This is a genomic window from Acidobacteriota bacterium, assembly GCA_040754075.1.
Taxonomy (GTDB): Bacteria; Acidobacteriota; Blastocatellia; order UBA7656; family UBA7656; genus JBFMDH01.
The window spans coordinates 57,672-115,342 of sequence record JBFMDH010000011.1 but is presented as its reverse complement, the minus strand read 5'-3'; the positions used below and the strand labels follow the sequence as shown (position 1 = coordinate 115,342).

Below are 57,671 nucleotides of genomic sequence, written 5' to 3'. Positions count from 1 at the left end.
ACTGATCCTTGTCAGTGGGCTGGTTTTCTGGCGCTTTAATTTGCAGCGTCTGAATCAAGACCGCCCCACTGTCGTCCCTTTCGCCGAAGTGCAAATCAAACAGTTGACAACTAAAGGTCAAGTTCGCTGGGCAGTGCTCTCACCTGACCGCAAGTTTTATGCCTACACGTTAAGCGAACGAGGCGAATACAAAGAGAGCCTGTGGTTGGGACAGACCGACGGCAGCCACGACATCCTGCTCCGCTCGCCGGATGAGGTTACCTATTCAGGTTTGGCATTTTCGCCGGATGGCAGAACGCTCTATTTTACCTTGACGGGCAAGGAAGCATCGCAAAACGGGCTGTTCAAGATGCTCGTTTTAGGGGGCGTGGCGGAAAAGCTATCCAGTGAGGTCAGCGATTACTTCGCCCTTTCGCCTGACGGAAATCAGCTCGCCTTCTTTCGTACCCACAAGGAAACCAATGTCTCCACTTTAATCATCGTCAACGCTGACGGCACAGGGGTGCGCGAACTGCTGACGCGCCCGCCCGACAAGCCTTTTTCCCCTGGACGTGTGGCTTGGTCGCCCGACGGCTCATTACTTGCGGTCGTTGCCATCAGCGATAGCTTAAAAGAGAGCCGCGAAATCTTTACGGTGCGAGTAACCGATGGGCATCTCGAACAATTAACCGCGCTCGAATGGGTTGCCATGTCAAATCTGGTTTGGCTGCGTGATGGGCGAGGGTTGATCATCGTCGCCACCGACAAGGGCGAGGCCCGCAGACATCTCTGGCGAGTTGATTATCCGGGCGGCAAGGCGCAAAGACTTTCACGCGATACCGACAGCTACGGCTCATCGTTGAGTATCTCCGCCGACGGAGATTCGCTCACTGCTGTACAAATTCGACAGGAGAGCAATATCTGGATTGCCCCGGCTGACAATTTGTCGCAAGCGCGCCAACTCACCTTCAGTTCCATCAACGGCATCATGGGTTGGTACGGGCTTGATTGGCTGCCTGGCAATCGATTGGTCTTTACGGCTGGCATTGACCGTACACTTGCCATCTATTCTATGGAGACGGACGGCAGCAACATCAAACAACTCACCTCTGCGGGGTTCCATGACCAGCGACCGAGAGTAACGGCGGATGGTCGGTTCATCATCTTTCAATCGAATCGTAGCGGCAGCAATGAAATCTGGCGTGCCCGTGTGGATGGCGGCGATCTCAAACAACTGACGACCGGCGGAGGCAATTCTGCCCCTCATCCGACGCCCGATAGCCGCTGGGTCGTTTATAGTTCAACTCGGGATGGCAAGAGTTTCATTTTCCGCGTGCCCGTCGAAGGAGGTGAGCCGGTGCGCGTCACCGACAAAGAATCTTCTTACCCTCGCGTCTCACACGACGGCAAGCTCATAGCTTGTGGTTACAGAGCCGAAGCAGGTGCCGCCGAGCAACTCGCGCTGGTGAAGATTGAAGACGGCACACTCGTCAAGTTATTTGCTGTGCCGCGCTCTGCAAGATTTGCTGATGGAATACGCTGGATGCCTGACGGCGAAGCGGTCTGTTATAGAGACCTGGTAAACGGTATCTGGCGACAAGCGATCAAAGGTGGCGCGCCGCAACGGCTTACCGGCTTGCCGGAAGAAGAGGCGTTCCCTTACGAGTGGTCACGCGATGGCAAATATTTTGCCTTCACCCGCGGCCGCTTAATCAGCGATGCCGTGTTGATTAAGGATTTCAAGTGAGGTTTTGTTCGGTTTTCATCAGCGGCGAAAACAGCGTTTTCAATCTCTGGCAACAGTCAATATCAGGCAGCGCGCCACAACCACTCACCAACTTTTCGAGCGGCAATATCTGGAATTTCGCTTACACACACAACCAAACGCGCATCTCTTTTTTTCTCGCAGTAATTCATTCGTTGATGTCGTACCGATTAAACATTTCAGATGAAATAGAAACCTGCGTCTGCCGTTTGATTACCGCAATGCGCCAATCCTGCTGATTCAGCACTCATCATCATTGATTTTGCATCGCTAATAACAAAGTCCCGGTTCACAAAATTCAAAACTTCGATGATGGCTTTCGTCGAAACGATTTTGTGCTATAGTTGCGCGACGACAACAGCGTATGAAGAGAGCTTGGATTGTCGAAAGATTTACCTTTGAACTGAGAAGCACAGAGCTTGTGAGCCGCAGCTTAAAATCACACAAGCCGATGGCGCTTTGTCAAAAATGCATTTGTTCAATGCATCATCAACAGTGGAACAGCCAATCATAAAAACGGAGTTTGATGGAGTTGCCAGCACAACGGTATGCTTCAACCGATAACCGGAGAATGAGCGAATGAAGCATTTGCCGGTTTCAGCCGACTCCAATTTGCCAATCGAGGTGTCTGCATTTATGAGCAAACGTTTATTATCTACGTTGATTTTACTACTGATTCTTGCGCTTGCGGCAGCCGCGCAATCCATACCGCAACCGCGTGAAGTTCTGGGCTTTGAAGTTGCCGAAGACCGCAAACTCGCGGACTGGGGGCAGGTCACCGACTATTTCAAAAAACTCGATGCCGCGTCCGCTCGCGTCGAACTTCGCGAGCTTGGACAGACGACATTGAAACGCCCGTTTCTGGTGGCGTTCATTTCATCCGAAGCCAATATCAAAAACCTGGGGCGCATTCAGGAAAATCAACGCAAACTCGCAGACCCGCGCTTGATAACAAGCAATGCTGAACGCCAACGCTTAATCAGCGAAACGCCCGCGATTGTCGCCATCACCTGTTCGATTCATTCAACCGAAGTGGTCGCTACACAAATGTCAATGGAACTCGCTTACCGCCTGGCAAGCGAGCAGTCGAAAGCCACACGCGAGATTTTGGATAACGTGTTGTTGTTGCTGGTCCCTTCGGTTAATCCCGATGGCATAGACATTGTCAATCACTGGTATCACAAAACCCTCGGCACCAAATACGAAGGCACCAGCCCGCCTGAGCTTTATCATCACTTCACCGGCCACGATAACAACCGCGACTGGTTTATGCTGACGCAGGTTGAGACGCAGATGCTCTCGAAACTTTTTTGGACAGAGTGGTTTCCCGAACTTGTCTATGATGTGCATCAACAAGGCTCGAATGGTTCGCGTATGTGCGTGCCGCCGTTTTTTGACCCGCATAATCCCAACATCGACCCGCTGATTGTCCGTCAGACCGGGACCATCGGCATGCGCATGGCGACCCGTTTACAAGCCGCAGGCTTTAAGGGCATCGTCACCAATTCGACTTATGATATGTGGTGGCACGGCGGCTTGCGCTCAGCGCCTTATTATCACAATGCGATTGGCATCTTGACGGAAGCGGCATCGGTAAGACTTGGAACGCCGATTGAGATTCGACGCGAACAACTGCGTTCGCCGACGCGAGGCTTGCCAAACCCCTTGGTGACGGCGACGAATTTTCCCGAAGCGTGGGAAGGCGGCTGGTGGCGTATGCGTGACATCGCCAATATGGAACTCATCACCACCCGCGCGGCTTTGGAAGAAGCCGCGCTGCATCGCGAAGAGTTAATCGGCAATTTCGTCGGTATTGCCGAACGCGCCATCGAAGCGGGCAAGGCGCAGTCGCCTTATGCCTATGTGATTCCGGCTGAACAACACGACAAACCGACTGCTAATCAAATGATTGATATTTTGCTCAAGCAAGGCGTCGAAGTGCATCGCGCCAAAAACGAATTTGAAATTGATGGCAAAAAATATGGCGCGGGCAGTTACGTGGTGATGCTCGCGCAACCCTATCGCGCTAACGTGAAATGTTTATTTGAAGCGCAGAAATATCCCGATAGAAGACTCTATCCCGGAGGTCCCGCCGAACCGCCTTACGATGTCGCAGGTTGGACTTTGCCCATGCAAATGGGTGTGAATTATGTTGAAGCAAGCAAGCGATTCGATGCAGATTTGCAGAAGATTGGTGAAGATGATTTGTTAGAAATGATTGCTCCAGTGAACCCTGCTGACAAACAAGCTGTTGTGAAAGGCAGGTCAAAAGGAATTTATATTCCTTCAACTTCCAACGGTGCGTATGTTCTGGTAAATGCTATGTTCGATGTTGCGCTTTCATTATCATCGATACCGCACAATAAAATCTTGAATTGGCGGCTCAAGAAAGAAACCATCATTGATGGGAAAACTTACCCCCTTGGTTCATTTGTTTTTAATCCGTTAACTTCAACTGTAAGTCAGCAACCAAAAAATAATAAAAAGTCTCCTCAGCCCAACCCACAAGCCACATTAGATATGAATTCAATTGCAGAACCAATAGCTCGTCCGCGTCTTGCGCTCTATAAATCGTGGACGGGTTCGATGGATGAAGGCTGGACGCGCTTCGTGCTTGAACAATTCCACTTCGATTACAAGAGCCTCTTTGATGCCGAGATTCGCGGCGGAAATCTCCGCGACAAATTCGATGTCATCATCCTGCCCGATATGAGCGCCGCGCAAATCATCAACGGCAATCGCAAAGGGTCACTACCGGACGAATACACCGGCGGCATCGGCGAAGAAGGCGTCGCTGCACTCAAAGCCTTTGTTGAAGCGGGTGGCGTGCTCATCTGTTTCGATTCCTCTTCGGAACTCGCCATGCAGAAATTCAATTTGCCGGTGAAAAACGCCCTCGCGGGACTTGCAAGCGATCAGTTCTATGCCCCCGGTTCTATCTTTCGCGCCGTGATTGATACGACGCACCCCATCGCCTGGGGAATGCCTGCGGAAGCCGATGTCTATTTCACTGCATCAAGGCGCGGCGGTTTTGGCGATGACGCGCAACCCGATGCCAACCGCAATCCGCAAGCCACCCCGCAGGAACCCGAACGCCCGCGCGCCCCGCAAGTCCGCGCCCTGGCGTTTGAGATAACCGACCCGACGAAAGTTCGTGTTGTTGCCCGTTATGTTGACGGCAACCCACTGCGTTCGGGCTGGCTGCTTGGCCCGCAATACATTGCCGGTAAAAACGCCCTCGTCGATGTGAGCTTAGGCAAAGGTCGCGTCGTGTTATTCGGTTTTCGCCCGCAACATCGCGGACAGACCTGGGGCACCTTTAAATTGATTTTCAATTCAATACTGCTTGGCGGAATGAAGAATTGATATGCGAAATCAATCATTGGTATAGTTGACCAAACGCAGGAGGAATGATGACAGAAATCACGTTTACGGCGATTTACGCAGAAGCGGAAGAAGGCGGTTACATTGGCTATATTGCAGAGTTGCCGGGAGCCAATACGCAGGGTGAAACTCTGGAAGAGACCAGAGAAAATTTGCTTGAAGCGATGCAATTAATCCTTGAAGCAAATCGCCAAGCTGCCGAGCAAAAGCTCCCTGCTAATGCCAGGATTGTGCGCGAAAGTTTGATATTGCATGCCGCATGAAAATCTATGAACCGCGCAGATTTGATTCGTCATCTGGAAGCGCATGGATGTCTGTTTGTACGCGAAGGCGGCAAGCATACCATCTATAAAAATCCTGCGAACGGGGCGTATTCAACGGTGCCCAGACATAAAGAAATTAAAAACCATCTCGCGAATAAAATTTGCGATGATTTGGGAATTCCCAGACCCTGAAATATGCGGTAACAACCGACCACCGGCTACCGATTACCGGCTACCGAATAAAACCCTAGCGCCGATTCGCCCTGTTTGAGTTCGCGGTAAATTTTTAATTTGCCGTACTCCTTTTCAATCGGCGTTTTGGTGTGGTGTTCAACAATGACGATTGAATGCGGGTGAATGATTGAACTCGCGCCGAGTTGATTCATCACTTGCGCATAAAGCGGTGACGCATAAGGCGGGTCGAAATAAACAATATCGAATGCCTGATTTTCGGTTTCGAGTTGTTTGATGGCGGCAAGCGCATCGCGGTTTAAAACGCGGGCTTCGTCGTTGATGCCAAGCGCGCGCAGATTCTCTTGAATAATTTGACAGGCGCGGCGCGACTGGTCAATCAAGGTGATACTTGCAGCGCCGCGACTTAATGCTTCAATAGCAATGGCTCCAGACCCGGCGCAGATGTCTAAAACCTGGGCGTCGCGAATATCAGGCGCGAGAATGTTGAACAGGGTTTCGCGCAATCGGTCAGAGGTCGGGCGTACCTCTTGTCCCGCAACGGTTTTTAATTTTCTGCCGCGATGGATGCCGCTGATGATTCGCACCTTCGCATCATAAGCCAGCGGTTGACTTTTGTTGAAGCGAAAAAGCAAAATCAACCGGGAAGTCTTGCGAGTTTTGCGAGTCTTGCCAGTCTCATTAGTCAATGCCACTTCCAATGCTCGGTGGGAGTTGACTATTTAGACTCGCCAGACTCGCAAAACTCGCAAGACTCGCGAGACTCAAATCAGGAATGTGTTTAATGAAAAAGCTATTTTATATTTTAACGTTGATTTCGATATTTTCACTCACCGCATTTGCGCAGCAAAAAGGCACTCTCAAAGGCAAACTCGAAGACGAAAAAGGCAAACCGATTGTCGGCGCAGAGGTGCGCGTGATGAGCAGCCGCACACGCAAAGTGCAAGAGACCGCGACCGACAAGGATGGCAACTATGTTTTTGAGTTGGACGCCGATTCTTACACTTTGAGTTTTGATGCCGAAGGACGACAAGGCGGCACGCTTCGCGTGATGCAGCAGGTCGAAGAGGGCAAAGAAACCAAAGTGAAAACTTATCAATTGCCGAAAGCCCGTCGGACATCTTTATTGCGCGGGTCGGTATTTGATGAGCAGGGCTTTTCGCTGCAAGGCGTGCGCTTGAAATTGCAGCGCATTCGTAATGATGAAGAAGCCAGGGAGAATAAAAAAATCGATTCGGTGAAAATGGAATATATTTCCAACAGTCGCGGCGAATTCGCTTTTCGTCTGCCGCCGGTTCGCGCGCGCTATCAGGTGACGGCGATTCTGAGCGGCTACAAACCACAAACCAAAACCGTGGATGTCGGTGAAGATGAATCCGTGCCGCTCGCGTTTACTCTTGAACCTGTGAAAGAGTAGTTAGGATAACCGATAAGGTTGAAGAACGCTTATGGACATTATCTCTGCTCTCAAAAGCGAACTGTTCCGCCCGCTGATTATCTTATTCATACCGGGCGTGACTGCGAGTAGTCCGTATGCCTTGTTGCTTGGACATTACATTCCGCAAGTTAAATTTTTTCGAGAAAGTCAGCCGTCAGCCTTTGTTGTCATTATCACTATCTGCGCCCTTGCTGTGGGGTTGATTCTTGAGGATGTAGGTTCACGCATTGAAGTAGGGTGGGATAAGCTACTGAAAAAACAAGATGCTACTCATGAAGAGAATTGGAATAACTATCTTCGATTAAAATTAAAAGATGAAATAGTCGGTCAACGATATTTACAAACATTTTTGACGCGAATGAAGTTTGAACTTTCGATGGCTCCTGCGTTGATATTGTTTAGCATCGGACTATTTTGGTTGAATTGGGTTTACTCGATTTCAGTTTGTGCATCTCTGACGATTACGGTTGTTGTTTTGGGGTTGGCTGCTTATCTTCTCTGGGAATCCTATAGCAGCGCCCAGGTTCTTTCTAACACTAGAAAGCAAATCATCAAAGCAATGAAGAAAACGCCAATCAAACATGAAATGGATTAAGCTGAATTTAATAACGGGCGATGATTAAATGAATGGCAACTGAACATCAAAAAATCATAGTTCAGGAAACCCGCGAAAAACCGGGCGAAGCGGAATCTGCTGAGCCGAAGCGCGTTGAGTATCTGACCGCCAAACAACTGGCGCAGATTTTACAAATCAGCGAATCAACCATCCATAAACTGCGACGCGCAGGGAAAATTCCTGCGGTGATGCTCACCGACCGGTTGATTCGATTTAATTTGAAAGATGTCAAACACGCGCTTCGGGCTTCGCACACCAACGACCACCCACAGCATCATTCAACTCACGCCGAAGAGCCTGACCCGCAACTTTCTTTGTTTACAGGTGAAGACTGACAACCCAACGTTTCTTATTCTGACTCCAGACGCCGGACTCCAGACTCCAGACTTGTTATGCGCAAAATATCTTCGACAATGATTTGCGAAATGGCGTCGCGACCGGAACGCGCTTGTGAAATAATTTCGCCGCGTTCAGCGGTTCTGAACACCGCGAGTTTCGATGTGCCGCTTACTGCATAAAAGGGCGAATCCGGTTGGACAAGTTTTGGCGCGACACTGACGCGCAACCGGCCTTGCCAGATGCGCGCCCGCCCGACGAGGCGAACCCGTCGGTTGGTTTTGCGAGCCGCTTCGATAAGCTTTTCGGTTTCCGCGCTGATGCCGATGCGCGCAACGTCATTGAGTGTGGCGTCCCGGTTGTTTTTATTATCCATCAAGGCTTTCGCGAGAATGAGAATTTTGCAGGCGGTGTCCCAGCCTTCAATGTCGAGGCGCGGGTCGGGTTCGGCGATGCCATCGCGTTGAGCGATGCTCAAAGCTTCGTTAAACGAAAGCCCCTGCTCCTGCATGGCTGAGAGGATGAAATTCGAGGTGCCGTTTAAGACGCCGCGAATTTCCAATACCGATTGACCGCCGAGTTCATCAGGAATCGCCACGCCGGTTGTGCCTGTGAACCCCAGTTGCACATTGGTATTTGCGGCGATTTGTTGAAGCGCAGTGAAGCCATGAACCAGCGAGCCTTTATCAACAGTGACGACATAAATGCCCTGCGATAAAGCTTGCCTCAGTAAATCAAACGCCGGTTGTCCATCGGTGATATTGGTTGGCAATGATTCAACGATGCAGGAAACGCCCGCTGATTTGAGAGTGTTGATGAGCGCGGATGGATGATTAGTAATCATGCCCGATGAAAATTCGCGAAGCGTTTTCCCTGATGCTTTATGAGCGAGTAAAGCGTTGAGTTGTTCGCCGGATTCAAGCATCAACGCGCCACTTGAATCACTAACCGCGCGAATGTTGATTTCAGGATGATTTGCATTAATGTAGCGAACAAATGCCTGAGCGACATTGCCAAAACCGAGAAGCGCGATATTGATGGAGTTCATATTATTTTGCCGGGCAGGGTTTATACTAAGACAAATTTCGCTCTACACATTTATAAGAACAAGACAATTACAGAATAAGCTTAAATGTTTTACATTCCCAAAATCATTGCCAGAATCAGAAATCCTACGGCAGCAACCCCACACATCTTTGCATAAAATTTTATTGTCCATTTTACCAAACTTTGCCGCTGTAATGGGTTCAGTTTATAAAACTCTTTAATACCCAAAAACAGACAGAGCGCCACCGCAACAGCGAGTAACCCTATTCCCAAAAATTTTGATACCTTGTCGGAAAAAGTTGGATTAGGCAGATATTTTGTAAGCACACCGACAATCAGGAGAATGCTCATACGACATTCCGTTTTAACAGCGTATTTTAAAAATTTCTCGTTGGGTTTTCTGAGCGCTGGATAAGCGATAAGCAGACCAAATGAGCCGGTAATAAAAAAAGCTAAGAACTTATTTAGCCCGAAGCTGGCAAGAACCTCACCGGCGATCAGTAGTAGGAAAACACTGAATATAAAAAGGTCGGCTTTTCCTATTTTCCGCGCTTTGGTTGCCTCAGCCATTTTGCTTGCTCCGCATAAAGCAAATTTAATGGTCGTATTTTGCATTACACATTCACAGGGAGCAAGCCTTTGATGTCGCGCATATCGCAATTATCTTAATAGCGTGTTCAACTTTTTTAACACGTCATCAACGATTGCCATTGGCAGTTTGCAAATAAACGTAATCTTTCGCGCCTTCCAGTCTAAACTTTTCGCCTGGTCAGATAAAATTACGCCACTTATTTTAAGCCCTTTAGGAATGGCAACTTCAAATGGATAGCCTTTAACCTGATTGGTGATGGGGCAGAATATCCCTAACCCAACTTTGCCATTATAAACTGAGGGTGAAAGAATCAGCGCCGGACGTCTGCCTGCTTGTTCGTGGCCTGCTTGTGGATTGAATTCAATCCATACCACATCGCCACGCTCAGGAACATAAGTTGCCGTCATAGTAACTCTTTGCCTGCGGGATTCCCAAAATCTGTTTCTTTATGAATGTTTTTTCGCGTTACGCCCTTTAAGAGTTCTTCAAGAGTGTACTCTTTTTCAGTCACCGGTTTAACAATGATGTTGCCGTCAACAACCGATAAGTTGACTACTGAACTTTGCTTGATTTTCGATTTCGCGGCGATTGATTTAGGAATTTTTAATGCGATGTCTTCACCTGATTTCTCTAATTTTACTTGCATAACACCTCTGATTTTACTTACACATTCGCGGGGAGCAAGCCTTTGATGTCGCGCACGACGCGAGCCACATCTTCCTGGTCGGCAAGCGCCATCATGAAAAATTTGTAGCCGTTATGAAAACAGATCATGCCATTGGCGAATAACCAGATGCTCGAAAGCATGGGGTTGCCGCCTAAAACTAAATTAATCGGAAAGCCGCCGACCACGCCGCCGGTGAAGGCTTCATACAAAAGTCCTGCGCCTGCGGCGACGGAAAATGCGCCAAGCAATGGCGCGCCGACATATTTTGCCAAATCGCGTTCAAATTTCACTCGTGAAGTTTCCGCTTCGGTGAGCTTGCCTTCATTGATTAAGGTTTCCTGTTTTTTCAAATAGGCTTCGTATTTTTCGGAAAGTTTCCTGAGTCCATAAGGCACGATTGCCGAATGAAAAAACCAGTTACCCGCGCCGCCTGCGCCCAGAAGCGCCACATCAAGCGTTGAGAACGCCGCGCCGGCGCGTGTGCCCGCGATGAAGGCAAGCGATACGACAGCGGTTTTGCCGGGATTTTCTGTTATCCATTTCCTGGCGCTTGCCACCGCGCCGAGCACCGATGCCGGAAGTCGTGCTGCTGACACGCCGGTCTGCGCTGCGCCCGAGGCGTTATCATAAAACTTTTTTGCTTCACCGAATAAATCTGCGGTCTTGGATTTTGCTTCGTCAAAAACCTCTCCGGCTTTTTTTGAGGCATCATCGACGACTTCGCCGACTTTATCTTTTACGTCAGTTGCCGTTTTTTTTACGCCGCTTTGTTCGGCAACTTCGTCAGCCGTGCTCACCACGCTTTTGGCGACATCACTTGCGGCGCTTGCGGTTCGCTTGGCGGCGTCACTTACAGTTTCGGTGACTTTATGCTCGCGGTTGATGCGCGCCGCTTCTTCGCGCGCCGCGTCAATTGCCGAAGTGGCAACGTCCGCGCCTTTTTTCAATGCGTCGGTCGCGGCTTTTGCGCCTTGATTGAGTTTATCGGTAATCTCGAATTTTTTATCTAAATCGCGGGCGGTATCGGTGACGCGCTTTCTCAATTCATCAAACTTGCTCGACATGGTTTTGCTCCTTGCTGATTATTGAATCGCCAATTCATACGCAATAGAACCGGCGACTGTTTCAAAAGCAAATAGGCTGAGGTTTTCACGAAACCCCAGCCTATTCAAGTTATTCGACCACTCGGCGCAAAGCAAGTTGAGATTGCCGCGCGAAAATTGACCGATGAAATTTAATCTCTGGTGAAGGTTGCCCGAAGCGTCAATGTGAAGGTTGGACGCGCAGGGTCATTGGTGGTTACGGTTGCGGTTTTCACGACATCACCGTTATAGCTTTCGGTGTCTTTGATGGAAAGCGAAATTTTGCCTTCTTTGCCCGGCGCTATCACTTTATCGTAATCGCTTGCGGTACAACCGCAGGCGGGTTCGACATTTTTAATTTCGAGATTGCCATCACCGATATTTTGCAGTTTGAAACTGTAATTCAAAGGCGTACCGGCTGAAACTGTGCCGAATGAATATTCCAATGAACCGATAAACAGTTTCGGTTTTTTATCCTGCAAGGTTCGCGCATCGACGGCAATTGCCAGTAATAAGGTTAAAGAAAAAAGTAAAACGGATAAACGGGATTTCACTATCTAGCCTCCAATAAATTTTTGTATCTGAGTAAACGCGCCTTTCCGGGGAAAGGTTACAACGCGAAAACTTATTTTAAACTACGGAACAGACGGAATAAAACCGGAACAAACGGAAAAGCTTTAAGCGTAGGTGACACCGCGCGCTTGAATAAAACTCCGGAAAGTTTGAAACCGCAGAGGACGCAGAGGGCGCAGCGTTCTTTGGGGTTGCTCTGCGCGCATTTCTAAAACCTTTAAGTCTTGTGCGGTTTATTTGACATCAACGCCTATCGAACTGTCCGTCTTCCGTTTGTTCGGTTATTTCCGTTTGTTCCGTCGTCTGTTTAATGATTCATCAGGAATAGATTTCGTTGGCTGTGCGAATCGTATTGCAATGCGCTTCGATGGTATCTTCTACGTTTTTCGCGTAGCCGCCGCCAAGCGTGATGACGCAAGGCAATGACCGCGCAAGACAAGCTTTGAATAGCAGCGCGTCGCGGCGCATCAAGCCTTCGTGGGTGAGCGCGAGACGACCGAGCCGGTCTGTGTTGAGCGGGTCAACCCCTGCTTGATAAAACACGATGTCGGGACGAAAGCGGTCAAGCACCGGCGCGAGATGTTGTTCGAGCCGGTCGAGATATTCTTCGTCTTCGGTGTTATCGGCAAGCGCCACATCAATGGTGCTTGATTGTTTGATGAGCGGATAATTTTTCTCGCCGTGCAGCGAGAGCGTGAAGACCTCCGGGTCGGTAGCAAAAATCGCCGCCGTGCCATTGCCTTGATGGACATCGCAATCGATGACTGCGGCGCGATGAATGCGACCTTCGGCGCGCAGTAGATTAATGGCGACTGCAATATCATTGAACACGCAGAAACCTTCGCCGTGATCGCTGAAAGCGTGATGGGTGCCGCCGCCTAAATTGGCGCTGATGCCTTCAAGCATGGCGGCGCGTGCCGCGTGAATCGTCCCGGCTACGGAAAATCGCGAACGCCGCACCAAAACCTCAGAATAAGGCAACCCTAGACGCCGAAGTTCACGCTCAGTGAGTTCGCCTGCGATGAAGCGGTCATAATAATCCGCTGTGTGTACCAGCAAAATTTCATCGCGCGTTGCCAGTTGCGGTTCGGTAATTTGATTGTCGGCAAGCGTCGCTTCACTGACCAGACGGTTGCGAATCTCCCCATATTTGATAATCGGGAAGGTATGATTTTCCGGCAACTCAATGACGTATTGATTGGAATGAAATGCTCGCATTTTCAGTGATGAGCGATGAATAATGAGTAATGAATGATAAGCCCCTCATCCGACTCATCACTCATTACTCATTACTCATTACTATTTCTGATAGGAATCGGACGGCGGTTATCATCGACCGCGACGTATACCACTTCGGCTTCGGTGACGCGGGCAACGTCCGCAGGATTCAGGACGCGCTCGGCTTCAACGGTGACGCGCACGGTGATTGAAGTATTGCCGATGCGCACCAGTTCCGTATAAAAACTGACAATATCGCCGACAAACACCGGTGCGACAAAAACCACTTCGTGCATGGCTTTGGTGACAATCTTTTTTATAGTATGTTTGCGGACTTCGATAGCCGCAGCGATGTCTATGTAACTGAGAATCACGCCGCCGAAAATCGTGCCATGAGCGTTGGTGTCCTTGGGCATTAATACGACGCGAATCGCCGGGTCGGCATCGGGGTGATGAGTCTTGGTTTCTTCCATAGGGTTGAGCCTAGCCCGTCCGTCAAAGCCGTGTCAATTCAACCGAAGCTATGCTATTTTTCGCCTATGACTGAGACAGTTGAAAAATCGGAAATTGTTGCCGCGGGTGGCGTGATTGTAAATGATGAGGGAGGCGTTTTGCTGGTGCACCGTCCCGGTTATAATGATTGGTCATTCCCGAAAGGCAAACTCGATGAGGGCGAAACCATTGAAGCTGGGGCGCTCAGAGAAGTACGCGAAGAGACCGGACTGGAATGTGAACTCATCCGCGAGTTGTCGAACACACGGTATGCGTACACGACACGCAAAGGCGAAATCAAACCTAAAGTCGTACATTATTTTTTAATGAAGGTGACGGGCGGCGAACTGTTTACCGATGGCACGGAAACTGATGAAGCGAAATGGTGCAGCCTGGATGAAGCGCGTAAAAAACTGAGTTATGATGGCGACCGTGAAAAGCTCGAAGAGCTTAGCTGAAGGCGATGATTGCTTGGTGCGGTAGAATGAAAATGTTTGGCGAATTTAATTTTGGAGAAAGAGCACAATGGCTGATAAGCGACCAATGATTACCCTGCTGACGGATTTCGGTGAAGCCGATTATTTTGTCCCTGCGATGAAGGGAGCAATTTACGCGGTCAATCGCGAAGTTGACATCATTGATTTAACCCACCAAATCGCGCCGCACGATATTTATTCGGGGGCGTTTACCTTGATGTGCTGTTATCAGGAGTTTCCCAAATGGACAATTCATGTTGCGGTTGTCGACCCTGGTGTGGGTTCGCAGCGACGTCCGCTTCTGGTGATGACCGACGAATATTATTTCATTGGCCCGGATAACGGCATTTTCAGTTATATCTATCAACGCGAAAATGTGAATCGCGTGGTGCATTTGACCGAAACCCATTATTTTCGCTGGAAAATTTCCAATACTTTTCATGGTCGCGATATTTTTGCCCCGGCTGCGGCTTATGTTTCCAAAGCGGTTGACTGGCGACGGATGGGCGAAGAGGTAACCGATTATGTGAAATTTAATACTCCTACTCCGGTGGTTTCCGGTAAACAGATTCGCGGGCATGTGATTCACGTAGACCGGTTCGGCAACCTCATCACCAATATCACCGAGAATGAATTGACCGACGAATTTTTAAGAGCCAATGCGCGCGTGCGGGTCGGTAAATTTGAAGCGCAACGCATTCTCACGCATTATGTTGAAGCGACGACCAATGAACTGTTTGCCTATTTCGGCAGCACCGGATTTCTGGAACTCGCGGTAAGCAAACAAAGCGCTGCGCGATTGACGGAAGCGCGACGCGGCATTGAAGTTGAAGTCATGGTTCCCTGATTGAAAAGTCAAAAAATTGTAAAACCGCAAAAAGGTTAACCGAAAATAAAAAAGCGAATTGAATATTCAATTCGCTTTTTTGGTTTTTGTATTAACTTTAAGCGTTACCAGCGGCGATAAGAGGCATACTGGCGATAGCCCTGGTCATAGCCTCTTTGGAAGCCTTCGCGATAAGCATAATTGCCATTGCGGAATTTGCCGTGATAGTTCGGATTCGGATATTTGCGGTCCTTCGCATCATCCTTTCCTTCCTTAAACCCGTCGCGATAACCTTTCTGCAATTCGTTATTATAATTGTTGTTATTATAACCGCCATAATTGCCATACCCGCCGTTTGGATAACTTCTATAACGATAGGCTTCGCGTCTGGCGCGTTCGCGTTCCCAGGCGCGTCGGCGTTCGATTTCGCGTTGCCGCTCCCATTCGCGTTGCCGTTGCCAGTCACGATTACGGTCATTATAACGATGGTCATTACGATCATCGCGGTCACGCGACCATCGGCGGTCTTGCGCTTGCGCCGTGCTTTCTGTCATGACGCCAACACTGAGGATGAGTGTCAGGGCAATGAAGGCTCCGGCAATGCCTTTTTTGATGTGTTCCATTTTCATATACGTTTGTCCTTATTCTTGAAAGTAGCTGTTGACCCCTCTGCGCTAGTGTGATGGCAAAAAGATGGATAAAGGTGTGCTGCGCGACCCGCAAAAATTTACATTGAGGAAGAATCAGACAGGATTTTGCTGAGATTTAAACAATTGGCAATTTAGAGTTCGGTTTTTTTGTTGGTTCAAAATCATCAACTGAAAATCCGAACTCTAAATTGCCAGCTTAAGTGTAACCATACTTCTCTGAAATTTTTATTTCGCCTTCACATCATAACAGGTGAGTGTGCCTTGATTGCGAATGTAAAGTTTGCCGCCACAAACTACGGGGTATGCCCAGCTATCAAGCCCCTGGTCAGGGATAGAAAATCGCCCTTTCTCTTTGTAGCCTTCGGGAGTTGCTTCGGCAAGTCCGACCAGGTTTTTCTCGCTCAGCAGGTAGAGATGTCCGTCTGCAACGGTAAGTGAGCCTTTGCCGACGCTGCGGTCGCGCCATATGACTTTGCCCGTTGCGAATTCCATGCAGGTGAGAATCGAATTGGAAAAGCCATAGAGATAACCATTCAACAACACAACCCCGCCGTGATGATTTTGCATCTCGCGATTGAAATAGACCTCCTTGGCGGAAACCGTCCCATTGCTGGCGCTTAAATCAAGTAACGCGCAACCGGTTCCGTAAGCCGAGGTGTAGAAAACCTTGTTGTTATAAAAAACCGGCGTCGAACAGTTAGCGGTGTTATTTGAAGCCGAAGAATTGCGCCACATCAACTTGCCATCCGCAGCGCGAACGCCGACACAGGCTCTGGCGGTAAATCCGACAATGGTTCGCACACCATCAACATTGGCAACAATGCAGGAAGCATAACCGGCAGGGTCGCTCAACTCTTTGGTTGTCCAGACAGTTTTGCCGGTCATCTTATCGAGCGCGACCAGACAAGCCTGATTGCCGCCGGGCATGACAATCAAATTGTTGCCATCAACCAGAGGCGATTCGCTGATGTGCCAGATAATATTGTTGCCGTTATATTCTTTGAGAATATTTTTCTTCCAAATGGCAGAGCCATCTTTGGCGCGCAAACAGGCGAGGTCGCCATTTTCCGAAAGCACATAAATTCGGTCGCCATCAATGGTCGGCGTGCCGCGTGGCCCATCGCCGCGATCTTGGTCAAGAAGCGGACCCAGCGCAGTTGTCCAAACGGTTTTGCCATCGGCGCGATTTAAACAGAAAACCGTGCTTTGATTATCTTTTCCGCCCTGCACAAAAATGCGGTCGTCTTTGATGGCAAGCGAGCCGTAACCGGGACCCAATCCTTGAATCGACCAGACAGTGGGCGGCGCTCCCGACCAGGATTTCAGCAGTCCGGTTTCGGTGGAGATGTTGGTGCGCTCATTGCCACGCCATTGCGACCAGTCGGGCAATTTGGGTGTTGTATCGGCATTCGATAGTGAGAAGAGTAGCGAAAACACTATGGAAAATGCGAATAAACGCTTCATCGCGAATTTCCTCCGAGCTTGAAATAGAGTTTGTCGGCTGAGTAGTTGAAGAAATTACTCTGTAAAAGCCTAGTCTGCGATTTTCAGCGCGTCAACTCTGAGACGCGATTGACAATGCGAGAGTTGAAAAGTTGAAAAAGCCTTTGAAATCGGTTTAAGAAGTTTGGCGCAAACCTATATTGGCAAATTGGTCGAGTGTTTTAAGCAATTCTAACGAAGTCGTAAATTGCGCGGCGGTTACTTTGGCACGGGTCTTTTCAAGGTCTTCCGGTTTGCCATCAATAAAGAGCAGGTTGAGATATCGTCCGGCTTTATAGCCGCGCAAGCCACCGGCGGTTGCGCGTGAATGCGAAGCGCGACGAGCTAAATCAAGTAAGACGATGTCTGGAGGATTTTCGAGAACTTTTTTGCCGCCACGTGCGCCATCTTCGGCTTCATAGTCAACCTGCCAACCGTTGGTGCGTAAGGCTTCGGCGCGTTTTGCGGCGCTCACTTCATCCCATTGAAATAAAAAAATTCTGCCTTTCATAAAATTTTCCGTTACGGTGCTATGGGAAAGAAATCAAACGTCCATTTCGTAGGCTTTCCGTAACCACTGTTTCACCTCGTCATCAATGTCTGTAAGCGAAGTAATTTCGATGCGGTGGGTGATGCGGTCGCCTTTTTCAAAACCGCCGGTTGATAGGAGCCTTTTCGTCGGTTGGGTATTTTTGAGCGCGAAGCCGAAATCAATGCGGGTGCGGGTCGTCGGTTTGATTTGCGCGAAGACGTGTTTGCGATAAAGCGGCACGATGGTTTTGCAGGGACAGGCTTTGACCTCTTTGCCGATGCTTTTGGCGAGTTTCAAGAGCGCGTCGTAGAGCGGTTTTAGTTTGGTTTTGGAGCCTGCAAACATGTCCTCAACATATTTTTCGGCAGCAATGAGGTAGGTTTCAGGGTCACCGTCTTCCAATCCTTTACCTGCGGCGCGTTCGGCAATCCACCAGGCGGAATTGGTGCCAAGTCCATAAGTTTCTTTAAGCCACCGGCGTTGTTCTTTTTCAGAGGTGGGACCTGCGCTTTTTACCAACTGAACCCATTCGTCCAAACTTCTACCGGTCTTTTCCGGTAAACGTTCTATCCAATCTTTCACCATTGCTACGCTTGGATGAACCTCGTAGACAGACTTCTTCTTAGTCGTGGCTTTTGGCATAAACGGATTCATTTTGGAAATGAAATTAAGTCGAGGCTTGCGCTATTTAACTCACGCTCTTTTGTTTCTGTTTGTAGGCTTCCCACAAACGGCACACTTTGATGCGGTACTCAACCAGTTCGCGGCTGACGCCGAAACGACGAGCGATTCGATTTGATGAGAAGCCTTCATCAACCGCGAGCTTTAAGGGAAAGAAGGGAACCAAAGCGGCTGCGCCAACCGCATAAGCGACCTCTTCCTGATTTTCGTTGAAGTTGCGGAAATTGATCTGCTCGTCGGAATGCTCGGTGCGAATGCTGGTCGGCGAATGACCCAGGATGACGTGACAGACCTCTTCCATCAAGGTTGCAGCCTGACGTTCTTTGCCGTGGGTGGGATTTAAAAATACCAAACGCGAGCCATCGGGTAACGGGCGACTTGCGCCGCCCGACCATCCTTTGCCATCCATGCGGAGCAGTTGTTTACGGGCTTCTTCAGAGAGTCCTTTCACATCGCGTATATTGACGACCCGGAGTTTAACGTAAGGGGCGAGTTCCCAGGGGTTCAATATCTGATCGATTGTGACACCGGCAAATTCGCGTATTTTGAGGGCGATGCGTTCGTGTACGCGACGTTTGGCGGTCGGCGGCAACAAGTCTTCGAGCGAAAAGGGCTGTTCTGCGGTTTCGTTTTCCATACCAACTTCTTTCGACTGATGATGCAATGAATGAAACTGTTCAACAAATAGTCAACCCGGTTTTTACTCGCGGTTGAACAATTCCAGTTATTTCTCTTTGTCGGCGAACTGTTTGTACGCGACACGGAAAAGCTCTGCGAGCGCCTTGGCCATTTCGGGGTTCAATTTGCGGTCGGCGCGCAAGTGAGCTTCAACAATATTCGGCGTGGATTCCGTGGGAAAATATATCACAGGCTCTGCCCAATCATCAGCCTGTGCCGCATCTCTGGTTAAATGTTCGCTGAGCAAAGACCCTTTCATCAATCGCTCAAGCGGTATGCCAAGCCAGGCGGCGAGCCGCGCAAGCGTGGCGCTGTCGGGCACGCCAATGCCATTTTCGATGCGCGAGAGCGTCGAGGCGCTGACGTTGATTTTTTTTGCCACTTCACGCAAAGACAACTTGTCATCTTCGCGTTTGCGTTTCACGTACTCGCCCAACTCAACGATGTTTAATGTGGGTTCGATGTTCATTGTAGACACTCCTTCCTGCTGTTTTACCGGTCTTTTTATAACATGTTTCAAGTATTGCACGCAACACTTTATTTTATTCTTGCAACAGTCACAGGGCTATGATACATTGTTTCACGTATGAAACACGATAAGATTTTTGAACGTACAAGGAAATGATAAGGCGGCTGGCAACTTAAAAAGATTCGCAAAGCGCGTTGTCAACAAGAAACGGACGAGGGTACGGGGTTTTCTTCGAGCAACGCGCTTTGCGATGTATCAAACGCCGGTTGGCATGAGTAAAGAAGTTAGGAGAGACACACAATGATTCATAACGCACCGGAACACAACAATTCGGCTATCGGTCGCGCTAAGGCAATTGCGGCAATGGGTTTGGTGGGGCGCGATTTTGAAGGGTTCAACGTGACCGCGCCGGGATTTCGCAAAGAGACCTTTCGCGTCTGGAAAGATGAAGACGGGCGCGTGAAATGCAGTTGCGCGCAGTTTCAGGAACGCACGGTGCGCGAACCGCGCTTTCGCTGTGAACATATTTTAGCCGTTAAGTTTCACCTCGAAGCCGAGGAAGCAAACGCCGGTCATCACCAACCCCGTAACCAAATGATTGGGGTGCAAGAAACCCCAGTTATTTCAGAAACCGAAACGCAGGAGGTTGTTTCACCAATGACACAGAACGAAAACGCCAATATTCATCTCGTCAACGGACAGGCAAGCGCCGGTCGCGTGCTGCCGTTTGAACAATTGCTCAAAAAACTTTCCCAATCGGTAGAACCCGAAATGGTCAAACAGCGCGTCGGTTGGCGCGACCGCCAGGGGCGTGAACATGAAGTCGATTATGTCGAATGGCACACCGTCGCCGATTTACTTGACCGCATCTGCCCTGACTGGTCGCATGAAGTGGTGAGCATCAAACAGATTGGCGATTTGGTTGCCGTGACCGCTTCGCTTACCATTCAAGGCGTCACCCGCCAGGGCATCGGCACCGGCACCGCTTATGATGAAACCGGAATCAAGAAAGCCGAACACGATGCCTTGAAACGCGCTGCGGTGAAATTCGGTATTGCCCGCGAACTCTATCGCAAAGAAGAAGAGGAGATTGAAGCGACCGCAAGTAAAGTCAGCTTTCCGAAAGAGCCGATTGCCAAAACCATGGCGGAGTTGGTTACCCCGCGCCAGTTGGTCGCGATTCGCGCCATTGCCAATTCACAGAAGATTGATGCGGAAGCCGAATGCAAGGAACTATTGAATTGCAAACCCGAAGAATTATCGCGCCGCGCCGCCAGCGCCATGATTGATTATTTGAAATCCAAAAGTTCAGACGATGGTGAACTCCGTCAGGCGGGATAAATTTCGCAAAGAATAAGTAACTTGTTTGAGAGGTGGAACATTAATGCCTCTCAAATAAGCTTACTGGGAGATGAGAGTTGTCAACAAGATTTGTTGAGAAGTCGGTCTTTGATCGACGTTAGTAAAGAATGTGCTCTCCACAAAGGAGGGAAATGATATGCAGGAAAAAGAAATTTTAACTAATTCAAATGTGCTGCCGTTTCAACCGGATTTGCCGAATGTTTCAGTAAACCAAATTAAAAAGGGAACCACGACTCGTAAAGCGCCCCTGCCCTCAAAGAAAAGTCAGATACTTGAACTTTTCAAATCGGGCTTAACGGAAATCGGTGAAATTGCGGAAAAGGTCAGCACCAAACCGAGTTATGTGGCAAGCGTGCTGCAATCGGCAGGCTTAATCAGCGGCTACTTCGATTTGTATACCACAACGGCGCTTGAACAAAATCTCTACAGCCGATTTTTTAGAAACGCCTTGAGCTTTAAAAATGTCCAGGCGGCAAAAGATTCAGTTGCGCGCATCGCGGCGCTTTACGATTATTTCGGGCGACTGGGCGACCGCGCCGGCCAGCATCACGCGGAAGTGTTGGCTTTGATTGGTCGCAACCGCGCGCGTTTTAGCGGCAAACTTGCCGAAGCCCGCGTCTTTGAAGACTGGCTGTTCCATCATTGGAATACCCATCAAGCGCACGAAGAAACATTTTTGAAAGAAGCCGTATAAGCCGCAAGTTTTCGGTTAGCGAAAAATCAACGTTGCCATAGTTTCCTCCGCTAGTTTGCAAACAAAAATGCATACTGGCGGATTTTTTTATTTTGATGTTCAGTTCTTGGGCTGTGGTATGATAAGGCAACCAGATTGGAAGATGGAATATGCTGACCAGAGATTTTCAACAAATACTGTCTTCGCCAACCGAAGCCTATGAAGAGGGTTTGAGGTTTTTTATGGGTAAAAGCCTTTTAAATAATGCGTTGCGACGTATTGCCGATGATTTGGATGAACATGGCATTGATTATCTGGTGATTGGCGCGATTGCCTTGAATCAATATGGTTATCGGCGATTTACCGAAGATATCGATTTATTGCTCACCAAAGAAGGTTTGCAAAAATTTCGTGATGAATTGGTTGGTTTAGGTTATCGTCCAGCGTTTGAAGGTTCGACAAAAAAATTTCGCACATCAGAAGAGAATGTGCCGATTGAAATTATCACCACTGACGAATATCCAGGCGATGGGCTTCCGAAATCTGTGCAGTTTCCCAATCCCGAAGAACACCTTGTGATGATTGACGGAGTGAAAACCATCACGCTTGAAAAACTGATTGAATTGAAACTTGCATCGGGAATGACTGCGCCTGACCGCTTGAAAGACCTTGCGGATGTTCAGGAAATGATTAAAGCAAAATCGCTTGATGCAGCTTTTGCCGAAAAGCTTGATGCTTCTGTGCGGAATAAATTTCTTGAACTTTACCGGGCAGTAGCAGGCACAAGACCGGGTGAATAATGAAGTCACTCTTCATTGGTTATTTCTTCAAAATCATCTTCTTCCAAAATACCAACATTAAAGATATCTTCCATCGGTCCATAGCCTGCTAATTTTTTAGCAGCGGCAACCTGATTTGTAGCATGGATTAGAAATTTCGCGATAATCTGGCAAGTCTGTTCATTACTGAGTGTTTGAGAAATATCAAAAACCCTTCCCAGTTGCTCATAATCATCAAGCTAATCAACCATATGAAAGCCAATATCTTTACAAACTTTGGGTGGTAAACTGTACTTTGCCGCAAAGGCAAGAGAAATTCTCTCCATAATTTTTACAAAGTTTTCCTGCATAATTCACTCATTCAATTTCAAAATCCGTTTTGCATTGTGGTGGAGAATTTTTTGACGCACCTCGTCGGAAAAGTCTTCTAGCCTGTCGAAATCTTTGAGCCAGCGTTCAGGCGTGATGAACGGATAATCGCTGCCAAAGAGAATTCTATCCTGCAAACGGGTGCGCGCTTCATCGAGTATCGTCGCCGGAATATAGCGCGGCGACCAGCCCGACAAATCCATAAACACATTCGCTTTGTGACCGATGATGGCAAGCATCTCTTCGTGCCAGGGCCAGGATGGGTGCGCGCCGATTATTGTAAGCTCAGGAAAATCCGCTGCCACATGGTCTAAATAAATCGGGCGTGTGTAATCCATCTTGATGCCCATGCCGCCCGGCACACCCGCACCGAGTCCATTCGTCCCCGTATGAAAAAGCGCCGGGATGCCGAGTTCGGTAATCTTTTCATAGAGCGGATAAAACCTGGTTTCGTGCGGATAGAATCCTTGCACGCCGGGATGAAATTTCGCGCCGATGGCTCCGAGTTCTTTAACGGCGCGTTCGATCTCTTCAACCGCGCGTTTGCCTTTCCAGGGGTCAACCGAAGCGAAAAAGACAAACTGTTCCGGGTAGGTTTTGACGATCTCTGCGACTTCATCATTGGTAAGCGGCGGAAGTCCGGTTGCAGTCTCGGCATCCCAGGCGAGCAAGACGCCGAGAAGATCAAGAGCTTGATAATTGGCGGCAACCTCGCTCATATCGCGCACCGGAACCGTGGTGCGAAAGAATTTTTCGGCAGCGAGTTTGAAGGTGCGAATCGCCCCATCCAAAAAACTGCCCGTCGGCAAATGCACATGCATATCAATCGCTTTTGGCATAAATTACTCCTGATTCGCAGGATAATTCATAGCAAATCCTGTGAGGTTGAAGTTACGCTTGCGCCAGGCGATTTCACCGCCGAGGCGCAGAGAACACGCAGAGGAAAACGCTCATAACCTATCTGTCGGCTTTCCTGCAAAATCCAACGCCGATTCAAAAATTTAAGCCACAGCTTACCTCACGCTTCATAAATTTTCACGCTTGAAAATTCAATCGAAATTCAAACGCGCCAATTTACTTTGCGCCAGGTAATCTGTGGCTCAAACAATCGTGCTTTAATTACCGCGAGGTTTAATTGCCTGCGGCTTTGGCATTCACGACCTGACCCGGTAAAGGTTTGCGCGGCAACTTCTGGTCGCGCATCGCTGTGTTATAGACGAACGCCGCCATAATGATTGCGGCTTGTTTCATATCGTCTTCCTGAATGCGGTCATAAACGTCTTGTGTCGAATGATGGGTGCGCGTGTCGTATTCAACCGTGTCTTGAATGAACTGGAATCCGGGAAGTCCTACCGCATCATAAGCCAAGTGGTCTGTGCCGCCGGTATTGGAAATCGTTAGCGTCGATGCGCCCATATCTTTGAACGGCGCAAGCCAGGCGCGGAAAATCGTGCGGACGCCTTCATTGCCCTGCATATAGACGCCGCGAATTTTGCCCGTACCGTTGTCGAGATTGAAATAGCCCGCGAATTTGTCGTGTTCGGGTTTGATTTCAAAAGTCGGCGTTGAAGGTTGCGCCTGCCCGCCGCCTGCGCCCGGAGGTCCGCCGAATTGATTGGCTCCGGCGTCCGTGCGTCTGCCGAAATGTTGCGCAACATAAGCGCGTGAACCAAGCAGTCCTTGCTCTTCGCCGCTCCAGAGTGCCACGCGAATCGTGCGACGGGGTTTGAGTCCCGAAGCCAGGATAATGCGAACCGCTTCCATTGCCACAGCGCAGCCCGCGGCATTGTCGGTAGCGCCAGTGCCGCCGTGCCATGAATCATAGTGCCCGCCAAGCATCACGATTTCGTCTTTCAAATCGGTGCCGGGGATTTCCGCGATAACGTTGTAATCGTTCAAATCCTGGTCATAATACTTTGCCGCAACGTTGACCTCCATTTGCACAGGCGTGCCTTTTTCGATGGCGCGCGCCATGCGGTTATAATGTTCGACCGAGACAACGATTTGCGGAATGACTTCAGGCGCATCTTTGTCACGAACATTTTTACGCTGATTCGGAGGCGTATCCTGCGGATAAGGCAGAGTGGCGGATTGAACGAACAGGTTGCCGCCATCGCCGCGACCGGGTTCAAGAACGACGGCTGCGCCTTCCTGAACGCAGAAGAGCAATTTCTTGTTGTTCAACGCCTGCTCGGCGCGCATGCGTTCAAAGCGCGCCTGTTGTTCGGGACTCAACTGGAAAGCCTGATTGCCGCCGCGTCCGCCGCCTGCCGGTTGGGCGTTTGCCATTTCCAGCAAATCCTTATCGGTCATACGCGCGCCTTCGGGTTCAAAGTGAGCTTTCACTTCGCGCGCCGAGCCAAGCAGGACAATCGCGCCTTTGAGTTTGCCTTTGTACTTTTCAAAATCGGCATCGTTTTTAATATTGAGATAAACGACTTCGCCGCGCACCGTGCCTTTGGTGCTTCCTGACCAGGCTTTCGGATAAGCGATAACCGGGCTGAAGGTGGGTTTGAGCATACTGATTTGGAAATTTTCGAGTGACCAACCGCGCCCGAATGGTCCCCACGATTCAAGCCGGGCATTTTGTAAACCGAGTTCGGTAAATTTCTTTTTCGCCCATTCCTGCGCGCCTCTGAGTTGCGGTGAACCCGTAAGCCTGGGGCCATGCACATCTGTCATATAACTTAAAAATTCCATGACTTTGGAATTTTTTGTGCCTTCATCTTTAATTTTGGTTATCGCCTCAAGGTCAACCTTCTCTTGCGGCGCGACCGATTGCGCTTGCAAGGCTGCACCGGGCAGCAGAAAGCTGACGACTAATAAAGCGACAGTCGCATATCTTCTAAACATAGTTCCTCCGATAATAATAAATTCGTGATGTCTCAAAATGTGGCTAAAAACAGAGTACCGCTTTGCTGGTTTAACGGTTACTGATTTTCTTTCGTCTTTGAAAAAGCAGCATAGCACTACTTGTATGGATTGGCGAATCAGCAGGGCAGATGGACTAACCCTTTATGAGGTTGAGCGTCGATCTCTGACCGACGGAGTGCGCGGTTAAGACGACCGTGCTAAGGATAAGTTATCGGGTGGCGCGTGTTTTTGTCAGTTGAAAAAGAAAAAGCCCTGCTTTGTGAAGCAGAGCTTTTTCCGATGTTCGGAAGAATGGATTGAATTAGAATCCGCCCATTCCGCCGCCGCCCGGCATTGCCGGCGCTTCTTTCTCTTCGGGAATTTCCGAAATCAACGCTTCGGTCGTAAGCAGCAGACCGGCGATTGAAGCAGCGTTTTGCAAAGCTGAACGCGACACTTTGGTCGGGTCAACCACGCCCATCGCCAGCATATCGCCAAAGTCGCCGCTTTCGGCATTGTAGCCGTAGCTTGAGGCTTTATTGGAGCGCACTTTTTCAACCACGACTGCGCCTTCCTGTCCGGCGTTGCCAACAATCTGACGCAACGGTTCTTCCAAAGCGCGTTTGACGATGCCGACACCGATGTTTTCGTCTTCGCTTTCAAGCGTGAAGCCTTCCAAAGCTTTTTGCGCGCGGATGAATGCCACGCCGCCGCCCGGCACGATACCTTCTTCAACAGCTGCTTTGGTCGCATGCATGGCGTCTTCAACGCGGGCTTTCTTTTCTTTGAGTTCGGTTTCGGTAGCCGCGCCGACTTTGATTACGGCAACACCGCCGACCAGTTTCGCCAAGCGTTCCTGCAATTTTTCGCGATCATAATCGGAAGTGGTATCTTCGATTTGAGCGCGGATTTGTTTGACGCGACCATCGATTTCGGCTTGTTTGCCTGCGCCTTCAACGATGGTGGTGTTGTCTTTGTCAACGATGACTTTCTTGGCTTTGCCCAAATCCTGAACCGTGATGCTCTCCAATTTAATGCCCAAATCTTCGGTGATGGCTTTGCCGCCGGTGAGCACCGCGATGTCGCCAAGCATGGCTTTACGACGGTCGCCAAAACCCGGCGCTTTGACTGCGCAAACTTGCAACGTGCCACGCAGTTTGTTGACCACGAGGGTCGCCAAAGCTTCGCCTTCAACATCTTCGGCAATGATGAGCAAGGGTTTGCCTTGACGGGCGACCTGCTCAAGCAGGGGGAGCAAATCTTTCATCGAAGAGATTTTCTTTTCGTGAATGAGAATCAAGCAATCATCCAGAACCGCTTCCATTCTTTCTGCGTCGGTGACGAAATAGGGAGAGAGGTAACCTCTGTCAAACTTCATTCCTTCGACCACATCGAGAGAAGTTTCCAAAGTGCGTGATTCTTCAACGGTGATGACGCCGTCTTTGCCGACTTTGTCCATAGCTTCGGCAATCAGGTTGCCGATAGTGGCATCGCCGTTTGCGGAAATGGTTCCGACTTGCGCGATGGCGTCGCCTTTAACGGGTTTGGAAAGTTTGCGGATTTCTGTGACTACCTGTTCAACGGCTTTGTCGATGCCGCGTTTGAGCGCCATCGGGTTTGCGCCGGCGGCAACGGTTTTGACGCCTTCGCGGAAAATCGCTTGCGCCAGAACCGTAGCGGTAGTGGTGCCGTCGCCGGCTGTGTCAGAAGTTTTGCTGGCGACTTCACGCACCATCTGTGCGCCGGTGTTTTCCAATTTGTCTTCGAGTTCAATCTCTTTTGCGACCGTCACCCCGTCTTTGGTGATGGTGGGTGAACCGAATTTCTTTTCGATAACTACGTTACGACCTTTGGGACCGAGCGTGACTTTCACAGCGTCAGCCAAACGATTAACGCCTGCCAAAAGGCTGCGGCGGGATTCTTCGCCAAATGAAATCTGTTTTGCCATAATTTCTTACTCCTTTATCTCCTGTAAAAATTTATTTGCCTTTGCCTTTTGCTTTTTCGGCTTTTTCGATTACGCCGAGAATTTCATCTTCGCGCATAATGAGATATTCTTCGCCATCGAGTTTGATTTCGGTGCCGGAATATTTACCAAACAGGACGCGGTCGCCTTCCTGAACATCCAATGCAGCGTATTCGCCGCTATCGAGTTTTTTGCCTTTGCCGACGGCGATGACTTCGCCCTCTTGCGGTTTTTCTTTCGCCGAATCCGGGATGATGATGCCGCCACGAATCTGCTCGGCTTCTTCAATGCGTTTGATAATCACTCTATCGTGAAGTGGTCTGATGCTTGCCATCTGATTTTCTTACTCCTTTCTGAAATGTAATAGAACGTGGATAAATTGGCTTGAGCGCTATGTTGGAAATAATTTTGTTAGCACTCCTTTTCAAAGACTGCTAATTATATTTAGCGCTTATCAGTGTGTCAATCATGTTGATAAAAATATCTGAAAACTTGATAACGATATTGTCAGAAATGTGGGATTTTATGGAGTGAACAGGAACATCGGCAGATTTATGAGGGTTTTATTGTTGTTTTTTAAGAAAGATTAACTACATTGGAAACTAAATTTCTTGAGGTTCAGAGTAACGCCTTCAGGCGTGAGAGAAGAGCGATTCACGCATAAATGCGTAACTCTGAACGCTAAAGCAATATCAACTAACTTAGTTTCCAATGTATTAACCTTTGGCGGCAAAAATTTCTCAAGATTTCTTTTTCTTAGGGTAAAAAGCTTGATTACCTTTTTGAAGACGCTGCCTGTGCCTGAACTGCTGTGATAGCGATGACATCGCGTATGTCTTCGGCTTTGCAACCGCGCGACAGATCATTGGCGGGTTTGGCAAGTCCCTGCAAGATGGGTCCGATGGCGCTCGCGTTTGCCAGTCGTTCGGTGATTTTATAAGCGATATTTCCGGCTTCGAGGTTAGGGAAAATCAAAGTGTTGGCACGACCGGCAACAAAACTGCCGGGCGCTTTACTTTCAGCAATCGCCGGAATCAATGCCGCATCGACCTGCAATTCGCCGTCAATCAACAGGTGCGGCGCGCGCGCCTGCACGGTCTTGGTGGCTTCGATGACTTTATCTGCGAGGGGCGATTTGGCGCTGCCTTTGGTGGAAAACGAAAGCATGGCAACGCGGGCTTCGACGCCAAGCAGGGCGCGCGCCGAATCGCCCGCCGCAATAGCGATTTCCGCCAGTTCATCAACCGTCGGGTTGATAATCACGGCGCAATCGGCATAGATGAGCGCGCCCGCTTCGCCGAATTGGTTTTCGGGAAGCACCATCAAAAAGAAACTCGACACCACTTTGAGACCCGGTTTGGGTCCGATGCAACGCAGCGCCGAACTTACTGTGTGACCGGTGGTATGCGTCGCGCCTGAAACGCTGCCATCGGCGCGACCTTCGCGCACCATCATATTGCCGAAATAGAGCGGGTCGCGCATCTGCTCATGCGCTTCATCCAAAGTAACGCCTTTGGCGCGACGGGCTTCGTGATAACGCGCCGCATAAGTTTCAACATCACTTGAACGGCGATGGTCAAGGATGGAAACGCCTGTGAGATTGGCGCCGATTTGCGCGGCTTTTTCGCGAATAACCGCTTCCCGACCGATTAACGTAAGCCGCGCCAGCCGGTCTGCAAGACACAGGCTTGCCGCTTGAATGGTGCGTTCATCTTCGCCTTCTGGTAAGACGATGTGTTTCGGGTCGGAGGCAGCGCGGGCGCGAATCTTATCAAGAATGCTCATGTTCAGTCTCTCTCAAATTCAAGAAATGCGAAGGCGAATTGTAGCCCATTTATCATCTTCGAGCGAAATGAAAAAAGTTTACCGGCGATGAATAAGGAAAATGAAATTTAAGAATGCGGAAAAGCAATGCGGAACGCCAAAAGTTTAAAGCTTCTGCTTTTAATCGCTGCCTGGCGCTTCGTAATTGTTTACAAAAATAAAACCGCAACGGGGTTGAAGGTTTTGGATAGAATTGCGCGTGAACTCTCCCCAATCCACGCGCATCGTCTACCAACTTCAACAGCCGCTGCGGTATCTCGCGCGCCACCAAACCCGAAAGGCTTTTTCGGGCTGGTGTCCAAATTCAATTAATCCTCGCTGCCACTGCCGCTATCGGATTTCGGCGCAGTGACTTCGCTGAAAATATCGTTCAGTCCAAAACCTTCGCGCCGGTCAATATCGCGTTCGATGGCGCGAATCCTGGCTTGATGTGCCTGCACCTGCGTGGCAATTTTCAAGACATCGAGGGCGCGCATATCTTTGAGTTGGGTCTGCAAACTGACGAGTTGCATCTTGAGTGCATCCTGGTTGGCGGCATCGCTCTTTTCGATTTCAGCTTTCACCTGCGCTAAAAGCCCGGCGCGCAGTTCTTCGATTTGCGCCGCGTCAACTTTAGCTAAAGTTGACGGTGGATTGCCTGGGATATTGGTATTTCCGTTTGCCGCAATCGCCTGGTTTTTTCGCAAAATATCGGCAGTGAATGAAAAGCCGTTTTGACCGATGCTGATATTGATGCCGAGCACCGCGAAAATCAACAGCGCCGTCGCCACTGCGCCAAGCCCTTTTGCCCACAGCGGCATGACCAGCAACAACTCTTTTAATACGGAGAGGAACGAACGTTTCGGTTGAATGGATTCCGAGACCGATGCGCGGACGCTTGGCGCTTCAGTGATTTGCCAGAGTTGCAAAGACTGACGCACGCTTTCAAAAGCCGAAAGTTCCTGTTTGCAGGCGGCGCATTCTAAAACGTGCGACTCAAATCGCAGGTTCTCTTCGGGTGTTGATTCGCCGTAAAGATAGGTCACGAGCAGTTCGCGCATATTGCATGGCGTGGTGTTTTTTTCTTGAGTCATGGTTGGTCACTTCCTTTTTTCAAAACTTCCTGCATCGCTGGCGCGAGGCACAAGGCTTGAAGCAAAGCGTTAATCAAAAGCCGTTTAAACAGCCTCGCGCAAATGGGCAAGACGCTTTCTTAGTTCCGTGAGTCCGGTGTACATACGGGTCTTGACGGTCGAAAGCGGGATGCCGAGAATTTCGGCAATCTCATGAAATTTCAATCCTTCGTATTCTTTCATCACAATAATCTGGCGCATTTCCGGCGGCAGTCCCTGCAAGGCGCGACGCACCTGCGTGGTGATTTGTTCGCGTTGAATATCCTCGCTTAAATCATAATTTTCAATGGCGACTTCAAAGCCGTGCTCTTCGCGTTCCTGTTCGATGGAAAGCGCAGACTTGCTGCGCCCGCGCAATCTGGTGTTACAAATGTTGAGCGCGATGCGATAAATCCACGAAGAGAATTTAGCCTCGCCGCGAAACTTGGAGAGATTGCGATAAGCCGATAAAAAAGTCTCCTGAGTTGCGTCTTTAGCCTCTTCGTCGCGCCCCAGCATACGGAAAGTCAACCCGTAAATATGGCGTTCCCAACGGTAAACCAGAACATTGAAGGCTTCGGGTTCCCCTTCAAGAGTGCGCTCAATGATTTGCGTATCGCTTAAATCCAAGTTCTCGCGCCACCTGTCTGAATTTCTTAAACACCATCCGCTACAGCTTTATAGACTGTAAGCCGATGTAAAAAGTCGGAAAAATTTTACCCTCGACGAAATTGCGGCAACTACGCTGGTAACGTATGATAAATGAGTCGCACAAGCAAGGGCGCTGTTTAGAATTCAATTAAGCTTTTCCCCCTAAATAGAGTTTCAAGGATGATTCTTTCCAGCGTTGGAATTCTCAGTTCAATATTCTTCTGGAGGAAAACTCATGAAAATTATTACCAACTTGTTTTCTCTGATGTTGTTGTTATCCTTTGCGGCAATTGCCGCTTCCGCAGAAGGGCGCAAAGATGAGGTCGAACGATTGAAACGCGCCACAGAAGTTTTCAAAGAAATAATGAAAACGCCCGATAAAGCTATTCCCGATGATCTGCTTGACCGCGCCGAATGTGTTGCCATCGTGCCCGGATTGAAAAAAGGCGGACTCGGCATCGGCGGCAAATATGGCAAAGGTTTAGTGATGTGCCGAACCGCTACGAGAAAATGGAGCGCGCCATCTTTTCTTACGGTTGAAGGCGGCAGCATCGGCTTGCAAATCGGCTTTCAACAAACCGATGTGGTGATGTTAATCATGAATCGTCGCGGCATGGAACGCTTGGTTGGCGATAAATTCACGGTGGGCGCGGATGCCTCTGCTGCCGCTGGACCCGTCGGGCGCAATGTCTCTGCGGAAACCAATGTTCGACTGGATGCGGAAATTTTAACTTACGGACGTTCTAAAGGATTATTCGCGGGACTGACGCTCAATGGCGCGGTCGTTAAGCAGGACAAAGACGATAACCGCGATTTTTATGGCAAAGAGATGGATGCCAAAGCCATTTTGTTCGATAACACGGTGCCAATGCCTGTAGAAGCCAAACCGCTTGCCGCGGCTATTGCTCACGAATCACCGAGAAAAACCAAATAAATTTATCGCAGAAAAATAAAGAAAGGCTGCCAGCAATAAAACGCTGGCAGCCTTTTCTCTTGGCAATTTCCATAACCCTTAACGACGTGCCGCAGCTTTCCTGAGCATCGCATCGCGTTTAGCTTTAAATTCGGTTCCCGGTTTCCACTCAGGGAATTTTAAAGTGTTCGCTACCCGAAGTCCGACAGTAAACAACAACTGCACATCTTCGACAGCGCCCGACAAATCCCAATCCGGTTTTACCTCGTCCGTGGGTTTGTGATAATCGTTTGCCGTGTACTCTTCGCGTTTTTTCATGCCGTAATCTGCGGGTTTGCCGATGAATTCGATACCTTCGCTGGGGTCGAGCGCAGGCACCCCCTGCTTGGCAAAATTGAAATGGTCGGAGCGATAGTAAAAGCCTTTTTCAGGTTCGGCATCGGGTCTCAAATATCTGCCCCTTTCCGCCGCCGCCTGTTTCAACACATCATCGAGCGTCGAATTGCCAAGCCCGATGACCGTGAAATCTTTGGTGCGTCCCCATTGATTGAGTCCGTCAATGTTGATGTTGGCGACGGTCTTTTCCAAAGGATAAAGCGGATTTTCGGCATAGTATTTCGAGCCAATCAAACCGCGCTCTTCGGCGGTGACGAACAAAAAGAGAATCGAGCGTTTCGGCGGCGCAGGCAAGGCTTTGAATGCCTGAATGAGTTCCAGAAGCGCCGCGCACCCTGTCGCGTTATCCAAAGCGCCATTATAAATTTTGTCGCCTTTTTCATTGGCTTCGCCGATGCCGAAATGATCCCAGTGCGCGGTGTAGATAACATATTCGTTTTTGAGTTTCGCATCCGACCCTTCGAGTTTGCCAATGACATTTGCCGAATTGATGTAGCGCAGTTGCTGTTCAATTTTAAGCGACGCCTGAGCCTTCAAATCGACAGGTTTGAAATCGCGACGAGTGGCGGCTTTTTTCAAATCATCAAATTCCTGACCTGCGGCGCGAAACAAGCGTTTGGCTGCGTCTGTAGTAATCCAGCCTTCGACATTGACGCGCGACATATTTTTATCTTTGGAAACGATGTCGAAATTTTCCGAAGAGAAACTACCCTTAGGCACTGACCACGGATAACCCGCCGGGCCATTTTCGTGAACGATGAAAATTCCCGCTGCGCCTTTTTGCGCGGCAATTTCATATTTATAAGTCCAGCGACCGTAGTAGGTCATTGCCCGACCTTTAAACATTTTGTCATTGAGTTTCGACGAGTCGCGCGGGTCAGCAACCGCAGGGTCATTGACCAGCATGACTAAAACTTTACCGCGCACATCCATGCCTTTGTAATCGTCCCAGCCATATTCGGGAGCAACCACCCCGTAGCCGACGAAAACCATATCGGCTGCATCGAAACCGGTTGATTCAACGACGCGAACCGTGCGGGCGATGAATTCGTCGCCGCCATTGAGGTGCCAGCTTGTCGAAGCGTTATGAATTTTAAGCCGCGCGGTCTGCGGCGTGGTGATGCCAACCAGCGGCACTTTTTGAATGTAAGTGCCATCGGGGTTGCCGGGCGCAAGCCCGAACTTTTCGCTTTTGCGTTGCAGATAACCCACAGCCATCTCTTCGCCGTGTGTTCCCGGCGCGCGCCCTTCAAATTCATCCGAAGAGAGGGTGCGCGTGTGATTGAGCAAATCTTCGGCGGAGATGGCATCATAAGCCGCCTGCGGAATCGGCGGAATCACCTGTGGCGGTGCGCTCCTGGTTGTGCGTTTTTGGGCTACGCCTGATAGCGTCAATGTGAAAATCAACAGAATTGAAAATGCCGAAAGAATGAATCGTTTCATGTGATGGTTTGCCTCCAGTGTTTTAAATATCGGTCGGTTGCCAAACAGTAATGCTGTTGACATTCGTGAAATCCGCATCGTGGGTGACGATGTTTGCAATGCCAAATCTTTGAGCGCAAGCGAGGTTGATTGAATCATTAACAAAAAGCCCGTACCCTATTTGCTTTTAGCTTTTTAATCGGCTGTCCGGCAGAAATTAGACCTTTAGTCAAAGCTTCGCTGGTCATACGCCGATGTAAGACCTCTGCAAGAATTGTAGTAGTCACCTGAGCATTTACTTCGTTGCGAGCCACCCGCCTCAAAAAACCTGTGCAATCAGCGGAAGAATTGCTGAGGTGATACAGGAAAATATTGGCGTCTATTAATAGTGATGTGGATGCTGGAATCAGTTTAATATCCACACAATTCCTCATCTTCGGCTAACCAGATAATGGTTTCCCTGTCTAACCCTTTAATTCTTCCCCGTGTCCGCTCAACTGCATCTAACGCTTGCCGCTTTTTCTCATCATCAGCTGTTTGAAGCTCTTGACGTAATTCATCAATGAGTTGCTGCTGTTGCTCTACAGGCAATTGACGCGCTGCATTTAACACGGATTCAAAACTTGTTGCGCTCATAAGTTTTACCTCACATGCTTATTTTCCGCTGGTCATTATAGCATTGAACAGGAAGGGAAGCGTGGCAACGCTTTGACCGCGATATTGCGGGCGAAACGCGAACATCACGATGCGCCCTTTGCCGCGTCGAACTTCAACGATTGCTCCTTTACCGGCAATCTTTTCATTGCCGAGCAACCATCCCGAAAGCAGGATTTCTTTGGCATCGACAAAGCGCGCCACGACTTTCGCTTCATCACCGGTGACCTCAAATGCGGGACCCGTCTCTACCCAGGCGATGCTTTCGTCAGTGGTGCCTGCAAGCGTCGGCGCGTTTGCCGTGAGCGGACTTGTCGCATCGAATTTGATTTTTAAGATCGAGCCGGGACAATAAAAATCTTTCGGAGGAATGCCACCGAGGACGTTACGAACCGGCGCGTTTAAATATTCGATAGCGAATTCCGAAGCGTCATTCAACGTAATAATCGTGCCGCCATCTTCGACGAATTTCTTTAGCGATTCAACACCCACACTCCCTGCACCACCCGCGAGTTCTTTCGGGTAGCGCGAAGCGGATAAGCCGTTGAAAATTGCTGCGGCGCTCTGGTCGGGGAAGACAATGCAATCGAATTTCGCGCGCAGATTGCCCGCGCGAATCTCGGCGTCGAGTAATGATTTGTAAGTGAATTTATTTTTGTACTGGTCAAATACCCAGCGCGTCCACCCTTCATCCATTGAGGCAGCATAGCTTTTGTAAAGCGCGACCCGTGCTTTGGAAGGAATTGAATTTAGTCCTCTAGCTCCAGCAATATTTGATTGTTTAGGCAATGTGAAAGGTTTGTTGACCGCAACAACATTTACTCCCATCAACAACGGTAAAGTGTGTGCTGTTACATCATAAGGCCGAATTGGCGGACCTCCTGGGTATTGTCTCAAGTCAGGATATTGTTGTCTTTCAAGTAATGTTTTTGCGAATGCGCCATATGGCTGTGCCATTGGAATGACTAAGGTGCCCTCTGGATATTGTTTATCATTTGCTACAAAGGCTGAATTGGCTTTAATTATCTCAACAGCGCCTCTTTCCAAAATTGCGAGCATTCTATCCAATCCATCAAGTTTCCAATTATTTTCTTGAGCAACAGGCGGAATCAAAAATGCAAAAGGTTCGCTGTCTTTGCGTTCGCGCACCGCCTCTTTGCCGACTTTGTAAAAATCGCTCACCCAGCGTTCGCGATAACGCGCCGCATTTCTCATCAAAGCAAACGCCCCCGATTGTTGATAATCAACGATGTTTGCGAGTTTCCACACGCCGCCCGACCACGGCACAGGGTAATTCCAACTGCGTTTTTTGGTATCGACATTGACCTGTGGGGTTTGTCTTTCAAACGGCACAGTCGTTGGCGATGCGAGCCTTGCCGATGCCGTTTCGCTCAGAATGCGTATACCGCCGTGATAATGTTGATAAGCCCGTGCAGGCGTCCACGCATCATAGACGCCGTTAATCACCACACCGGCTTTGCCTTCGCTGGTCATCTCCCAAGCCATCGACGTGCCCATGAAATTGACGCCCGCTTGAATGAGCGGCGGCACGTTCGGTTCCCACGGTTCAACATAGGGCGGAATAAAAAATCGCGAACCGGTTTCCCCCTGTTGATGAATGTCGTGGACGATTTGCGGATGCCAGACGTTGTGAATTTTATCGACCGTCAGTTGGGTTTCAACTTGCGTAAAGGCGTACCAGTCGCGGTTGTTGTCGTGGCCTGTATAGTGATGATAAAGCTCTGGCGGGCCTGTGCCCTCGGCAGGTGTGCCAAGAGTTTTGTCATACCAGTTTTTGACAATATCAACGCCATCGGGATTCAAAGACGGTACAAGCAAGATAATGCATTTGTCTAAAATCTCGCGCACCTCCGCTTCATTACTCGATGCCAGCCGATAAGCGATGTTCATCGAAACGAGATTGGCGCCGACTTCGGTTGAATGAATACCGCAAGTGATTAAAACAATCGTTCGCCCTTCGGCAATCAGTTTTTCAGCTTCCCTATCGTTGCTATTAAAAGTTCGCGGGTCGGCAAGCAGCCGTTGAATCTCTTTATAACGCGCCAGCTTTTTTAAATTTTCCGGCGAAGAAATGGTCGCCAGCGTAAACGGTCGCCCAAGCGTCGTTTTGCCCAACTCTTCAAACATCACGCGGTCGCTTGCCGCGTCGAGTTTTTTGAAATAATCAACAAACTGCGCCCAGCTTGCGAGTTTGTAATCCTCGCCCGGCGTAAAGCCGATAACCTCACGCGGCGCAGGTACAACGATTTTTGACGCCGTAGTTGATTTGGTTTGCGCCTGTGCGGAGAGGTTCGTTGCAATGCCTGCGAAAAACAGAATGGTCAAAAAGAAACAAAGCTTTTTCAATAAAACCGGCATAGAGATTTTCCTTGCTCTGAAATTTGCAAAAGATATGTCCACTGATCATTGAATCGAAGCGATGAAAAAATTTTTACCACCGTTGAAGAAGACAGGGGGAAAGGGAGACAGGGGGAAAGGGAGAAGGGGAGACAGGGAGAAAGGGAGAAAGGGAAAGAATAAATATTCCGTTTCTTTTATAAGTGCGCAAAATTTTCTCATTATGATTTACATCGAAAACCGAGCCACATACTTTCCCTTTCTCCCCTTCTCCCCTTCTCCCCTTCTCCCTTTCTCCTCTTCTCCTCTTCTCCTCTTCTCCCTTTCCCCCTGCTTAATTCTCGGTGCGGAAAAAGATTGCGCCGCCTGCCGCTACCCACACATGCTTTTCATCGGCTCCCTGAATTCTGAAAAACGGAATGTCCTGTTCAAAAGCGGTGGTTTCCGAAAGCCAGCGTTCGCCGCCGTCAACCGTGTAGTAAATGTAATGTCCGTAATCACCCAGACACCAACCGGTTTTGCCATTGGCGAAATAGACATCTTTGAAGCCGAAACTTTTACCGATGTGGCGTTTCGTCCAGGTCGCGCCGCCGTTATTGGTCGCAAGAATGCGCCCTTCGGTGTTATCACCCGATATGGCTGCGGCAAACCCGTTTTCCGCATCAGGGAATTGCACCCCGATGATGCGGAATTTTTTTGAGCCTTCACCGAGAATATCGAGTTGCGCGCCTTCGCCCGGTTCGAGTTCGCTTTTTTGCGCGTCCCAACTGCGCCCGGCGTCTGTGGTTTTATAAATCGAACCTTTTTGTCCCGCGAGCCAGCCGGTGGTCTTGTCGAGAAAATAAATATCGCCGACGCTGAACGCCAGACGCCGAACCGATTGCCAGGTTTTGCCGCCGTCCGTTGTGGCTAATAAATCGCTGGGGTCGCTATCGACGAGTTTCTTGTCGTCTTCGTTTTCCTCTTCTTCGTCTTCCGGGGTAAGCGAAGTGCCGCCAATCCAGCCGTTATTTTCATCAATGAAGCCGACGGCTTTGGGAGTCAATTTGATGGGCAGTTTCATTGCATCCCAATTCACACCGCCATCGGTGGTTTTTAACACCACGCCTTCGTTTTTACTGTTCAGCCCGACAAGCCAACCGGTCGATTCGCTGACGAAACTCATGGCATTGATGCCCAGGATGCTCATATCGGGGCGGGTGATTTCGTTTTCCGTCCAGGTCGCGCCGCCATCTGTGGTGCGTGTGAAGATGCCGACGCGGGTGTCGGGTTGTTTCGGAACATCGCCCGCCGCGTAGACGACTTTCGTTGACAGCACCGCCAGACAGGTGTAGGTGTAAGCTGCAAGATATAACCCTTGAACGCCTTTGGCGGCGGGTGATCGCCACTGGGCAACCCAGCGCCCGGCTCTGGCAGTTGGTTGATTCTGTTGATTGCTGTTTTGGGTTGGCTGTTGTTTACAATTTGCAGCCGTAAATAGAATGACAATGAGCAATGAGAGCAGCGTGATTCGCTTACGCATTAAGATTCCCCTTGTTTTATAGCAATAAAATATGAAGAGCGAGATATTAGCAGCGCGCGGTCTGGTGAGTCTAGGATGCTGAGAAAGCCTGGTACGGCGAACGTTCCGCTGCCCTTGGGCAGCCGGTAGTCGTTCAAAAAACCGGAAGCCATTTGCTCCTTGAATCGCTGCTTGAGGTTTTGCTGAGTGGCACAGGTTGTCCGCTCAACTGACCAGCCAGGTCGCAAACCGCATCCAGGCATCCGTCCCTGCCAGCATTAAACGCAAGGGTTGCGACGCAATGATCAACAGCGTGCCCCATATAAAGGCTGGGTGCAGCCGACGATTCATGATGGTGTCATAAGCCACACAGGCAAGCACAACCAAATCGGTTAATCCGAAAAACACCAGTGGCCCGCCGGTTTCGATGAATTGTAACGGGATGCGCGCGATAGCCGGCGTCAGCAGATTAACTGCGCCAAGCAGCATCAGGCGTTTGTGTGTATCCAGGCGGCGACGATAGTAGAGCGCCGTTGCGATGAGCAGCGTAAAGACCGCCATATCGCCCAGCGGGATGGCGAGAAAGACGAGCGGCGGAGGACCCGGAGAAGCCCCGCGCGCCGCCGCGGCAATTGCCGTGAGCACGCTTACCAATACAATCAGCGCGGCTAAAATCGCGCCTGCCACTCCCATTCGCTGATGCCACCTGGTGCGGCGGGCGGCGACCAGCCAGACCTGCGCGATAAACAGCGCCACCCACAAGGTCATCACAATCCCATGCGCATGCACCAGCAAGCCGGGCAATGCCGGGCTATCGAACAAACCTTTCAGATAGTATGTCCGGGCAAACCCCAGCAGGACGATAAGCGGAATGAGAATCGCAATACTCAGGTATAAGCGGCGTTCCTTAACGCGGGCATTATGAAGCGGATTTACTGCCATAGCTGTCCTCCATCTTTTACTGATGACTGCATCATTAATCCGGGTTCAGGACGCCTGACAGCGCCTGGCAGTCCGGTAAGTCACAATTTAAGAAAATCAATTGATAGTTTTCCCGAAGGTCGAAGACGGCAAACCGAAAAAGATTTGCCGGATTAAAAAATCGAAATGCCCGAACAAATCGCCCCGCCTTTTTTACCGGAAAAGTCTATGCGGATTTGTCCGTTGCTGTCCGGCCACACATTTCGACGCGCGACGGGACGGGCATTGAGCATTCCAGCCTGTTTCAAGAGATTGGAATTCTGCAAAATCGTTTTGCCATTGATGGCAATCGTTAGCGCCCGCTTCTTGCTGAATTTTTGCGAGAGTTCCGCAAGATACAACTTCACCGTGTAACTGCGCCCGGCAGCGACCTGTGCCGTGTAAGTGAAAGTCCCTTGTCGGGCGCTTTGATAGAGCGCCTGATTGGTGGTGCCGTTAATGAATTGGTCAGTGGTAATTACTTTGCCGCCGTCAAAATTTCCGTCCGCAGCAAATTGCAAATTATTACCCATCGGCACCAGCGAACCGCCACAATTGACGCGAAACGACGCCGGATGTGTCAATTGCATGGTCGAATGATTCAACATCACGCTGACGATATTAAAGAAACGACCAGGGTCGGTTTCAAAATTTCCCGAAAAGGTATAATTGCCAACCGCAATGTCAACCTTGTCGTCGAGATTGAAATCCGCAACCGCCGCCCATCTTGACGGTCCTTCGGTTTCAAAAAATTGCGGAGCCGAAAACCCGCCGCGCCCGTCACCCAAAAGCACCGAACAGGTCATGCCTTTGGCGCTTGTCGCGATGATGTCGGATTTGCCATCGCCATCGAAATCCGTGAGCACGATACCGAAAGGCCAGATGTCGCCCGTGCCGTATTGACGCGGCGCTGTAAACGTTCCATCGCCATTGCCGAAAAGCGCCGAAATATTATTGGAATAAGCCGATGAAGTGATGATGTCCAACTTGCCATCGCTATCTATATCGTGAACGACGGCAAAGCCCGTCAGTTGACCGACGCGATAGATGCGCGGTGGCTCAAAGCTCGCAGCATTTTTTTCGCCTTTATTGAGAAAGACCGCTACGCGCCCGTCAAAGGTATCGCTCGGCACTACCATATCATTGCGCCCGTCACCGTTGAAATCGCCGAATTCGACGGCGCGTGGTTGCATGCCTGCGGTTGCAGGAATCACTGTGGGTTGAAAAAAAGTGCCGTCGCCGACGCCCATCAGTAAGGTGATGGCGTAGCTATCGAAATTCGCCACGGCAATATCGGGAATCGTATCGCCATTCAAATCGGCAACCGACGAAGACCATGCATCATTGGCGGCATAGGCTACGGGTTCGGCAAAGGTGCCGTCCTCTTTTTGTAGAAATACGGAAACGGTTCGACCATCTTTATTGGGAACGATAATGTCCAATCGTTCATTGCTGCGCAAATCGGCTGCCGCGATGCCGTAAGGTTGATTGCCATCGCCTACCGGCAAGGTTTGCGCGAGTGTGAACGTGCCATCGCCTTTGCCATAAAACACGTCGAGGGTTTGCGATTGATAGAGCTGGTAGGTGCCAAGGTTGGCGACCACCAAATCGGGAATTTCATCGCCGTTCAAATCTTCTGCGGTGATGCCGCGCGGTCCCAGTCCTTTCACCTGCAAATTGGTACGCGCAAAGGTGAGAGCGGTTGACTGAGCGCGCGCAGAGAAATTGGAAAGCGTGATGAGCGAAACAAAAACCGCAAGCGTCATTAGCACACACACGACTTTCGTATGTCGCAAAAATAGACGGGAGATTTGTGACATGCCCACTCCTGATACTGCCTGGTGATTTTAGAAAGGCAGAGGTTTAATAGCATCGCAGGAAATTCATTGTCAAGATGGACGGTTTAAGCGTGGGCATTTGAAAGTTCGCCGTTGCCGTTAGGCGTTTAAGGATTTGCCGTCACCTGAAAAAAACTTCAAATAACCAACCGTCAAATATTTCGAGAGCGCGTTTAATCTTTTGTTAAAAAACTCAGCCAAGCCTCATTGCCGAACCTCAGCGGCAATTATAGAATGCGCCCTATGAAAACCTTTTACGATCCGATTGAACCTTATGAAACCGGAATGCTTCGCGTCTCTGATTTGCACACCCTCTACTTTGAACAATGCGGCAACCCGGAAGGCAAACCGGTAGTCTTTTTGCACGGCGGACCGGGCGGCGGACTGGCTGACGACTATCGTCGCTTCTTTGACCCGGAAGCCTATCGCATCATCCTGTTCGACCAACGCGGCAGCGGGCGCAGCACGCCTTACGCGGAACTCAGAGAAAACACTACCTGGGATTTGGTTGCCGACATTGAACGTTTGCGCCGGCATTTGAGCATCGCCGGTTGGGTGGTTTTCGGCGGTTCGTGGGGCAGCACGCTGGCGCTCGCTTACGCAGAGACCCACCCGGAACGTGTAAAAGCCCTGGTGCTTCGCGGCATCTTCCTGCTTCGCAAAAAAGAGTTGGACTGGTTCTATCAAAAAGGCGCGGACGCGGTGTACCCCGACGCTTGGGAGTCGTATGTCGATTTCATTCCCGAATCGGAGCGCGGCGATATGATTGCGGCTTATTACAAACGCCTCACGAGCGATGATGAAGCGACGCGCTTTGCCGCGGCGCGCGCGTGGAGCATCTGGGAAGGCAGCACCTCGAAACTTTTTCCCGACCCGAATTTGATTAATGATTTCGGCGCGCCTGAAAAAGCCGTCGCGCTGGCGCGCATCGAATGCCACTACTTTTTGAACAAAGGTTTTCTTGAATCGGAAGATTACCTGTTGAAAAATGTCGATAAAATCCGCCACCTTCCAACAGTCATCGTGCAAGGGCGTTATGACATGGTCTGCCCGATGATGAGCGCCTGGGAATTGCATAAAGCCTTCCCCGAAGCCGAACTCCACATCACTCCCGACGCCGGACATTCGGCTTTTGAAAAAGGCAACACCAGCGCGCTGATCGAAGCGACAGATAAATTCAAAGAGTTGTAAGTTGGCCAAGAGAATCATGAAAAAGAAATATTCAGTCACTTTTCAATCATCTTCATCCCCGATAACAGAGTATGTAACAAAATTCGGGGGACAACCGGTTTGGCTTACAGAACCTCAATGGCCGATTAGCCGAGCAGCAAATGTGCCAATGATGTTTATTTGTCAAATCGCGCTGGCGCACGAATTGTTTGGCGATATTCCTGGCAAAATGGCTTATGTGTTCATGAAAAGTGATGAAGAAGAAAATAGTGGAGAGACTTGGAATCCTGACGCTGGAGAAAATGCCGTTATTATCCAACCCGATGGCATTTGTGAAGTTGAAACCCAACCTCTCAGTGAAGGCCCAACATTGCAAAACTCGACCAATAGCGAAGGCTGGAAACCGGTTGAATATTTAGCGTCCTTGGAAATTGGGGAAGACCCTGATTTCATTGCCGCGTCGGAATTATGGGAATTACCCGAAGACGAGCGCGAAACGTATCAACATGCTTTAGAAGGAACCAAGATTGGCGGGACGCCGGGCTTCATACAATCCGATGAATTTCCTGAAGGTGGGAATTGGAATTTGCTCTTGCAACTAGACCCTGATGACAAGTTTTTTTATATAAATTTCGGTGATGCTGGAATAGGCTATGCCTTTATTTCGGAAGATGGGACAAGAGGAAAGTTGTTGTGGCAATGCGCCTGAGTCAAATCTAAAAGGTATCGGAGAAAATAATGTCGAAATTTATTGCCTGTGCAATCGTCTTTATTTTTGTTGTCGCGCAACTGTTGTTTCCTTCGCAACCGGTGAATGCCGCGAAGGATGATTTGAAGGTCGGGGTTGCTGCTATCCCAATCACGCCGTTTGGAAAAAACGCAGAGTGGGACGGCACGATTACCGATTCGGGCGTCTGGGGCGAACGTTTTACTGACTTGAATAAAAATAATCGCTGGGACGCGGGCGAAGCCTTTGAAGATGACGAAGGCAACACGGTGCTTGATGCCGGTTCAAAAGGCAAATACGACGGCATTTTTTTAGCGGGCTTTGGCGACAATCGCATCGCCACCGGCAAAGCCGATGATTTGTGGGCGCGCGCCATCGTCCTGGAATCGGGCGCAACCCGCATGGCTATCGTTTCGATTGATGTCATCGGCTACTACTCGAAGATGGCTTATTACGGGCTTGAAGAAATTAAGAAACTGATTTCGCCAAAACTCGGCATCGCGGAAATTCTCATCACCTCGACGCACAATCACGAAGCCCCCGATACCATCGGGGCGTGGGGCGTTCACGGACTAAGCGATGGCAAGTATCCGAAATACCTGCGCTTCATTGACCGGCAAATCGCCAAAGCTGTCACCCAGGCGGCAAGCCATACGCAACCCGCGAAGTTGAAACTTGGTCGCACCAATCCGCAAGAGTCGCCTGCGATTGCCGGCATGCAAACCCGCACCCACGGACGCCCGCCAGTGTTTTTCGATGAAGAGATGCGCGTGATGCAATTTGTCACTACCACGGGCAAGATGCGCGACAAAACCATTGCAACCATCGTGCAATGGAACACTCACCCGGAATCGATGGAAGACAAAAACACCTTAATCACTTCCGACTTTCCGCACGCGGTGCGCGAGACGGTTGAAAAAAAATATGGCGGCACCTGTCTTTACATCAGCGGCGACATCGGGGCTGCGGAAATCATCGGCGACTCGAATACCAAAAACCATGACCGCATCCGTTTCGACGGCAAAGATTTTCCGCTCAAAGAGACGAACCATCGTCCGGCATTCACCATTGAACGCACCTATGCCATCGGGCGCGACATCGCCAAAGCCGCGATTTATGCTATCGACAAAGGCGAATGGAGCGCGGTCGCAAAAATTGATTTGAAGAAAGCCGAGCTTCGCGTGCCGATGGATAACAAAGGCTATGTGTTGTTGCAACAAAAAGGTGTGCTCGATAATCCGGCTGACAATTGGCAAGAGGTGCAAACCTGGGTTTATTTAATTACCATGGGCGACGCGCAAATCATCACCACGCCGGGCGAACTCTTTCCCGAAGTCTTCTATGGCGTCGAAAAATACGGGCGCAAAGATTGCCCCGAAGCCAACACCGGACGCCCCGCGGAACCCGGCGTGATTGACCGTATGACCAAAAAATACAAATTCGTTTTGGGACTTTGCCCCGATGAATTCGGCTACCTGGTGCCGGGCTATGATTTCATGCCGCCGTCATTTGGACTCAAAGGCATGCAGCAAGCCGTAGACCCTTGCAAACAGAATAAAGTGCCGAATCATTATCACGAAACCAATGCGGCAAGCTCTAATCTGGCGCCCGCCTGGGCATGTATTGCCCGGCAACTCCTCGACGGCACAATGCCCGATGTGGCGGCTTGTCAAAAAAAACCGTAGACCGGCAAAAACGCTTTCACCATAGGCTTTTCGGTTGAGCATCGGCTAGACCCTCGCGGGACTAGCGAGGGTTCCCAGAAGAGCTATATATTTTTTGACAATTGACTATGACGTGATAATTTCAATGCGCGTTCAGACAAAGCAACTTTCAAGAGAGGAATTAGCTGATGCATCCCAAAAAGGTTCTTTCGAGTCTTTGGTTCGTGAACGAAGTCATAAGCAAAAAGCAAACATATTACGTGTACGAAGGCGTAGAGCACTATGTGTTGGTGACAGTAAACAAAGGCAGGAATACATACAACTTCAACGTCGTTTCCGAAGAGGCTTGCGAGTATATAAAGAAACTCTTTGCTGGAAAGAGCAAAATTACTGGAGCCGAGGTTTTAGAGAAATCAAGGAAGCCTGCGCTTATAAAAGATCGCTTTGAATGTCTTGTACACACTATGCGCTATTGGTGCGGCGAGAATTGATACCCGATACAAAAGCAATACCCTATTCTTTAATATTCACAAATTGAAATAAAACGGAATGTTCTGTCCTTTCAAGCCGGGTCTAATCGCGTGCAGCCGAGTGCGCGAAGCGAGTTTTGAATGGTTCCTGCCAGTGCTGCTCGCGCGCCTGCTGAACGCGGGCGTTATGCGAAACCTGATTGACTCTGTCTGGCTGTCGTTTTAGACTGATGTTCCAAGTCCGAGTGCAATAAAAACTCCCCAAAACCAGAGAACCAACACGCAGGTATGGATATTGGTGAGAACCCCGCGAATCCGACTTACCGCTCCTGATGACTCACAATAGGCGGTCGTCATATGAAGGATGAAAAGAAATCCAAAGCGCAACTCCTTGATGAATTGCAAACGTTGCGAAACCAACTGAACCAGTTGCAGTCCGCAACCTCTGCGACGGTAAGCTCTGCTTCTCAAGACGAGGGCGAAATCAATCCGACCAAGGAAACTTTGCGCCAAAGCGAAGCGGCGTTACGCAGTCTCTATGACAGCGCCTCAATGATGATGGGGGTTGTCGAACTGCTTGGCAATGATGTGTTGCACATCTCGGTTAATCAGGCGACCGCCGATTTTTTCGGCACCACGCGAGAAGCCATTATCGGCAAACTGGCAAGTCAATTGGGGGCGACAACGGAACTGGCAGACATCTGGATTGCGGCGTATAAGGAGAGCGAGCGCGCCGGCGAACCCTTACGATTTGAATATGAACTGGCGGGGAGAAAAGGCACACGCATTTTAGCTGCGACGGTTTCTCATATCGGTAAGACTGGCGAAGGGCATAGCCGCTTCTGTTACATCATCGAAGACATCACTGAACGTAAACGCATACGCGAAGCCATTAGAGAGAATGAAGCGGGTTATCGCCACCTGGTCAATAATGCCGGTGACATCATTTATAAAGCCGATGCCGCGGGCAATATCATCCTGTTCAACCCTACAGCTACGCGCATTTTGGGGTATACCGAAGAAGAGTTGTTAGGGCGACATTATTTGGCTCTGTGTCACCCGGATTTTCGTGAAGCGGGCGAACGCTTTTATAGCAGACAATTTATTAAGCGTATACCGGAAACCTATTATGAGTTTCCGGCGATTGCCAAAGATGGAACCACCGTCTGGTTGGAACAAAACGTGCGCCTGGTTACCGATGGCAAGCAAGTCATTAGCTTCGATGCCGTTGCCCGCGATGTCACCCAACGCAAAGTCGCAGAAGAGGCAACCCGAAGAGCCGAAGCAAAAGTTCGCACGCTGGTGGAAAACGCCAGAGATGTGATTGCCCGATTCGATAGAGACCGGCGTTACCTGTATGTCAATCCGGCAATCAAGCTATACACCCTACTCGAACCGGAAACCTTCATCGGCAATCGGTTCGGGGATTCCGGTTTTCCTCCCTCGCAGCTTGTCTTATGGAATCAGGCGCATCAAAAAGTCTGCGAAACCGGCAAGCATGCCGAAGTTGAATTCACTTATCTGAGGGCGGAGGAAAATATTCATTGTCAGGCTTATATGGTGCCGGAATTTGCCGCTGATGGCACAGTCGAATCGGTGCTGGTGGTGACCCGGGATATTAGTGAAAGCAAACGCAAAGAGTACGCCCTCAAAGCCAGCGAAGAACGTTTCTCGCGGGTTTTTCAATCCAGCCCGCTGCCCATGACCATTCGTCGCCTGGATGACGGACGGTTTATGGATGCCAATGAAGCCTATCTGCGCGCCATCGGTCGCACCCTGGAAGAAATACAAGGACGCACGCCTGTCGAATTGGATACCTGGGTGAATCCTGCCGATTACCAACATTTCATGGAGGAAGTCAGACGAAGAAAAACCGTCCGCAACTATGAATGCCAACTGCGAACGCCTTCAGGCAAGCAGGTGGTGGCGCTGTTGACTGCCGAAATTATCGAAGTGAATGGTCAGCAATGCGTTCTGGTCATCACGCTCGACATTACCCGTCGCAAACAAGCCGAAGCCGAGCGCGAACAATTAATCGCGCAACTACAGGAGGCGCTGACCAAAGTGAAATTGTTGAGCGGACTCCTGCCCATCTGCGCCTCCTGCAAAAAAATCCGTGACGATAAAGGTTATTGGAACCAGATTGAAGATTATATCTCGAAACACTCCGAAGCCGAGTTCTCGCACAGCGTCTGCCCTGATTGCCTGGAAAACTTCTACAGTGAGCTTTTACGAAAAAAACAGGTAAAGGTTGAATAACTCAATAGCCGTAAACCATACAGGCAGCCGGATTATTTAATCACTTTGTCCAATGGCGACACTCCTGCCGATTTTTGATGGCTTCATCAGGGCGAAAATTTTGACCGCCTTCCGGTTAGCCAGGCTTTTTAACAATTTTCTGCGAACATTTTGATGACTTCTGTGGTACTAAGCTAACGAGGCAATTAGAAGGCAAGGCTGGTTCCAGCTTAACTCACCTGGCCTCTACGTCTTGGGCAAAATCGGGGATTTAACTTTAGTTATCACGAATTTCCTAATGCGGCTCACCTGAACCGCAACGAGAGGTAGAGGTAATGAAATACCCGTCAAGATTTAGAAACACCCATATTCAATTACTTTTTCAACTGATTATCTGTTCGGCGATTACCTTCGCTCAATCCGATATAAGAATGAAGCCGCAGCCGTTGAAGCCGAAAATCGGACAAACGGCGAGTCGCAAAATTTCGGTTTCGGAATTTAAAACCGGGGTTGCGCCTGATGGTCGCGGCAAACTCTGGGCAGTGGTGATTGGCGTTTCCAATTATCCAAACTTAAAACCCGAAGACCAGTTGAAATTCGCGCATCGCGATGCCGAAGCGATGGGCGAATTTCTGCGCAGCCCGGAAGGCGGCGGCTTTCCTTCAAGTCAAATCAAACTTCTATTAAATCAAAATGCGACGGTCGCGGCGATACGCACGGCGCTCGGTTCCTGGCTTGCGCGCTCTGCCCAAGCCGATGACATCGTTTACATATTTTTCGCAGGTCATGGCGTGGTCGAAAATAATGAAGCCTATTTGCTGGCTCACGATTCCGACCCGCAGAACCTTTATGCGACGGCGCTTTCGGTGGGTGAACTCAACCGCATCGTCAGTGAGCGTGTGAAATCGCGGGTGCAGGTTATCATTGCCGATGCCTGCCATTCGGGAAAACTGGGACTCACGTCACGCGGCACGAGCGCCGAGGCGTTAATCAATCGCTATTTCGATGAATCGGGAAAAAGCGGCGCGGGGTCTTTCAAACTGCTGGCTTCACGCGACAGCGAAAGCAGCTATGAAGACACACGCTGGGGCGGCGGTCACGGCGTCTTCACCTACCATCTACTCGAAAGTTTGCGCGGCAAAGCCGATAGCGATAACGATGGTGTCGTGCGCGCCGGTGAAGTCGTCAACTATCTTTCCGAAATCGTCCCGAATGAAACCAAAGCCTTGCAGCATCCGCGCGTCGCGGGCAATCTCGATGCGCGTTTGCCACTTGCCGTTTTATCCTCAACGCAGGCTCCGGCTGCCGATACCGCTGCGCTTCCCGCGTCGCTAACCCTTGAAGTGCGCGGTATCAGCGGCAGCGAAGTCTACGTGAATGCCGCTTACAAAGGGCGCATCAGACCAAGCGGCGTGCTGTTGATTGATGGTTTACAAAACGGCGATGTAGAACTTTCGGTTGACCCGCCGGGTGGTGAAACCCTCAAACAAAATTTAACCCTCAATGCCGAAAAGACGGTGCTTGATTTATCAACGGCAATTCCGGCGCGGGCGGCGATGAAAAGTTCTCCGCTCGTCGCGCAAATCAAAGAAGCGATTACTCAGGGCAAAATCGTTGAAGCCGATGGCGCGTGGGCGCTTTATCAACAACTGATTCGCGACACTCCCGATGAACCGCAACGCGCCGCTATCGAGATTGACTTGAAAGGCGCGCTTGATGAAGTGGGACAACAGAGCGTCAATAATTATGTGCGGACTTCCGCGAAGACCTTCAACCCTGAACAACTGCGCCGCGCTAGTTTAGCGTTTGCGGCGCTCAAACAACTCGACCCCGCGAGTCCGCAGGTTGAAGCCAAGCGCTTGTTTGCCGCCGCCCGCGTGTTGCTAGTGGAAGGCAAACCCAAAGAAGCCATCGCGCTTTTGGAAAAATCGATTCAGATAGATGCGAAAACCGCTTGTCCGTTTAATGCTCTCGGCGCGGCTTATGAAGCGGCAAACGAAGCCGACAAAGCGATGGATTTTTTCAAACGCGCCGTATTGCTTGCGCCCGGTTGGTCGCTGCCGCATTACCGTCTGGGATTGCAGTATTATTCGCGCAATAAAACGGAAAGCGCGGCGCGTGAACTCAAAGCCGCTGTGCAACTCGACCCGGCGTTTTTAACCGGGCGCTGGTGGTTGGCGCGTATGCTGCGAGCTTCGGATAAACTCGCTGATGCCGAACGCGAAGCCATCGAGTTGATTCGCATCGCGCCCAACTACACTCCGGCTTATGTCGAACTCGGATTGATTTACGAAGCCGATAAACAATTTGGCAAAGCCGCAAAAACCTTTGATGCCTATCTGCGTTCATCGATGAACGCCGCTACCGTAAACCCACAAGCGAAAGCGCCGAAGGAATAATCACAGGCTTTTGTGTATAATGCGCAGTACCGTTTAATGGCGGCGGTACTGCGCCGCCTGTGAAGGAGAATGTTATGCCATACGAAAACCTGCTGGTTGAAACCCAAGACGCTATCGCGCGCATCACCCTCAATCGTCCCGAAAAACGCAACTCTTTATCGCTCGCTTTAATGCGCGAGTTGACCGCTTGTTTAAAAGAGATGGGTCGCTCCAGCGAGGTTCGCGCCGTAATTATCGCCGGCGCAGGCGCGGCGTTTTCCGCCGGTCATGATTTGAAAGAGATGATGGGGCGCGCGATTAATGAATACCGTGAAATTTTCGATGCCTGCGTTGAGATGATGGAAACCCTGCAAAGCATTCCGCAGCCGGTGATTGCCGAAGTCCAGGCGATGGCGACCGCCGCAGGGTGTCAGTTGGTGGCGACCTGCGATTTGGTGGTTGCAAGTGAAACGGCGAAATTCGCTACGCCAGGCGTGCGCATCGGGCTGTTTTGCAGTACGCCGATGGTGGCATTGACCCGCGCCATCGGACGCAAACGGGCTTTAGAGATGTTGATGACCGGCAAAGCGATTGATGCGCGCACGGCTGCCGATTGGGGACTGGTCAATCGCGTGGTGCCCGTTGAAAATTTGCGCGAAGCGACTTTCAAGTTGGCTCGTGAAATTGCCGAAGCCAGCCCCTTGACTTTAGGCATCGGCAAACAGGCGTTTTACGCGCAGATTGATTTAGACCAGCAAAAAGCCTATGCCTATACCAAAGAGGTGATGAGCATGAACGCGATGGCTGAAGACGCGCAGGAAGGCATGGGCGCATTTCTGGAAAAACGCGCCGCTTGTTGGCGCGGACGGTAGTTGAGACCGGAAGCAGGGGAGAAGGGGAGACAGGGAGACAGGGAGAAGGGGAGAAGGGGAGAAGGGGAGAAGGGGAGACAGGGAGAAGGGGAGAGTTTGCGCCGCCTGCGATAGCGCGTGGGTTCTTGAATAAGCAAACCTCAGGGAAATTGAGACCTCGACTTGAGCAAGAGATTCTTCAAAGCAAGGCAATTGATGATGAATAAAAAATATGATTTCGGTTTATCCGCGCAGAGTCGTTTCAATCTGCGTGGTGTTATTCACGGTTTACATCATCAACGCTTGCTCTGGCGACGATTGCGGAATCTGCAAATCGCCGCAGGTTTATTGCTCTTTTTTGCAATAAGCGGTTTTTCGCAAACCGTTACACCAACCTCTACACCAACGCCTGCGCCTGCATCGACCACAACCCAAATCGACAGTTTACCGGCGGCGGAATTCTCGCGGCTCATTCGCGAATGTTCGGAACCCGGCGGCTATTTTCGCTCCGACAATTTCACCTCGAATGAAATGTCCTATCTCTATGTCACGGATAAACTCCGGCAACTTGGCGCGAGTGGCGGCGCGTATATTGGCGTCGGACCCGAACAGAACTTCACTTACATCGCTAAAATTCGCCCGCGCATCGCGTTCATTGTCGATATTCGTCGCCAGGCGATTATTCAACACTTGATGTACAAAGCGGTCTTTCATCTTGCGAATAATCGTTTGGAATTTTTATCGCGATTGCTTAGCCGACCGCTGCCGAAAGAAAAAATTCCCGCAGCCGATGCGCCGATAACCGAGATACTCAATTTCATCAGTCGGCTTGCGGCAGATGATAAAACCTATGACGCAAATTTCGCCTTGATTCGCAAAACCATTGAAGCGGATTTTCAATTTCCGCTAACGCCGGACGACCAGCGCAGCCTTGCGTATGTCTATAAAAGTTTTCGCGACGAAGGATTGAGCATCTCCTATCGCATGGATAGTTCGTGGGGCATGAACTTCCCGACGTTGAGAGAAATTCTCGAAGCCACCGATATGCACGGCAGGCAGGGAAATTTTTTGGCGACTGTGGATGATTTTGAATTTGTGCGCGACCTGCATCGCAAAAATCTGATCATTCCGGTCGTCGGCGATTTCGGCGGCAAGAAAGCCATTGCTGCGGTTGGCGATTATTTGCGTAAAAATAATTTTACGGTGACGGCGTTTTATACCTCGAATGTCGAGCAATACCTGTTCGACGGCACGGCGTTTACGGCATTCGTGGGCAATGTTCGCAAATTGCCGCTCAGTGAAAAAAGCCTGTTCATTCGCGCGGTTTTTCTGATGCTGTATCAACATCCGGCAAGCGCCGTAGGCAATGGCTTGACCGTGACTCTGCTTGAATCAATGCCGGTCTTTATAAAAGATTTCGATGCCGGTCGCTATCCCACTTACGAAGACCTCATCATTACCAACTACATCGCACCCGACAAAGTAGAGAAAAAATGATATGGCTTTAGATTTGGGTTTATAATGCGGAGTTAAGGAGTCAATCAGATGACCACTGAAAATTTGGATGCGCTGAAACAACAACTGTCAGCTTTGACGCCACAACAGAAAACCCATTTGGCAAATTATCTTTTGAGACAGGTCGAGCAGGAAGCCTCGCAAAATCTGTTAGCAGAAACTTCTCAATGCAAACGGCAAAAACGGTTGGAGTGGTTAAAGTCCCATCGGGAAGAATACGGGGGAATGTATGTGGCGCTTGATGGCGATGTTCTGCTTGGCGTCGGTAAAACCTATGCAGAAGCTGCAACATTTGCGCGAGATGCGGGTGTGAAAAATGCTTTTGTTGATTTTCTTCCGCCCATAGATTATGTCGGTTCGATGGGAGGTTGGTGATGCCTTTCACTTTGAACTTTGCAAACCTGGTTGAATATGATGCTGGCAAACCGGGAATCTCGCTGACCGTTTCGTTACAAATCACCAATCATAAAACAGAGTTTTCCGCCAAACTTGATACCGGTTCAAGCGATTGTATTTTGCACGACGGCATGGTGAAGCGTTGGGATTAACTATTGAACAGGGAGAACCCATTCGTATTATTACAGCTACCGGTGATTTTCTTGCCTATCGTCATTATGTGACTCTGAAATTGCTTGACTATGAATTTGATATTGGCGTCTGCTTTGCTGCTGATGACGATTATAACCGTGATGTTCTCGGCAGACAGGGTTTTCTTGATCGTATGCGACTTGGTTTAGTTGGTTACGAAGGTAGGCTTTATCTCAGCCGATACCTCGAAGAGTTGAGTTAAGAAGATAAACTTGATTTTTCATAAAAACCCGAATCAGCAAGCGGCGATTAATTAAACCCAAATCAATCGGTCTTGAAATTTTTAATCAACACGACGTTGCCTGCCCAGATGCCGCGCACGCAGGCGAGTGCCTTGCCGTCGCGTGACCACGCAAAACCAAAGATTCGGTCGTTCTCAAATTCAAGCAATTTTTCGGGCGGCTCTTTATCCAAAAATTGCATCAGGATTTTTGCTGTGCCGAGGGGATTTTCCGAATATGCGATGCCGCGTCCATCAGGCGTCCAGCGCAAACGTGTGAGCAACACCGGCGTTGGAAAAATTTTAATCGGCTCGCCGCCTGCAATAGGGAAAAGCGCAATCCTTCCGGGGTCGCTATAGTTTTCCGCATAAATACACGCGATCAATTTGCCGTCGGGCGAAACCGCCGGGTATGCGGTGAATGATTCAATCAACGGTTGCGGTTCGCCGCCATCAATTGAAACTTTCCAGGTCGTCGGTTTTTTTGATTCCCGGGTTTCCCGTTTCGTATAAATCACCCACTCGCCATCGGGCGAAACATCAGGGTTTTCTTCGCCTTCGCCATTTGTGAGCTGCAACGGGTTGCTACCATCACGGTTCATACGCCAGAGGTGTAACGCGCCTGCCATATCGGAAGCGTAAACAATGTAACGACCATCAGGCGAAACCGTCGCCTGTCCGAAATAAGCCCTGCCGGTTAATTCGCCGGTCAGTTGTCGCGTGTCGCTGCCATCGCTGTTCATTACTGAAATGCTTGTCGCATTACCCGCGTCGGAATCAAAAACCAGTTTGCCATCCGGCGTCCACGACAAATCGCCACGATAGCCGCCGGTTCCAAACTTTACCGGTTTACCAAGATTTAAATTATCCGCAGACGCAAGCCACAGGTTTGTCGCCTGTCGCCTTTGCATCGCCACACAAACCTGCCCGTCCGCTGACAGGCTCAAACGATTATAGTAATTGGCATCGTTGGTGATGCGCCGCGCTTCGCCTGTCGGGTAGGCAAGCCGCCAGAGTTGATAAGGCGCGACGGCGCTTTCACCGGCGACCATCAATAGCCCGCTGCCATCCGTCAGCCAGCCCATCTGCCCTATCCAATTCCAGCGGGTTGCGGAAAATTGTTTGACCGATTTATCCGCGACATTGATGACGATGACATACATATTCACCCCGGCTTCGGTGCGCCCTGCGCCACAGGCAATCAGTTTGCCATCGGGCGACCACGCCGGGTCTGCGAAAGTTTCGGGCATCTTGATAGCGGCTAATTCCTGCTCATCGCTGCCATCCAGGTTGGCAGTGAACAGTGCAGTTTCGCGCCGCGCATTCAAAACGCGGCGAAATACCATCCGGTTGCCATCGGGTGAGAAAGCCACCGCGCTATCGACGCCTTCGATTAATTTATTCGCCGTGCCGCCCACCAGCGGAATGCGGTAGAGCACGCGGGTATGCGGTTCGATGAGGACGTAATAGAGGTAATCGCCACTACGCGAAAATGACACGGCAAAAAAACGCGCCTCAGTTGGCGCGATGATTTGCTGTTGTGTGTTGGTTGAAAGTTGCGTCAGCCACAAACTACCTTGATGAGGCTTATCGGCGATTGCCGTTGCCACATATTTTCCATCAGGCGAAATCGCCGTGCATTGAATGTTGCCGGTGCTGGTCAGCGCCGTGACCGTCATTTCCTCGCGAACTGACGAGTTTAGATTTCCCTGAGCTTTTTGATAGAACCAGAGACCTATGCCAATTAAAGCGATGACCAGAATAACTGAAGCCGCTATGAGAAATAATTTTCGCTGGCGTTCAGGTGTTTCTGACTTTTCAGCTTGCGAAGTTATTGCGGCGGCTTTCGCTTCATTACCAATTTCCTGAGTTGCAATATTTTCAACTTGAGGTGATGCGGGTTCTTTTAACGCGGCATTTGGTTCACCTGAAATATTGGTTGTTTCGTCAACCGGTTGTTGAGTAAGCGACGCATCAGGTAATGCCTGAAGGGCATTCGCGATTTGCTGATTATCCGGGGTGGTTATGACAACAGATGAAGATTCCGGCAATGTATCGTCATCAACGAAAGATTCGCTTACCGGAGCAGCGAAACGATAGCCGCGCCGCGGAATGGTTTGAATATATTCGTCGTCCCCCGAAGCTTGCCCTAAAATTTTTCTGAGCGTGTAAATATTTTGTGTGAGGTTGCCTTCTTCAACGAAACTGCCGCCCCAGACCTGTTTTCTGAGTTCCTCTTTTTCGACAACCTGACCTTTGCGTTCAACCAAAGCCAATAAAACTTCAAAAGCTTTTTGCGTGAGCGGCAGAATTTCACCCCTGCGAAACAACAGGCGGTCACTGACATCGAGGCGAAAGTCGTCAAAATCATAAAACTGTTTTTTCTGCTGTGACATAAGGATTTGAAAACTATTTGAGAATTATTTGAGCGAGATTTGATGATATTTTCGCCACCTCATCCGTTATCACTTGCGAGGCCAATCAGACTCCGCTCAGGAGTCACCAGCCTTGTGTCTTGGGGATTATATCGCATCGATGCAGGTGTATTAAACGGACGCGCGAGCGCCCTGACTGTTTCGAGCGCATTTTGCAAGGAGAAAAAACACACAAATGGCAAAGATAGATAAACTCCCCGCGCCGGTTGGCATTGCACCAATGGAAATTTTAAACCTCTCAGCCGCCGTTGGCAGCAGCGCCGCCGTCAACCATCCCGACGACGTAATGGTCGTTCAAGCCTTACTCATCTATCTCAATCCGCATCAACGCGGGTTTGGCATCAATGAAGGGCCGGAATGGCCTACCGGCACGTTCGACAAAGCAACTGCCTGGGCTATCAAAAAATATCAGGTACACGCCAATCGCTTGCGCAAAAACGGACTGCGTCTGATTGAAGACGGACGCATCAGTCCGGCGCAGGGCAAATTCGCTTTTGGCAGAAGCGCATATATCTGGACTATTGCCGCGCTCAATTTCGATGCGCTGGAAACCGCTCTGCTTTCCGGTCATAACCAGGGGCATATCGAATACCTTTGTCGCCGGTTCCCGGAAATCAAAGCGATGTTGAAAGTCGCCTGAGCGAGGTGCCCGATTCCTGAAATTTTAATTACAGGTCTAACCCCTAACCATTGAACCGGGATTAAGCGGTTTCTCAAATTGACAAATCGCTTAATCCCGACACCACGAATATTAAATAACTCAAAGGGAGAATATTTTTATGTCACGACAAGCAACACAAACCATGAATCTGCAAATAGCCGAAGCCTTTGCCGAACAAATGCTCGACACCTTGAACAAAGCGGCATTGGCGCTGATGACCAGCATCGGTCATCAAACCGGCTTGTTCGATAAACTCGCTGACCTGCCGCCCGCAACCAGCAAAGAAATAGCCGATGCTACAGAACTAAATGAACGCTACGTTCGCGAATGGTTGGGGGCGATGGTCACGGGGCGCGTCGTTGAATATGATGCCGAGCGCCAGACCTATTTTTTACCGGCGGAACACGCGGCATTTTTAACCCGCGCCGCAAGTCCCAACAATCTGGCGGTCACTGCGCAATTCATTCCGGTGCTGGGCGGCGTCGAACAACAAATCGTCGAATGTTTCCATAGTGGCGGCGGCGTTCCTTACTCCGCATATCCACGCTTTCATACGGTGATGGCTGAAGAGAGCAATCAAACGGTGCTCTCAGCCCTCGTGGATGCCATCTTGCCCGCCGCGCCGGGTGTGATTGAAAAACTCCGGCAAGGCATCGCGGCGCTTGATGTCGGTTGCGGCAGCGGTCGCGCAATCAATTTCATGGCGAAAACTTTTCCGAACAGCCGCTTCACCGGCTACGACTTTTCCGAAGAAGGCATCAGCCGCGCGCGCGCCGAAGCCGAAACGTTGGGACTGACGAATGTGACCTTTGCGGTTAAAGATGTTGCCGGGTTGAATGAAACGAATCGCTATCAACTCATCACCGCTTTTGATGCCATACACGACCAGGCAAAACCGCGTCAGGTTTTAAAAGAGATTGCCGATGCGTTAAGCGAAGACGGGGTGTTTCTGATGCAGGATATTCGCGCTTCGAGTCACGTTCATAAAAATCTCGACCATCCGGTAGGCGCATTCACCTACACGGTTTCCTGCCTGCATTGTATGACGGTTTCGCTTGCTACAGGCGGCGAAGGTTTGGGCGCAGCCTGGGGTGAAGAGAAGGCTTTGGAATTGCTCAGCGAAGCGGGCTTTCAGAATGTCGAAGTCAAACAACTGGCGCACGATATTTTGAACAATTATTACATTGCCGCGAAGCGATAAATAAAAACGATGAATAAAAATGGGCGCGTTTGGTCGCGCCCTAAAAATAGAAGGAGTGCAACCATGGAGATCAAATCATTATTTATTACGATCAATTTGCTGATACTGCACATCATTCCCGGCTGTTTTTCAGCCGTTTGTAGTATCGCTGCAAATCAAAAACCACAATCACCACTTAAAAATATTCCTCGCGCCATCAAACAGGTCGAGGTCTTCGGGCAGAAAATTAATTATCTCGAAACCGGGAAAGGACCAAAGATTATTTTGCTGCATGGACTCGGCGATGACCTGCACATCTGGAGCGCAACGGTTAAGGCGCTGGCGAGCAAATATCAGGTGTTTGCCATAGACCAGATTGGTTGCGGGCAATCGGATAAACCGCCGATCAATTATCGCCCGCAGGTGCTTGTCGATTTTCTCAACGGCTTCTGTAGAAAACTAAAAATCGACAAAGCCACCATCGTCGGCAATTCACTGGGCGGTTGGGTAGCCGCCGCCTTTGCCG

57 protein-coding genes (2 of these 57 cut by a window edge) are annotated in these 57,671 nt (G+C 49.9%); 27 read left to right on the top strand and 30 right to left on the bottom strand.

The window, feature by feature from the left end; genetic code table 11:
• From AB1757_13945 to AB1757_13930, 4 genes are all read left to right on the top strand, one after another.
• Window positions 1-1,726: the 3' portion of a winged helix-turn-helix domain-containing protein gene (locus AB1757_13945; protein ID MEW6128138.1), read on the top strand. Its footprint begins 653 nt before the window's first position; only the last 1,726 of its 2,379 coding nucleotides appear in the window; its start codon lies beyond the left edge, outside the window; its stop codon occupies window positions 1,724-1,726.
• A 597-nt stretch (window positions 1,727-2,323) separates the two neighbouring features.
• On the top strand, window positions 2,324-5,110 hold the full coding sequence (locus AB1757_13940; protein ID MEW6128137.1) for a M14 family metallopeptidase: 2,787 nt from the start codon (window positions 2,324-2,326) through the stop codon (window positions 5,108-5,110).
• Between the two features lie 47 nt (window positions 5,111-5,157).
• Complete coding sequence (locus AB1757_13935) at window positions 5,158-5,391, top strand: type II toxin-antitoxin system HicB family antitoxin (protein MEW6128136.1); 234 nt, start codon at window positions 5,158-5,160, stop codon at window positions 5,389-5,391.
• Between the two features lie 6 nt (window positions 5,392-5,397).
• Complete coding sequence (locus AB1757_13930) at window positions 5,398-5,583, top strand: type II toxin-antitoxin system HicA family toxin (GenBank protein MEW6128135.1); 186 nt, start codon at window positions 5,398-5,400, stop codon at window positions 5,581-5,583.
• A gap of 26 nt (window positions 5,584-5,609) precedes the next feature.
• On the opposite strand, the gene rsmD is transcribed toward AB1757_13930, so the two are convergent.
• Window positions 5,610-6,272 carry a 16S rRNA (guanine(966)-N(2))-methyltransferase RsmD gene (gene rsmD / locus AB1757_13925; GenBank protein ID MEW6128134.1) on the bottom strand — a complete coding sequence of 221 codons (663 nt, stop codon included), beginning with the start codon at window positions 6,270-6,272 and terminating at the stop codon, window positions 5,610-5,612.
• Between the two features lie 95 nt (window positions 6,273-6,367).
• On the opposite strand from rsmD, the gene AB1757_13920 reads away from it, so the two are divergent.
• The 3 genes from AB1757_13920 to AB1757_13910 are packed head-to-tail and all read left to right on the top strand — an operon-like array spanning window position 6,368 to window position 7,972.
• Window positions 6,368-7,000, top strand: coding sequence for a carboxypeptidase-like regulatory domain-containing protein (locus AB1757_13920; protein MEW6128133.1), 633 nt, complete (start codon window positions 6,368-6,370; stop codon window positions 6,998-7,000).
• A gap of 31 nt (window positions 7,001-7,031) precedes the next feature.
• On the top strand, window positions 7,032-7,616 hold the full coding sequence (locus AB1757_13915; GenBank protein MEW6128132.1) for a hypothetical protein: 585 nt from the start codon (window positions 7,032-7,034) through the stop codon (window positions 7,614-7,616).
• 32 nt (window positions 7,617-7,648) lie between these two features.
• On the top strand, window positions 7,649-7,972 hold the full coding sequence (locus AB1757_13910; protein ID MEW6128131.1) for a helix-turn-helix domain-containing protein: 324 nt from the start codon (window positions 7,649-7,651) through the stop codon (window positions 7,970-7,972).
• A gap of 14 nt (window positions 7,973-7,986) precedes the next feature.
• Here the strand turns inward: AB1757_13910 and AB1757_13905 are convergent, their stop codons facing one another.
• The 8 genes from AB1757_13905 to AB1757_13870 all read right to left on the bottom strand — a co-directional run bounded on the left by AB1757_13905 (window position 7,987) and on the right by AB1757_13870 (window position 13,625).
• Entirely contained in the window at window positions 7,987-9,021 is a 1,035-nt protein-coding gene (locus AB1757_13905; protein MEW6128130.1) for a hypothetical protein, read from the bottom strand.
• A gap of 89 nt (window positions 9,022-9,110) precedes the next feature.
• Entirely contained in the window at window positions 9,111-9,635 is a 525-nt protein-coding gene (locus AB1757_13900; GenBank protein ID MEW6128129.1) for a hypothetical protein, read from the bottom strand.
• A 45-nt stretch (window positions 9,636-9,680) separates the two neighbouring features.
• Window positions 9,681-10,019, bottom strand: a complete 339-nt coding sequence (gene mazF, locus AB1757_13895; GenBank protein ID MEW6128128.1) for an endoribonuclease MazF — start codon at window positions 10,017-10,019, stop codon at window positions 9,681-9,683.
• Window positions 10,016-10,258 (bottom strand): AbrB/MazE/SpoVT family DNA-binding domain-containing protein, encoded by a 243-nt coding sequence (locus AB1757_13890; GenBank protein MEW6128127.1) that lies wholly within the window; start codon window positions 10,256-10,258, stop codon window positions 10,016-10,018. Before AB1757_13890 ends, mazF begins: the two co-directional genes overlap by 4 nt.
• 17 nt (window positions 10,259-10,275) lie before the next feature.
• Window positions 10,276-11,343 carry a hypothetical protein gene (locus AB1757_13885; protein MEW6128126.1) on the bottom strand — a complete coding sequence of 356 codons (1,068 nt, stop codon included), beginning with the start codon at window positions 11,341-11,343 and terminating at the stop codon, window positions 10,276-10,278.
• A 170-nt stretch (window positions 11,344-11,513) separates the two neighbouring features.
• Complete coding sequence (locus AB1757_13880) at window positions 11,514-11,915, bottom strand: DUF1573 domain-containing protein (protein MEW6128125.1); 402 nt, start codon at window positions 11,913-11,915, stop codon at window positions 11,514-11,516.
• A 337-nt stretch (window positions 11,916-12,252) separates the two neighbouring features.
• Window positions 12,253-13,152 carry a histone deacetylase gene (locus tag AB1757_13875; protein ID MEW6128124.1) on the bottom strand — a complete coding sequence of 300 codons (900 nt, stop codon included), beginning with the start codon at window positions 13,150-13,152 and terminating at the stop codon, window positions 12,253-12,255.
• 71 nt (window positions 13,153-13,223) lie between these two features.
• Complete coding sequence (locus tag AB1757_13870) at window positions 13,224-13,625, bottom strand: acyl-CoA thioesterase (GenBank protein ID MEW6128123.1); 402 nt, start codon at window positions 13,623-13,625, stop codon at window positions 13,224-13,226.
• Between the two features lie 66 nt (window positions 13,626-13,691).
• On the opposite strand from AB1757_13870, the gene AB1757_13865 reads away from it, so the two are divergent.
• On the top strand, window positions 13,692-14,102 hold the full coding sequence (locus AB1757_13865; GenBank protein MEW6128122.1) for an NUDIX hydrolase: 411 nt from the start codon (window positions 13,692-13,694) through the stop codon (window positions 14,100-14,102).
• 67 nt (window positions 14,103-14,169) lie between these two features.
• Window positions 14,170-14,967, top strand: coding sequence for an SAM-dependent chlorinase/fluorinase (locus AB1757_13860; protein ID MEW6128121.1), 798 nt, complete (start codon window positions 14,170-14,172; stop codon window positions 14,965-14,967).
• 104 nt (window positions 14,968-15,071) lie between these two features.
• On the opposite strand, the gene AB1757_13855 is transcribed toward AB1757_13860, so the two are convergent.
• The 6 genes from AB1757_13855 to AB1757_13830 all read right to left on the bottom strand — a co-directional run bounded on the left by AB1757_13855 (window position 15,072) and on the right by AB1757_13830 (window position 19,438).
• The gene (locus tag AB1757_13855; GenBank protein MEW6128120.1) at window positions 15,072-15,575 is read right to left on the bottom strand and encodes a hypothetical protein; all 504 of its coding nucleotides are present in this window, start codon (window positions 15,573-15,575) and stop codon (window positions 15,072-15,074) included.
• 246 nt (window positions 15,576-15,821) lie between these two features.
• Window positions 15,822-17,060 carry a PQQ-binding-like beta-propeller repeat protein gene (locus tag AB1757_13850; protein MEW6128119.1) on the bottom strand — a complete coding sequence of 413 codons (1,239 nt, stop codon included), beginning with the start codon at window positions 17,058-17,060 and terminating at the stop codon, window positions 15,822-15,824.
• A gap of 154 nt (window positions 17,061-17,214) precedes the next feature.
• Complete coding sequence (locus AB1757_13845; GenBank protein ID MEW6128118.1) at window positions 17,215-17,589, bottom strand: hypothetical protein; 375 nt, start codon at window positions 17,587-17,589, stop codon at window positions 17,215-17,217.
• Window positions 17,590-17,622: 33 nt separating this feature from the next.
• Window positions 17,623-18,252, bottom strand: coding sequence for a DUF5655 domain-containing protein (locus AB1757_13840; GenBank protein MEW6128117.1), 630 nt, complete (start codon window positions 18,250-18,252; stop codon window positions 17,623-17,625).
• Between the two features lie 46 nt (window positions 18,253-18,298).
• Complete coding sequence (locus AB1757_13835; protein MEW6128116.1) at window positions 18,299-18,928, bottom strand: ImmA/IrrE family metallo-endopeptidase; 630 nt, start codon at window positions 18,926-18,928, stop codon at window positions 18,299-18,301.
• 87 nt (window positions 18,929-19,015) lie between these two features.
• The gene (locus AB1757_13830) at window positions 19,016-19,438 is read right to left on the bottom strand and encodes a helix-turn-helix transcriptional regulator (GenBank protein ID MEW6128115.1); all 423 of its coding nucleotides are present in this window, start codon (window positions 19,436-19,438) and stop codon (window positions 19,016-19,018) included.
• A gap of 300 nt (window positions 19,439-19,738) precedes the next feature.
• Between AB1757_13830 and AB1757_13825 the strand changes: the two genes are divergently transcribed.
• The 3 genes from AB1757_13825 to AB1757_13815 all read left to right on the top strand — a co-directional run bounded on the left by AB1757_13825 (window position 19,739) and on the right by AB1757_13815 (window position 22,273).
• Entirely contained in the window at window positions 19,739-20,779 is a 1,041-nt protein-coding gene (locus tag AB1757_13825; GenBank protein ID MEW6128114.1) for a Rad52/Rad22 family DNA repair protein, read from the top strand.
• A gap of 157 nt (window positions 20,780-20,936) precedes the next feature.
• Entirely contained in the window at window positions 20,937-21,494 is a 558-nt protein-coding gene (locus tag AB1757_13820) for a hypothetical protein (protein MEW6128113.1), read from the top strand.
• Between the two features lie 149 nt (window positions 21,495-21,643).
• The gene (locus AB1757_13815) at window positions 21,644-22,273 is read left to right on the top strand and encodes a nucleotidyltransferase (GenBank protein ID MEW6128112.1); all 630 of its coding nucleotides are present in this window, start codon (window positions 21,644-21,646) and stop codon (window positions 22,271-22,273) included.
• A 332-nt stretch (window positions 22,274-22,605) separates the two neighbouring features.
• On the opposite strand, the gene AB1757_13810 is transcribed toward AB1757_13815, so the two are convergent.
• The 5 genes from AB1757_13810 to pta form a co-directional block, all read right to left on the bottom strand.
• Window positions 22,606-23,460: an amidohydrolase family protein gene (locus AB1757_13810; GenBank protein MEW6128111.1), complete on the bottom strand. Its 855-nt coding sequence runs from the start codon at window positions 23,458-23,460 to the stop codon at window positions 22,606-22,608.
• Between the two features lie 292 nt (window positions 23,461-23,752).
• Window positions 23,753-25,474 carry a M20/M25/M40 family metallo-hydrolase gene (locus AB1757_13805; GenBank protein ID MEW6128110.1) on the bottom strand — a complete coding sequence of 574 codons (1,722 nt, stop codon included), beginning with the start codon at window positions 25,472-25,474 and terminating at the stop codon, window positions 23,753-23,755.
• 322 nt (window positions 25,475-25,796) lie between these two features.
• Window positions 25,797-27,422, bottom strand: a complete 1,626-nt coding sequence (gene groL / locus AB1757_13800) for a chaperonin GroEL (GenBank protein ID MEW6128109.1) — start codon at window positions 27,420-27,422, stop codon at window positions 25,797-25,799.
• Window positions 27,423-27,453: 31 nt separating this feature from the next.
• Window positions 27,454-27,774: a co-chaperone GroES gene (gene groES, locus AB1757_13795; GenBank protein ID MEW6128108.1), complete on the bottom strand. Its 321-nt coding sequence runs from the start codon at window positions 27,772-27,774 to the stop codon at window positions 27,454-27,456.
• A gap of 440 nt (window positions 27,775-28,214) precedes the next feature.
• The gene (gene pta, locus AB1757_13790) at window positions 28,215-29,225 is read right to left on the bottom strand and encodes a phosphate acetyltransferase (protein ID MEW6128107.1); all 1,011 of its coding nucleotides are present in this window, start codon (window positions 29,223-29,225) and stop codon (window positions 28,215-28,217) included.
• A gap of 126 nt (window positions 29,226-29,351) precedes the next feature.
• Between pta and AB1757_13785 the strand changes: the two genes are divergently transcribed.
• Window positions 29,352-29,576: a hypothetical protein gene (locus tag AB1757_13785; protein MEW6128106.1), complete on the top strand. Its 225-nt coding sequence runs from the start codon at window positions 29,352-29,354 to the stop codon at window positions 29,574-29,576.
• On the opposite strand, the gene AB1757_13780 is transcribed toward AB1757_13785, so the two are convergent.
• Together AB1757_13780 and AB1757_13775 are read right to left on the bottom strand one after the other, a co-directional pair.
• Window positions 29,573-30,337 carry a zf-HC2 domain-containing protein gene (locus tag AB1757_13780; GenBank protein ID MEW6128105.1) on the bottom strand — a complete coding sequence of 255 codons (765 nt, stop codon included), beginning with the start codon at window positions 30,335-30,337 and terminating at the stop codon, window positions 29,573-29,575. The two genes, AB1757_13785 and AB1757_13780, sit on opposite strands and share 4 nt — an antisense overlap.
• An 84-nt stretch (window positions 30,338-30,421) precedes the next feature.
• The gene (locus AB1757_13775) at window positions 30,422-30,985 is read right to left on the bottom strand and encodes a sigma-70 family RNA polymerase sigma factor (GenBank protein MEW6128104.1); all 564 of its coding nucleotides are present in this window, start codon (window positions 30,983-30,985) and stop codon (window positions 30,422-30,424) included.
• A gap of 256 nt (window positions 30,986-31,241) precedes the next feature.
• Here AB1757_13775 and AB1757_13770 point away from each other — a divergent pair, with 256 nt between their 5' ends.
• Window positions 31,242-31,940 (top strand): lipid-binding SYLF domain-containing protein, encoded by a 699-nt coding sequence (locus AB1757_13770; protein ID MEW6128103.1) that lies wholly within the window; start codon window positions 31,242-31,244, stop codon window positions 31,938-31,940.
• Window positions 31,941-32,018: 78 nt separating this feature from the next.
• On the opposite strand, the gene AB1757_13765 is transcribed toward AB1757_13770, so the two are convergent.
• From AB1757_13765 to AB1757_13735, 7 genes are all read right to left on the bottom strand, one after another.
• Entirely contained in the window at window positions 32,019-33,821 is a 1,803-nt protein-coding gene (locus AB1757_13765) for a M28 family metallopeptidase (protein ID MEW6128102.1), read from the bottom strand.
• A 74-nt stretch (window positions 33,822-33,895) separates the two neighbouring features.
• Window positions 33,896-34,159 carry a hypothetical protein gene (locus AB1757_13760; protein MEW6128101.1) on the bottom strand — a complete coding sequence of 88 codons (264 nt, stop codon included), beginning with the start codon at window positions 34,157-34,159 and terminating at the stop codon, window positions 33,896-33,898.
• Window positions 34,149-34,373 (bottom strand): hypothetical protein, encoded by a 225-nt coding sequence (locus tag AB1757_13755; protein MEW6128100.1) that lies wholly within the window; start codon window positions 34,371-34,373, stop codon window positions 34,149-34,151. Before AB1757_13755 ends, AB1757_13760 begins: the two co-directional genes overlap by 11 nt.
• A gap of 18 nt (window positions 34,374-34,391) precedes the next feature.
• On the bottom strand, window positions 34,392-36,770 hold the full coding sequence (locus AB1757_13750) for a M14 metallopeptidase family protein (protein MEW6128099.1): 2,379 nt from the start codon (window positions 36,768-36,770) through the stop codon (window positions 34,392-34,394).
• A 313-nt stretch (window positions 36,771-37,083) separates the two neighbouring features.
• Complete coding sequence (locus AB1757_13745; GenBank protein ID MEW6128098.1) at window positions 37,084-38,271, bottom strand: YCF48-related protein; 1,188 nt, start codon at window positions 38,269-38,271, stop codon at window positions 37,084-37,086.
• A 204-nt stretch (window positions 38,272-38,475) separates the two neighbouring features.
• Window positions 38,476-39,192, bottom strand: coding sequence for a hypothetical protein (locus AB1757_13740; protein MEW6128097.1), 717 nt, complete (start codon window positions 39,190-39,192; stop codon window positions 38,476-38,478).
• 152 nt (window positions 39,193-39,344) lie between these two features.
• Entirely contained in the window at window positions 39,345-41,030 is a 1,686-nt protein-coding gene (locus AB1757_13735) for an FG-GAP-like repeat-containing protein (GenBank protein MEW6128096.1), read from the bottom strand.
• A gap of 261 nt (window positions 41,031-41,291) precedes the next feature.
• Here AB1757_13735 and pip point away from each other — a divergent pair, with 261 nt between their 5' ends.
• The 10 genes from pip to AB1757_13685 all read left to right on the top strand — a co-directional run bounded on the left by pip (window position 41,292) and on the right by AB1757_13685 (window position 52,851).
• Window positions 41,292-42,239, top strand: coding sequence for a prolyl aminopeptidase (gene pip / locus AB1757_13730; GenBank protein MEW6128095.1), 948 nt, complete (start codon window positions 41,292-41,294; stop codon window positions 42,237-42,239).
• 16 nt (window positions 42,240-42,255) lie between these two features.
• Entirely contained in the window at window positions 42,256-42,927 is a 672-nt protein-coding gene (locus tag AB1757_13725; protein ID MEW6128094.1) for a DUF1963 domain-containing protein, read from the top strand.
• A gap of 29 nt (window positions 42,928-42,956) precedes the next feature.
• A complete protein-coding gene (locus AB1757_13720; GenBank protein MEW6128093.1) occupies window positions 42,957-44,630 on the top strand; it encodes a neutral/alkaline non-lysosomal ceramidase N-terminal domain-containing protein in 1,674 nt (557 codons plus the stop codon).
• Between the two features lie 806 nt (window positions 44,631-45,436).
• Window positions 45,437-47,338 (top strand): PAS domain S-box protein, encoded by a 1,902-nt coding sequence (locus AB1757_13715; protein ID MEW6128092.1) that lies wholly within the window; start codon window positions 45,437-45,439, stop codon window positions 47,336-47,338.
• Between the two features lie 314 nt (window positions 47,339-47,652).
• On the top strand, window positions 47,653-49,716 hold the full coding sequence (locus AB1757_13710) for a caspase family protein (GenBank protein ID MEW6128091.1): 2,064 nt from the start codon (window positions 47,653-47,655) through the stop codon (window positions 49,714-49,716).
• Between the two features lie 74 nt (window positions 49,717-49,790).
• A complete protein-coding gene (locus AB1757_13705) occupies window positions 49,791-50,567 on the top strand; it encodes an enoyl-CoA hydratase (protein MEW6128090.1) in 777 nt (258 codons plus the stop codon).
• A gap of 195 nt (window positions 50,568-50,762) precedes the next feature.
• Entirely contained in the window at window positions 50,763-52,043 is a 1,281-nt protein-coding gene (locus AB1757_13700) for a hypothetical protein (GenBank protein MEW6128089.1), read from the top strand.
• Between the two features lie 48 nt (window positions 52,044-52,091).
• On the top strand, window positions 52,092-52,436 hold the full coding sequence (locus AB1757_13695; GenBank protein MEW6128088.1) for a hypothetical protein: 345 nt from the start codon (window positions 52,092-52,094) through the stop codon (window positions 52,434-52,436).
• Entirely contained in the window at window positions 52,436-52,609 is a 174-nt protein-coding gene (locus AB1757_13690) for a hypothetical protein (protein MEW6128087.1), read from the top strand. The genes AB1757_13695 and AB1757_13690 overlap by 1 nt, the downstream gene beginning before the upstream one ends.
• Complete coding sequence (locus AB1757_13685; protein ID MEW6128086.1) at window positions 52,600-52,851, top strand: hypothetical protein; 252 nt, start codon at window positions 52,600-52,602, stop codon at window positions 52,849-52,851. The genes AB1757_13690 and AB1757_13685 overlap by 10 nt, the downstream gene beginning before the upstream one ends.
• A 62-nt stretch (window positions 52,852-52,913) precedes the next feature.
• On the opposite strand, the gene AB1757_13680 is transcribed toward AB1757_13685, so the two are convergent.
• Entirely contained in the window at window positions 52,914-55,265 is a 2,352-nt protein-coding gene (locus AB1757_13680; GenBank protein MEW6128085.1) for a winged helix-turn-helix domain-containing protein, read from the bottom strand.
• A gap of 214 nt (window positions 55,266-55,479) precedes the next feature.
• On the opposite strand from AB1757_13680, the gene AB1757_13675 reads away from it, so the two are divergent.
• From AB1757_13675 to AB1757_13665, 3 genes are all read left to right on the top strand, one after another.
• Entirely contained in the window at window positions 55,480-55,944 is a 465-nt protein-coding gene (locus tag AB1757_13675; GenBank protein MEW6128084.1) for a peptidoglycan-binding domain-containing protein, read from the top strand.
• 139 nt (window positions 55,945-56,083) lie between these two features.
• Entirely contained in the window at window positions 56,084-57,166 is a 1,083-nt protein-coding gene (locus AB1757_13670) for a class I SAM-dependent methyltransferase (protein ID MEW6128083.1), read from the top strand.
• Between the two features lie 63 nt (window positions 57,167-57,229).
• On the top strand, window positions 57,230-57,671 hold the 5' end (the start) of the coding sequence (locus tag AB1757_13665; GenBank protein MEW6128082.1) for an alpha/beta fold hydrolase. It continues 506 nt past the right edge of the window; only the first 442 of its 948 coding nucleotides appear in the window; its start codon is at window positions 57,230-57,232; the stop codon falls past the right edge of the window.

Bases quoted from the DNA above. Each gene is read 5' to 3' on its own strand.
- AB1757_13940 (MEW6128137.1), top strand. From the start codon at position 2,324: ATGAAGCATTTGCCGGTTTCAGCCGACTCCAATTTGCCAATCGAGGTG.
- AB1757_13935 (MEW6128136.1), top strand. From the start codon at position 5,158: ATGACAGAAATCACGTTTACGGCGATTTACGCAGAAGCGGAAGAAGGC.
- AB1757_13930 (MEW6128135.1), top strand. From the start codon at position 5,398: ATGAACCGCGCAGATTTGATTCGTCATCTGGAAGCGCATGGATGTCTG.
- AB1757_13920 (MEW6128133.1), top strand. From the start codon at position 6,368: ATGAAAAAGCTATTTTATATTTTAACGTTGATTTCGATATTTTCACTC.
- AB1757_13915 (MEW6128132.1), top strand. From the start codon at position 7,032: ATGGACATTATCTCTGCTCTCAAAAGCGAACTGTTCCGCCCGCTGATT.
- AB1757_13910 (MEW6128131.1), top strand. From the start codon at position 7,649: ATGGCAACTGAACATCAAAAAATCATAGTTCAGGAAACCCGCGAAAAA.
- AB1757_13905 (MEW6128130.1), bottom strand. From the start codon at position 9,021: ATGAACTCCATCAATATCGCGCTTCTCGGTTTTGGCAATGTCGCTCAG.
- AB1757_13900 (MEW6128129.1), bottom strand. From the start codon at position 9,635: ATGCAAAATACGACCATTAAATTTGCTTTATGCGGAGCAAGCAAAATG.
- mazF (MEW6128128.1), bottom strand. From the start codon at position 10,019: ATGACGGCAACTTATGTTCCTGAGCGTGGCGATGTGGTATGGATTGAA.
- AB1757_13890 (MEW6128127.1), bottom strand. From the start codon at position 10,258: ATGCAAGTAAAATTAGAGAAATCAGGTGAAGACATCGCATTAAAAATT.
- AB1757_13885 (MEW6128126.1), bottom strand. From the start codon at position 11,343: ATGTCGAGCAAGTTTGATGAATTGAGAAAGCGCGTCACCGATACCGCC.
- AB1757_13875 (MEW6128124.1), bottom strand. From the start codon at position 13,152: ATGCGAGCATTTCATTCCAATCAATACGTCATTGAGTTGCCGGAAAAT.
- AB1757_13870 (MEW6128123.1), bottom strand. From the start codon at position 13,625: ATGGAAGAAACCAAGACTCATCACCCCGATGCCGACCCGGCGATTCGC.
- AB1757_13865 (MEW6128122.1), top strand. From the start codon at position 13,692: ATGACTGAGACAGTTGAAAAATCGGAAATTGTTGCCGCGGGTGGCGTG.
- AB1757_13860 (MEW6128121.1), top strand. From the start codon at position 14,170: ATGGCTGATAAGCGACCAATGATTACCCTGCTGACGGATTTCGGTGAA.
- AB1757_13855 (MEW6128120.1), bottom strand. From the start codon at position 15,575: ATGAAAATGGAACACATCAAAAAAGGCATTGCCGGAGCCTTCATTGCC.
- AB1757_13850 (MEW6128119.1), bottom strand. From the start codon at position 17,060: ATGAAGCGTTTATTCGCATTTTCCATAGTGTTTTCGCTACTCTTCTCA.
- AB1757_13845 (MEW6128118.1), bottom strand. From the start codon at position 17,589: ATGAAAGGCAGAATTTTTTTATTTCAATGGGATGAAGTGAGCGCCGCA.
- AB1757_13840 (MEW6128117.1), bottom strand. From the start codon at position 18,252: ATGCCAAAAGCCACGACTAAGAAGAAGTCTGTCTACGAGGTTCATCCA.
- AB1757_13835 (MEW6128116.1), bottom strand. From the start codon at position 18,928: ATGGAAAACGAAACCGCAGAACAGCCCTTTTCGCTCGAAGACTTGTTG.
- AB1757_13830 (MEW6128115.1), bottom strand. From the start codon at position 19,438: ATGAACATCGAACCCACATTAAACATCGTTGAGTTGGGCGAGTACGTG.
- AB1757_13825 (MEW6128114.1), top strand. From the start codon at position 19,739: ATGATTCATAACGCACCGGAACACAACAATTCGGCTATCGGTCGCGCT.
- AB1757_13820 (MEW6128113.1), top strand. From the start codon at position 20,937: ATGCAGGAAAAAGAAATTTTAACTAATTCAAATGTGCTGCCGTTTCAA.
- AB1757_13815 (MEW6128112.1), top strand. From the start codon at position 21,644: ATGCTGACCAGAGATTTTCAACAAATACTGTCTTCGCCAACCGAAGCC.
- AB1757_13810 (MEW6128111.1), bottom strand. From the start codon at position 23,460: ATGCCAAAAGCGATTGATATGCATGTGCATTTGCCGACGGGCAGTTTT.
- AB1757_13805 (MEW6128110.1), bottom strand. From the start codon at position 25,474: ATGTTTAGAAGATATGCGACTGTCGCTTTATTAGTCGTCAGCTTTCTG.
- groL (MEW6128109.1), bottom strand. From the start codon at position 27,422: ATGGCAAAACAGATTTCATTTGGCGAAGAATCCCGCCGCAGCCTTTTG.
- groES (MEW6128108.1), bottom strand. From the start codon at position 27,774: ATGGCAAGCATCAGACCACTTCACGATAGAGTGATTATCAAACGCATT.
- pta (MEW6128107.1), bottom strand. From the start codon at position 29,225: ATGAGCATTCTTGATAAGATTCGCGCCCGCGCTGCCTCCGACCCGAAA.
- AB1757_13785 (MEW6128106.1), top strand. From the start codon at position 29,352: ATGCGGAACGCCAAAAGTTTAAAGCTTCTGCTTTTAATCGCTGCCTGG.
- AB1757_13780 (MEW6128105.1), bottom strand. From the start codon at position 30,337: ATGACTCAAGAAAAAAACACCACGCCATGCAATATGCGCGAACTGCTC.
- AB1757_13770 (MEW6128103.1), top strand. From the start codon at position 31,242: ATGAAAATTATTACCAACTTGTTTTCTCTGATGTTGTTGTTATCCTTT.
- AB1757_13765 (MEW6128102.1), bottom strand. From the start codon at position 33,821: ATGTCAACAGCATTACTGTTTGGCAACCGACCGATATTTAAAACACTG.
- AB1757_13755 (MEW6128100.1), bottom strand. From the start codon at position 34,373: ATGAGCGCAACAAGTTTTGAATCCGTGTTAAATGCAGCGCGTCAATTG.
- AB1757_13750 (MEW6128099.1), bottom strand. From the start codon at position 36,770: ATGCCGGTTTTATTGAAAAAGCTTTGTTTCTTTTTGACCATTCTGTTT.
- AB1757_13745 (MEW6128098.1), bottom strand. From the start codon at position 38,271: ATGCGTAAGCGAATCACGCTGCTCTCATTGCTCATTGTCATTCTATTT.
- AB1757_13740 (MEW6128097.1), bottom strand. From the start codon at position 39,192: ATGGCAGTAAATCCGCTTCATAATGCCCGCGTTAAGGAACGCCGCTTA.
- AB1757_13735 (MEW6128096.1), bottom strand. From the start codon at position 41,030: ATGTCACAAATCTCCCGTCTATTTTTGCGACATACGAAAGTCGTGTGT.
- pip (MEW6128095.1), top strand. From the start codon at position 41,292: ATGAAAACCTTTTACGATCCGATTGAACCTTATGAAACCGGAATGCTT.
- AB1757_13725 (MEW6128094.1), top strand. From the start codon at position 42,256: ATGAAAAAGAAATATTCAGTCACTTTTCAATCATCTTCATCCCCGATA.
- AB1757_13720 (MEW6128093.1), top strand. From the start codon at position 42,957: ATGTCGAAATTTATTGCCTGTGCAATCGTCTTTATTTTTGTTGTCGCG.
- AB1757_13715 (MEW6128092.1), top strand. From the start codon at position 45,437: ATGAAGGATGAAAAGAAATCCAAAGCGCAACTCCTTGATGAATTGCAA.
- AB1757_13710 (MEW6128091.1), top strand. From the start codon at position 47,653: ATGAAATACCCGTCAAGATTTAGAAACACCCATATTCAATTACTTTTT.
- AB1757_13705 (MEW6128090.1), top strand. From the start codon at position 49,791: ATGCCATACGAAAACCTGCTGGTTGAAACCCAAGACGCTATCGCGCGC.
- AB1757_13700 (MEW6128089.1), top strand. From the start codon at position 50,763: ATGATGAATAAAAAATATGATTTCGGTTTATCCGCGCAGAGTCGTTTC.
- AB1757_13695 (MEW6128088.1), top strand. From the start codon at position 52,092: ATGACCACTGAAAATTTGGATGCGCTGAAACAACAACTGTCAGCTTTG.
- AB1757_13690 (MEW6128087.1), top strand. From the start codon at position 52,436: ATGCCTTTCACTTTGAACTTTGCAAACCTGGTTGAATATGATGCTGGC.
- AB1757_13680 (MEW6128085.1), bottom strand. From the start codon at position 55,265: ATGTCACAGCAGAAAAAACAGTTTTATGATTTTGACGACTTTCGCCTC.
- AB1757_13675 (MEW6128084.1), top strand. From the start codon at position 55,480: ATGGCAAAGATAGATAAACTCCCCGCGCCGGTTGGCATTGCACCAATG.
- AB1757_13670 (MEW6128083.1), top strand. From the start codon at position 56,084: ATGTCACGACAAGCAACACAAACCATGAATCTGCAAATAGCCGAAGCC.